50 protein-coding genes and 1 other annotated feature (2 of these 51 cut by a window edge) are annotated in these 57,671 nt (G+C 35.2%); of the genes, 6 read left to right on the forward strand and 44 right to left on the reverse strand.

Translation table 11 applies throughout. The annotated features are described in order from the left end of the window. The 3 genes from DES36_RS05785 to DES36_RS05795 form a co-directional block, all read right to left on the reverse strand. A protein-coding gene (locus tag DES36_RS05785; RefSeq protein ID WP_113920279.1) for a uroporphyrinogen decarboxylase family protein crosses the window boundary here: on the reverse strand, positions 1–840 show its 5' portion. The gene continues 48 nt to the left of window position 1, outside the view; only the first 840 of its 888 coding nucleotides appear in the window; it begins with the start codon at positions 838–840; the stop codon falls past the left edge of the window. A 129-nt stretch (positions 841–969) separates the two neighbouring features. Next, a complete protein-coding gene (locus DES36_RS05790) occupies positions 970–1,161 on the reverse strand; it encodes a hypothetical protein (RefSeq protein WP_113920280.1) in 192 nt (63 codons plus the stop codon). 274 nt (positions 1,162–1,435) lie between these two features. After that, positions 1,436–2,755, reverse strand: a complete 1,320-nt coding sequence (locus tag DES36_RS05795) for a mechanosensitive ion channel family protein (protein WP_113920281.1) — start codon at positions 2,753–2,755, stop codon at positions 1,436–1,438. 228 nt (positions 2,756–2,983) lie between these two features. On the opposite strand from DES36_RS05795, the gene DES36_RS05800 reads away from it, so the two are divergent. After that, complete coding sequence (locus DES36_RS05800) at positions 2,984–4,588, forward strand: peptide chain release factor 3 (RefSeq protein WP_113920282.1); 1,605 nt, start codon at positions 2,984–2,986, stop codon at positions 4,586–4,588. 160 nt (positions 4,589–4,748) lie between these two features. On the opposite strand, the gene epsC is transcribed toward DES36_RS05800, so the two are convergent. The 13 genes from epsC to DES36_RS05870 form a co-directional block, all read right to left on the reverse strand. Further along, complete coding sequence (gene epsC, locus DES36_RS05805) at positions 4,749–5,705, reverse strand: serine O-acetyltransferase EpsC (RefSeq protein WP_113920283.1); 957 nt, start codon at positions 5,703–5,705, stop codon at positions 4,749–4,751. Positions 5,706–6,271: 566 nt separating this feature from the next. Then, a complete protein-coding gene (locus DES36_RS05810) occupies positions 6,272–7,603 on the reverse strand; it encodes a citrate/2-methylcitrate synthase (protein WP_242981710.1) in 1,332 nt (443 codons plus the stop codon). A gap of 141 nt (positions 7,604–7,744) precedes the next feature. Further along, on the reverse strand, positions 7,745–8,212 hold the full coding sequence (locus DES36_RS05815; RefSeq protein ID WP_113920284.1) for an AI-2E family transporter: 468 nt from the start codon (positions 8,210–8,212) through the stop codon (positions 7,745–7,747). 246 nt (positions 8,213–8,458) lie between these two features. Continuing rightward, entirely contained in the window at positions 8,459–9,232 is a 774-nt protein-coding gene (locus DES36_RS05820) for an ABC transporter ATP-binding protein (protein ID WP_113920285.1), read from the reverse strand. Then, complete coding sequence (locus DES36_RS05825; protein WP_113920286.1) at positions 9,219–10,274, reverse strand: ABC transporter permease; 1,056 nt, start codon at positions 10,272–10,274, stop codon at positions 9,219–9,221. Before DES36_RS05825 ends, DES36_RS05820 begins: the two co-directional genes overlap by 14 nt. A gap of 136 nt (positions 10,275–10,410) precedes the next feature. Then, positions 10,411–11,397, reverse strand: coding sequence for an ABC transporter substrate-binding protein (locus DES36_RS05830; protein ID WP_113920287.1), 987 nt, complete (start codon positions 11,395–11,397; stop codon positions 10,411–10,413). Positions 11,398–11,710: 313 nt separating this feature from the next. Beyond that, positions 11,711–11,951 (reverse strand) — a binding site (T-box leader). Positions 11,952–12,224: 273 nt separating this feature from the next. Then, complete coding sequence (locus DES36_RS05835; RefSeq protein ID WP_113920288.1) at positions 12,225–14,096, reverse strand: ABC transporter ATP-binding protein; 1,872 nt, start codon at positions 14,094–14,096, stop codon at positions 12,225–12,227. Continuing rightward, the gene (locus DES36_RS05840; protein ID WP_113920289.1) at positions 14,089–15,822 is read right to left on the reverse strand and encodes an ABC transporter ATP-binding protein; all 1,734 of its coding nucleotides are present in this window, start codon (positions 15,820–15,822) and stop codon (positions 14,089–14,091) included. Before DES36_RS05840 ends, DES36_RS05835 begins: the two co-directional genes overlap by 8 nt. A gap of 88 nt (positions 15,823–15,910) precedes the next feature. Next, the gene (locus DES36_RS05845; protein ID WP_113920290.1) at positions 15,911–16,351 is read right to left on the reverse strand and encodes a MarR family winged helix-turn-helix transcriptional regulator; all 441 of its coding nucleotides are present in this window, start codon (positions 16,349–16,351) and stop codon (positions 15,911–15,913) included. 536 nt (positions 16,352–16,887) lie between these two features. Continuing rightward, on the reverse strand, positions 16,888–17,715 hold the full coding sequence (locus tag DES36_RS05850; protein WP_113920291.1) for a tRNA 2-thiocytidine biosynthesis TtcA family protein: 828 nt from the start codon (positions 17,713–17,715) through the stop codon (positions 16,888–16,890). 380 nt (positions 17,716–18,095) lie between these two features. Next, positions 18,096–19,214, reverse strand: a complete 1,119-nt coding sequence (locus DES36_RS05860) for a cysteine desulfurase family protein (protein ID WP_113920293.1) — start codon at positions 19,212–19,214, stop codon at positions 18,096–18,098. A 374-nt stretch (positions 19,215–19,588) separates the two neighbouring features. Next, on the reverse strand, positions 19,589–20,083 hold the full coding sequence (locus DES36_RS05865; protein WP_113920294.1) for a rubrerythrin family protein: 495 nt from the start codon (positions 20,081–20,083) through the stop codon (positions 19,589–19,591). A 112-nt stretch (positions 20,084–20,195) separates the two neighbouring features. Further along, positions 20,196–20,693, reverse strand: a complete 498-nt coding sequence (locus DES36_RS05870; protein ID WP_113920295.1) for an NAD(+) diphosphatase — start codon at positions 20,691–20,693, stop codon at positions 20,196–20,198. Between the two features lie 253 nt (positions 20,694–20,946). On the opposite strand from DES36_RS05870, the gene DES36_RS05875 reads away from it, so the two are divergent. Together DES36_RS05875 and DES36_RS05880 are read left to right on the forward strand one after the other, a co-directional pair. After that, entirely contained in the window at positions 20,947–22,380 is a 1,434-nt protein-coding gene (locus DES36_RS05875) for an AraC family transcriptional regulator (protein WP_113920296.1), read from the forward strand. Between the two features lie 115 nt (positions 22,381–22,495). Next, positions 22,496–23,374: a formate/nitrite transporter family protein gene (locus DES36_RS05880; protein WP_113920297.1), complete on the forward strand. Its 879-nt coding sequence runs from the start codon at positions 22,496–22,498 to the stop codon at positions 23,372–23,374. Positions 23,375–23,582: 208 nt separating this feature from the next. Here the strand turns inward: DES36_RS05880 and DES36_RS05885 are convergent, their stop codons facing one another. The 6 genes from DES36_RS05885 to upp form a co-directional block, all read right to left on the reverse strand. Next, positions 23,583–24,287 (reverse strand): ABC transporter ATP-binding protein, encoded by a 705-nt coding sequence (locus DES36_RS05885; RefSeq protein WP_113920387.1) that lies wholly within the window; start codon positions 24,285–24,287, stop codon positions 23,583–23,585. Between the two features lie 7 nt (positions 24,288–24,294). Beyond that, the gene (recQ, locus tag DES36_RS05890; protein WP_113920298.1) at positions 24,295–26,145 is read right to left on the reverse strand and encodes a DNA helicase RecQ; all 1,851 of its coding nucleotides are present in this window, start codon (positions 26,143–26,145) and stop codon (positions 24,295–24,297) included. A gap of 160 nt (positions 26,146–26,305) precedes the next feature. Next, on the reverse strand, positions 26,306–27,454 hold the full coding sequence (locus tag DES36_RS05895) for a cation diffusion facilitator family transporter (RefSeq protein WP_242981711.1): 1,149 nt from the start codon (positions 27,452–27,454) through the stop codon (positions 26,306–26,308). Positions 27,455–27,703: 249 nt separating this feature from the next. Next, on the reverse strand, positions 27,704–28,369 hold the full coding sequence (locus tag DES36_RS05900; protein ID WP_113920300.1) for a TVP38/TMEM64 family protein: 666 nt from the start codon (positions 28,367–28,369) through the stop codon (positions 27,704–27,706). A 133-nt stretch (positions 28,370–28,502) separates the two neighbouring features. After that, positions 28,503–30,179 (reverse strand): dihydroxy-acid dehydratase, encoded by a 1,677-nt coding sequence (gene ilvD, locus DES36_RS05905; protein WP_113920388.1) that lies wholly within the window; start codon positions 30,177–30,179, stop codon positions 28,503–28,505. Between the two features lie 229 nt (positions 30,180–30,408). Continuing rightward, positions 30,409–31,050, reverse strand: coding sequence for a uracil phosphoribosyltransferase (gene upp, locus DES36_RS05910; protein WP_113920301.1), 642 nt, complete (start codon positions 31,048–31,050; stop codon positions 30,409–30,411). A 260-nt stretch (positions 31,051–31,310) separates the two neighbouring features. Between upp and DES36_RS05915 the strand changes: the two genes are divergently transcribed. Further along, the gene (locus tag DES36_RS05915) at positions 31,311–32,975 is read left to right on the forward strand and encodes a Na/Pi cotransporter family protein (RefSeq protein WP_113920302.1); all 1,665 of its coding nucleotides are present in this window, start codon (positions 31,311–31,313) and stop codon (positions 32,973–32,975) included. Positions 32,976–33,198: 223 nt separating this feature from the next. On the opposite strand, the gene DES36_RS05920 is transcribed toward DES36_RS05915, so the two are convergent. From DES36_RS05920 to gltX, 3 genes are all read right to left on the reverse strand, one after another. Beyond that, complete coding sequence (locus DES36_RS05920) at positions 33,199–33,501, reverse strand: AzlD domain-containing protein (RefSeq protein WP_278278695.1); 303 nt, start codon at positions 33,499–33,501, stop codon at positions 33,199–33,201. Continuing rightward, positions 33,498–34,250, reverse strand: a complete 753-nt coding sequence (locus DES36_RS05925) for an AzlC family ABC transporter permease (RefSeq protein WP_113920303.1) — start codon at positions 34,248–34,250, stop codon at positions 33,498–33,500. Before DES36_RS05925 ends, DES36_RS05920 begins: the two co-directional genes overlap by 4 nt. 337 nt (positions 34,251–34,587) lie before the next feature. After that, entirely contained in the window at positions 34,588–36,231 is a 1,644-nt protein-coding gene (gene gltX / locus DES36_RS05930; RefSeq protein WP_113920304.1) for a glutamate--tRNA ligase, read from the reverse strand. 528 nt (positions 36,232–36,759) lie between these two features. Between gltX and DES36_RS05935 the strand changes: the two genes are divergently transcribed. Then, positions 36,760–38,397, forward strand: coding sequence for a Na/Pi cotransporter family protein (locus DES36_RS05935; protein WP_113920305.1), 1,638 nt, complete (start codon positions 36,760–36,762; stop codon positions 38,395–38,397). Between the two features lie 195 nt (positions 38,398–38,592). Here DES36_RS05935 and DES36_RS05940 read toward each other — a convergent pair whose 3' ends face one another. From DES36_RS05940 to rsxC, 15 genes are all read right to left on the reverse strand, one after another. Further along, positions 38,593–39,495 (reverse strand): DMT family transporter, encoded by a 903-nt coding sequence (locus DES36_RS05940; protein ID WP_113920306.1) that lies wholly within the window; start codon positions 39,493–39,495, stop codon positions 38,593–38,595. Between the two features lie 227 nt (positions 39,496–39,722). After that, positions 39,723–40,115, reverse strand: coding sequence for an ATP synthase F1 subunit epsilon (gene atpC / locus DES36_RS05945; RefSeq protein WP_113920307.1), 393 nt, complete (start codon positions 40,113–40,115; stop codon positions 39,723–39,725). A 12-nt stretch (positions 40,116–40,127) separates the two neighbouring features. Next, positions 40,128–41,531, reverse strand: a complete 1,404-nt coding sequence (gene atpD, locus DES36_RS05950) for a F0F1 ATP synthase subunit beta (protein WP_113920308.1) — start codon at positions 41,529–41,531, stop codon at positions 40,128–40,130. Between the two features lie 39 nt (positions 41,532–41,570). Next, positions 41,571–42,446, reverse strand: coding sequence for an ATP synthase F1 subunit gamma (gene atpG, locus DES36_RS05955; RefSeq protein WP_113920309.1), 876 nt, complete (start codon positions 42,444–42,446; stop codon positions 41,571–41,573). Positions 42,447–42,465: 19 nt separating this feature from the next. Beyond that, complete coding sequence (gene atpA, locus DES36_RS05960; RefSeq protein WP_113920310.1) at positions 42,466–43,968, reverse strand: F0F1 ATP synthase subunit alpha; 1,503 nt, start codon at positions 43,966–43,968, stop codon at positions 42,466–42,468. Next, positions 43,965–44,525, reverse strand: coding sequence for an ATP synthase F1 subunit delta (atpH, locus tag DES36_RS05965; protein ID WP_113920311.1), 561 nt, complete (start codon positions 44,523–44,525; stop codon positions 43,965–43,967). Before atpH ends, atpA begins: the two co-directional genes overlap by 4 nt. Continuing rightward, positions 44,522–45,025: a F0F1 ATP synthase subunit B gene (gene atpF, locus DES36_RS05970; RefSeq protein ID WP_170128196.1), complete on the reverse strand. Its 504-nt coding sequence runs from the start codon at positions 45,023–45,025 to the stop codon at positions 44,522–44,524. The genes atpH and atpF overlap by 4 nt, the downstream gene beginning before the upstream one ends. A gap of 147 nt (positions 45,026–45,172) precedes the next feature. Next, positions 45,173–45,424: an ATP synthase F0 subunit C gene (atpE, locus tag DES36_RS05975; RefSeq protein WP_113920313.1), complete on the reverse strand. Its 252-nt coding sequence runs from the start codon at positions 45,422–45,424 to the stop codon at positions 45,173–45,175. A gap of 52 nt (positions 45,425–45,476) precedes the next feature. Beyond that, positions 45,477–46,142, reverse strand: coding sequence for a F0F1 ATP synthase subunit A (gene atpB, locus DES36_RS05980; protein WP_341457123.1), 666 nt, complete (start codon positions 46,140–46,142; stop codon positions 45,477–45,479). Further along, a complete protein-coding gene (locus tag DES36_RS05985) occupies positions 46,126–46,554 on the reverse strand; it encodes an ATP synthase subunit I (protein ID WP_113920314.1) in 429 nt (142 codons plus the stop codon). Before DES36_RS05985 ends, atpB begins: the two co-directional genes overlap by 17 nt. Beyond that, positions 46,526–46,777, reverse strand: coding sequence for an AtpZ/AtpI family protein (locus DES36_RS05990; RefSeq protein ID WP_113920315.1), 252 nt, complete (start codon positions 46,775–46,777; stop codon positions 46,526–46,528). The genes DES36_RS05985 and DES36_RS05990 overlap by 29 nt, the downstream gene beginning before the upstream one ends. Before the next feature lie 692 nt (positions 46,778–47,469). Next, the gene (locus tag DES36_RS05995) at positions 47,470–49,407 is read right to left on the reverse strand and encodes a sensor histidine kinase (RefSeq protein ID WP_170128197.1); all 1,938 of its coding nucleotides are present in this window, start codon (positions 49,405–49,407) and stop codon (positions 47,470–47,472) included. 201 nt (positions 49,408–49,608) lie between these two features. Next, positions 49,609–50,490, reverse strand: a complete 882-nt coding sequence (locus DES36_RS06000) for a methylenetetrahydrofolate reductase (protein ID WP_113920317.1) — start codon at positions 50,488–50,490, stop codon at positions 49,609–49,611. A 71-nt stretch (positions 50,491–50,561) separates the two neighbouring features. Continuing rightward, complete coding sequence (locus DES36_RS06005) at positions 50,562–51,194, reverse strand: methylenetetrahydrofolate reductase C-terminal domain-containing protein (protein WP_113920318.1); 633 nt, start codon at positions 51,192–51,194, stop codon at positions 50,562–50,564. 1 nt (position 51,195) lies between these two features. Beyond that, positions 51,196–53,160, reverse strand: coding sequence for an electron transport complex subunit RsxC (gene rsxC, locus DES36_RS06010; protein ID WP_113920319.1), 1,965 nt, complete (start codon positions 53,158–53,160; stop codon positions 51,196–51,198). Positions 53,161–53,565: 405 nt separating this feature from the next. Between rsxC and DES36_RS06015 the strand changes: the two genes are divergently transcribed. Continuing rightward, complete coding sequence (locus DES36_RS06015; protein ID WP_187387061.1) at positions 53,566–54,141, forward strand: cupin domain-containing protein; 576 nt, start codon at positions 53,566–53,568, stop codon at positions 54,139–54,141. Positions 54,142–54,541: 400 nt separating this feature from the next. On the opposite strand, the gene DES36_RS06020 is transcribed toward DES36_RS06015, so the two are convergent. From DES36_RS06020 to DES36_RS06035, 4 genes are all read right to left on the reverse strand, one after another. Continuing rightward, a complete protein-coding gene (locus tag DES36_RS06020; protein WP_207657430.1) occupies positions 54,542–55,612 on the reverse strand; it encodes a type IV pilus twitching motility protein PilT in 1,071 nt (356 codons plus the stop codon). 40 nt (positions 55,613–55,652) lie between these two features. Then, positions 55,653–56,003, reverse strand: coding sequence for a DUF192 domain-containing protein (locus DES36_RS06025; protein ID WP_113920321.1), 351 nt, complete (start codon positions 56,001–56,003; stop codon positions 55,653–55,655). Continuing rightward, positions 56,000–57,322 (reverse strand): VWA domain-containing protein, encoded by a 1,323-nt coding sequence (locus tag DES36_RS06030; protein ID WP_113920322.1) that lies wholly within the window; start codon positions 57,320–57,322, stop codon positions 56,000–56,002. The genes DES36_RS06025 and DES36_RS06030 overlap by 4 nt, the downstream gene beginning before the upstream one ends. Positions 57,323–57,414: 92 nt before the next feature. After that, on the reverse strand, positions 57,415–57,671 hold the end of the coding sequence (locus DES36_RS06035; RefSeq protein WP_113920323.1) for a type II secretion system F family protein. 661 nt of this gene lie beyond the right edge of the window; 257 of the gene's 918 nt are visible here — the last part of the coding sequence; its start codon lies off the right edge, out of view; it ends in the stop codon at positions 57,415–57,417.

A 57,671-nucleotide genomic window follows, 5' to 3' on the forward strand; every position in this document is an offset into this window, starting at 1 on the left:
CACATCCATACCTGGAAATAACCCACTGTTTGTTCCTAGTATAAAACCTTTAAAGTCTGTGGCATCTTTGATTTCACTTACCATAGATTTTATAGCATTTTCGTCATCTGAAGCATTAATGTCATTTATATCCAAATGCCCCCATAAGCAGATCTTTTTACTATAGCTTGCTAAATCTTTTACATTCATTTTGCAGTTTCGATCGATGCAGTGTATTCCTTTAAAGCCTGCTTCTACGATATCATCCATAACACTCATATAGTACCCATCAGAATGGAAAAAGGGAGTCATTTTCCTACTTTCAATTTCTTTGACTTGGCGTTCTAAAGTAGGTAAAAAAAGCTCTCGAAATATACTTGGTCGTACAATTAATCCATCCTGAAAAGCGATATCATCCGCTACAATGATGCCATTGATGCCTTGATCTGACAACTTTGCGATGGTCTCTTTATTAATCTTTTCAACTTCTAGAATGAATTCCTCTAGCTCTTCGTCTCCACTCATAACCATAGATAGATACTCTGGAAAACCAAAAACTCTCAAACCTAATTCAAAAGCTCCATCTAATATAACAAAGGAAAACAAATCCCTATTGACCCATTTATTTATATCTAAGGAGCTACAGTCAACAGACAGGCTATTCTTAGGATAGGTAGGTGAAAGCACGATCATATCTAGTCCTAAGCTTTTTGCAAACTCGTATCTTTCATCAAAGCCAATAGATAAAGTGTCTAATGATTTTGCAATTACCTTATCATCCAGTACCAATTCTCCCTTTGGCACCCTTGCTCCCCTCTCATGTCTCAAAATGCTCTGTACTAATTCACGTGAACTTACCACTTTTATCACTCCAGTCTTACTTATGCGAATTATTATATCATAAATTTTCTAGTATATAAAAAAAGACAAAATCCTAAATAGGATTTTATCTTTTTAAATAAGAATTTTTATTACACTTTATTTTGTTTTTTAATCCTCTACTACGTCTACGTAAGCCGTTCTTAGGATTTCTTCATTGGCACAGGCTTGTTTGTAAAACCAATCTCTTACGGTTTTAGCTATTTCATGATCTGTACCATTCATTGTTTCGGGGTATACAGCAATCAATTTATGAGTTCCCTCTTCTTTGAGCCCAACCTTTTTACCTTGAAATTCTCCCATATACTTTCCTCCTCTGTACTCTATTCTATTTATGTATACCCAAATTTAGAGAAATTAATATAAAAATTATGGAGTAATTTTTAAGCGGAAAGTGGAATGTGAAAGGTCCAACTACTCACCTAACTCGAGCTCCTGCCTAGTCATTCAGAGTGCAGCGAAGGATCTCTACGCATTAATTACTAAAATAGAAGCATCTAAAAACAAGTTCTGATTCCTCTAACGCACGTCACCGGCCACCATGGGTGGCCAATTCCTGGTGGCTGAACGCTGATGGCTAGTCCTTTAGGTCTTCTTCCGAAATAGCACTTTCACCACCAATTATAGTTCCTTTGATGAAATTTCTATCATATTTTTCATGCTGACTTTCTTCATTTCTAAAATCATACCAAGAGGGTCGTTGATAGATTCTTAGTCCGAATTTTGGTATGATTGCTAATATATGATCAAATATATCGGACTGTATTCCTTCGTATTGATCCCATACAATCTCTCTTGTAAATGCATAAATTTCTATAGGTAGACCAAATTCCACTGGTGATAATTGTCTTACAATTTGAGTCATTCCCTTATGGATTTTAGGATGGTATTTTAAATATTGGTGAATGTATATCCGAAACACGCCTATATTCGTCAAATGCCTTCCATTTGCCACATCGTCATAGTCTACATTATGGGCCTCATTATAAGTTCTAATTTCCTCTTGTTTTGTTTCAATATAATCTGTTAAATAATGAATCTTTTTAAACGCTTCTAGCATTTCCTTGGTACAAAACTTTATGCTTGATATATCTATGTAAATAGATCTTTTTATCCTTCTTCCACCAGCTTCTGTCATACCTCGCCAATTTTTAAAGGAATTCGTCATAAAAGCATAAGTTGGAACAGTATTTACAGTTCGGTCAAAATTTTCAATCTTTACTATATTCAAAGAAATTTCTAGAACTTCACCATCCACATTGTAACTAGGCATTTCAACCCAATCTCCTATTCGCATCATATCATTTGCAGACAGTTGAATACTAGCTACTAACCCTAATATAGAATCTTGAAAGACTAACATTAGTACTGCTGAAAATGCACCAATACCACTTAAAAGTAGTAGTGGATCCTTTCCCATAAGGGCGGCTATAATTTGTAAGCCAGCTATAACATACACAATGATTTTTATCACCTGTAAAAAACCCTTTATTGGCCTATATTTAGAATATTCAAAAGTATTGTAAATATCATCTACTACATTGAGCAAACAACTGATTACAGATACTACTACTACAATAAAGTAAATCGTAGCAATATTTTGCAGTATAATCGTTAAATACTGTGGAAATAAAGGAGCAAATGCATAAATAATGATAACAGGTACAATATGAGACAATCTGTCATAGACTTTTCGCTTTAAAAAGGCTTCATTCCATTTTAGCTTATTCAATCCTTTAAACTTAGTAAAAGAAAAAATGACAAGTCTATTTGTTAATTTCATCCCTATAATGCAAAATAAACCCATAAATAACAATAACAAAATAATAGATATATTTAGAACCAATCCCTCAGAAGTCTCTAAATGGTCAAACCAGCTCGCTATGTAATTAATCATATCTAACCTCCTAGCTGTATTTTGATAGTAGATAGTTTACAATACTTTTAATAAAAAATCTAGTAAGTCCTTCTTCTCTGTAATAACCTATCTAATCCTCAATCTTTTTGTATTTTTTTTATGAATTATCTAGATTCTACACAAAAATAATTTGACACCATTCCCTATTAAAGGGTAAAATTTAAAAGTTAAACGAATATAAATATTATATGTATAAGGAAGATGAAAATGTCTGAAAAAAAATTTAGTTTTCAAGAGGAGGTTCGCAGAAGAAGAACTTTTGCTATTATTTCTCATCCAGATGCGGGTAAAACTACTCTTACAGAAAAACTATTACTATATGGCGGTGCTATTCGACTAGCAGGCTCTGTTAAATCTAGAAGATCTCAAAATCATGCTGTCTCTGATTGGATGGAGATCGAAAAGCAGAGAGGAATTTCTGTTACCTCTTCTGTATTACAATTTGAATACGATGATTACTGCATAAATATCCTTGATACTCCTGGTCATCAAGATTTTAGTGAAGATACCTATCGAACCCTTATGGCGGCCGATTCTGCAGTTATGGTTATAGACTCTGCTAAAGGTATTGAAAGCCAGACAAAGAAACTATTCCATGTCTGCAAAATGAGAGGCATTCCTATATTTACATTTATAAATAAATTAGACCGTGATGGAAAAGATCCCTTTGAATTGGTGGAAGAACTTGAGAAAATTCTTGGTATTCGCTCTTACCCTATGAACTGGCCTATAGGAAGCGGAAGAAACTTTAAAGGAGTATACGATAGACAAAAACAGCAAGTTGAAGTTTTCGGTGGAGGAAATCATGGACAATCCCTAGCACAAGCTGTAAAGGGTAATGTAGAAGATGATAGCTTTAAAGAACTTTTAGGAGATGAATTACAGGAAAAACTCATTGAGGATATTGAATTATTAGATATTGCAGGTTTTGAATTTGATTTAGAACAAGTATCACAGGGAAACCTTACTCCAGTGTACTTTGGAAGTGCCTTAACGAATTTTGGTGTAGAACCTTTTTTAGAGGGGTTTTTAAACTTTACGTCCCCTCCTAGTTCAAGAAATAGCAATCAAGGTCATATTAACCCAGAGTCTGAAAATTTTACAGGATTTATCTTTAAAATCCAAGCTAATATGAATCCAACTCATAGAGATCGTATTGCATTTTTGAGAATCTGTTCTGGCAAATTTGAAAAAGGTATGCAAGTAAATCACGTTCAGGAAAATAAGAAGGTAAGACTAGCTCAACCACAGCAATTTTTAGCTCAGGACCGAGTCATAGTAGATACTGCTTACCCTGGAGATATCATAGGTATTCACGATCCTGGAATCTTTAGAATTGGCGATACCTTATGTGAAGACAATTCAAAAATCCAGTACGAAGGCATACCCTTATTTGCTCCAGAACACTTTAGCAAAGTATACACAAAAAACGCCTTAAAGAGAAAACAGTTTGTAAAAGGCATTACTCAATTGGCAGAAGAAGGGTCCATTCAAGTGTATAAGAGACCTAATATTGGCGTAGAGGAATTAATCGTAGGCGTAGTTGGCGTTTTACAATTTGATGTTTTAGAATATCGATTAAAAAATGAATATGGTGTTGATCTCATCATGGAAAGAACACCTTATCGCTATATCCGCTGGATTAAAGGAGATCAATTTGACCCAGATTGTTTCAATCTAACCATGGATACCATGATTGTAGAAGACGTAGACGAAAACCCAGTACTTTTATTTGCTAACGAATGGTCTATTGCTACAGTACAAGATAGAAATAAGGATATAGAATTGGCGGAGATATCTTATAGGAAATAATGCGCTGAAAGCTGAAATTTCGGTCACCGATGGTGACCGTTTTGAGTTAAAAGGGCAGAAGAAAAAGGGGACACATTTAAAATGTGTCCCCTTTTTCTTCTTTTTCGCTGCATCGCTCTCGCAAGAGAGTTCCACTTTCCGCATTCAGCTTTCTGCTAGCTTATACTTCCGAATAATCCTGCTTTAATTCCCTATGCTCTCGATTTTTTAAAATAAGCTCAGGGTTTTTTACGCTTACTTTTGTGCCTTTTGGTACAGAATCCGTAATAAAGGCATTACTCCCTATAGTAGCTCCCTCCCCTATTACAGTATCTCCTCCTAGTACAGAAGCTCCTGAATAGATGGTTACTCCGTCTTCAATAGTTGGATGGCGCTTACTTCCTTTTAGTTTTTGACCACCCCTAGTAGATAAGGCTCCTAATGTAACCCCTTGATAAATTTTCACATTATTTCCTATTATCGTCGTTTCTCCTATTACTACTCCAGTACCATGGTCAATAAAAAAGTACTTGCCTATTTGAGCTCCTGGATTAATATCTATACCTGTTATAGAATGAGAATATTCACTGAGTATTCTTGGTATTAATGGAATATTTAATAGATACATCTCATGAGCTATTCGGTGCATTGTAATAGAAAAAATCCCTGGATAGGAGAATACAATTTCTTCTAGACTAGAAGCTGCTGGATCTCCGTCTAATGCGCCCTGAACATCTGTAGATAAATATTCTCTTATAGTAGGCAGTTTTGATAATATTTTAAAGCTTAACTCTGTAGCTTTATCTATCATCTCTTCTCTTTTACAGATTAATTTTTCACTTTTATTGTGCCGATTTTCATCTAAGCTAAGAGCATAAATAATCTGCTCTGTTAAGGATTCATGAACATAGACCAGGAGTTCTCCTGTATGATATTGTAAAATATCTTTACTGCATGCATACCCATCAAAATATCCAGGAAAAATCAACTTTCTCATTTGCTTTGCAATCTTAATAATCGTGTCCCTATTTGGCATTGGACAAGCTCCATGAGGTTGTATGCGCTCTTCCTCTTTATAGCTAACTAGTAAATTATCAACTAAATTATTAATCGTCTGCACTCTTAATTTGCGGTCCATATATTTTCCCCTTTTACTTTTAAACAATATATATTGTTTTTTATTAAATAAAATTATCTCAGTTTTTTAGAGATTATACAAGCGTTTTAGCCGTAAGTTGTATGTTCTAAGTTCTAAGCTCTAAGTAAAACCTTTTGCCACCACTGGTGGCAATTAAGAATCAGTATATAAGTTGACTTTTGCCTATAGATATCTTCCTCCTACTACTTAGTGCGCACAGATCCTTCATTGCACTCAGCATGACTTAATCAGAAACTAAGGCTGGCTGTACGGGCCTCTTTAGTGCCAAAGGCACTGTTGGATGCCCAACCCTGATTGCTGATTGCTAGTGCCTGTATTTTGACCCTAACTACTGCCTTGTCATCCTGAGGCTTCAGCCGAAGGATCCTACGCCTTTACCCTACCTCGCCCCTGGCGAGAAAAGGTTTTGCTTACCACCTAGGAGTAATACCTGATTTGTCTTGACCGAAGGGAAAGAGAAATCAAGTGGTATTACCCCTGTCAAGGTTGGCGAAGTTTGTAGCGACTATAAGGAGCTAGAAACCCGCAACCTACGACAGACCACCTTATCTTTCATCTATCGGCACGTACTCCATCTCTTTTGCTATACTCTTATAAGCTGGTCGGATAATTTTGCCTTTGTTGACGATTTCTTCAATTCGGTGAGCACTCCATCCTGATATTCGAGATATGGCAAATATAGGAGTTAATAATTGCATTGGTATATTCAACATTCTATAGACAAATCCAGAGTAGAAGTCAATATTTACGCTAACGCCTTTATAAATCTTTCTCTCTTCTACTATGACTTCTTTAGCAATATTCTCCACCTTATAAAATAAGTCAAACTCGTGCTCTAGTCCTTTTTCAGTAGCTAATTTTTTACATTGATCTCTTAGTATTTCCGCTCTAGGATCTGATACAGAATACACTGCATGACCCATACCGTATATTAATCCTGAATGATCAAAAGCATCACCGTGAAGAAGTTTCTTTAAATAATCTCTTATTTCACCTTCATCTGACCAATTCCTTAGATTCGCTTTTATATCCTTAAACATTTGAACAACCTTAATACTAGCACCACCATGTCGAGGTCCCTTTAGTGAGCCTAATGCAGCAGACATAGCTGAATATGTATCTGTTCCACTAGAAGTGACAACGTGAGTCGTAAATGTGGAGTTATTTCCACCTCCATGCTCTGCATGTAAAACCAGTGCTAAATCTAATAGGGCTGCTTCTGTTTCAGTAAATCCACTATCTGGTCTAAGCATGTGAAGAATATTTTCAGCTGTGCTGTATTCTGGTTTAGGATTATGAATAAATAAGCTTCGGCTGTCAAAGTAATGAGAATACGCGTGATAACTATAGACAGCTAATAGGGGAAAACGGGCTATTAACTCAAGACATTGCCTTAATACATTTTCCACGCTAATATCATCAGGATTTTCATCATAACTGTAGAGTGCTAAAACACTCCTTGAAATCATATTCATAACGTCTTTACTAGATGCCTTTAAAATCATATCTCTTACAAAGCTCTTTGGCAAAGTTCTCAAACTTGAAAGCATTGTATTAAACTCTGTCAATTCCTCTATACTGGGTAAATGACCAAAAAGCAAAAGGTATATGGATTCTTCAAATCCATGTCGTCTTTCTTTTAAAAAGCCTTTTGTTAAATCCTCTACATCAATACCCCTATAAAAAAGTTGACCAGGCTTAGGAATCGTCTGGCCATTCTGTATTGTATACGATTGAACATCTCCAATTTCCGTAAGTCCTGTAAGTACTCCTCGTCCGTTAATATCTCTCAATCCGCGTTTAACGTCGTATTTAGCGTATAACGCTGGATCTACATAACTACTCTCAGATGCTAATTGGGCTAATCTTTTAATCATAGAGTTCCTCCATTTTATTGGATTTGTAGGATGTCTTACACCTGGAACAAACCAAAATAATCCTTTTCTATATATATCCATTATTATTATACTATAATGGGCTAAAAATAAAAATCCCTTTTCCATTTATTCATAATTTTATCATTTTGTGGAACTTCTTCTATTATTTTGTATTGAAATAATAAGGATAGCAATTGCTGGACCTAATATAATACCAATAGGACCTAGGGCAATAGAGCCTAATAAAGTAGCTACAAAAGTATATAGAGGTCTGATTCCGATATGCTTTCCTACAATTATTGGCTCTAAAACTTGACGAACAATGACTGCTATTACAAATAAAATAGCTATTTTCGTTGCCAAATCCGTATTCCCCATAACAAAACTAATAATAGACCAAGGTACCAGAACAATACCTATTCCTAAAACAGGAATCATATCCAGTATAGAAATACCTAGTGAAACAAGAAAGGGATGAGCTATATCAATCATATCTAAACCTATAAAGAGAATAAGAAAAGTAATTCCAATTAATTTAAGTTGCGCCTTTATATACCCCTTAATGCCACTACTCGTGTCCTTCATCACATTTCGTAGAAAATTGTTCATATTATCACCCTCTAGCGATTTTACTTTGTTTGTTGCTGAAAGCTGAGAGCCGAAAGCGGAACTTAATAGTAGTAAAGCAATGATTATACAATTGTTCAGCAACTATCAAAAACATTACCTCGCCTAAAGGCGAGCAATGCTAACTGTATAGAGTTGCTTTTACAATGTACTGTGGACTAAAATACTAATTTCTCTTTGTTATTGAACACTAGCATCTTACCTTTCAGCTTTCCGCTTTCAGCTTTATCAATTCCCTAGTTCCACACTTATCTGTGAAAACAATCCTAACAAATCATCTACTTTTAGCTTTGATTTTTCTGCATTTTTCTTATCTAGAATCGCCTCTCCTTGATGCATCATAAGCAACCTATTTCCGTATTTTACTGCGTATCTTAGATTATGAGTGACCATAATGGTAGTTAAATGTTTTTCGTGGACGATTTTATCTGTTAGCTCCATAATTTTTTCTGCTGTTTTAGGGTCCAGGGCTGCAGTATGCTCATCTAAGACTAAGAAATCGATAGGTGTCATAGTGGACATAAGCAAAGCCATAGCTTGCCTTTGGCCCCCTGAGAGAGTACCCACTTGTGTATTTAAGCGATCCTCCAAGCCTAGCCCTAATTGACTAAGGCTTTCCTTGTAGTATTCGATGCGGCTTTTGTTCGTTCCCATTCTAAGATTAAAGGACTTACCCTTATTATCTGCTAAGGACATATTTTCTAATATGGTCATTGTTGGGCAAGTTCCCATAGCTGGGTTTTGATAGACTCTTCCAATTTTATTATAACGGAAATGTTCCTTAATATCGGTTATGTCTTTATCTCCTACAAAGATTTGTCCTTGATCGATATCAATGCTTCCACAGATGATATTGAGCATAGAGGTCTTTCCACTTCCATTGCTTCCTACTACAGAAACAAACTCCCCTTTCTCAATACGTAGATTGAAACCTTGAAATAAGCAGGACTCATTGATTGTGCCTGCACTGTACACTTTATGGATATCTTTAAGCTCTAGCACCTTTAGCCCTCCTCTTCTTCTCATGACCTGTGATCAATATAATCATAAATAAAACAGATGTAATTAGCTTCATGTCGCTTGCGCTCATTTCATATGGTATGAATAATTTTACTACCAGATAGACGCTTACAGTTGATATAATTGTTAAAATCACTTTTAATGGCAATTCTTTTTTCATGTACACAATACATACCACTGCTACTACAATTGCTAAAATCATAGATAAACTCATATCCATAGCTAAAGAGATACTAGCTTTATATACTATAGAACCAATTATGGCTGCACTAGTTGGCTTGACAAAAGAAACTCTTTTAAACAAACTGGTTCCAATAATTACAGATGCAAGACCGATGACCATGGCTCCTGTTCCCATAGATACTTCAAAAAAACCTTGTTGTTGTGCCATTACACTACCACTTAATGCAACGAGAGCATTTGCTATAACCAGTCCTAAGATTTTAACGCTGCCGCTATCCTTTGCAAGAGACACTACTAAAGTCGTATTATCTCCAACTGCTCTTAATAAATATCCTGATTTTGTCTTTAAATATAAATCCAACAAAATCTTCGATCCAATCGTTACAATGGAAATGATAATCAATACTTTAAGATTGTCTAAAAAGTCAGGATATAAAGAATCTAATCCTCTATTAGAAAAGATGGTTTCCATATTAAAAATTGGTACATTTGCCTTGCCTGCAATATGTAAATTAATAGAGTATAACGCCGTCATTGTTATAACACCTGAAAGTAAATCCCGAACCTTAAACTTTACATGTATAATACCCGTTACAAGCCCTGCAATACCACCTGCTAAACAAGATAAAAACATAATAATATAAGGATTGTGCCCTAATGTGATGGCGTTAATCATACCACTATCTACATTTGTCATTAACATAACAGTAACAGCAGCTCCTAGTGGAAAACTGCCGTCTACTGTTAAATCTGGAAAATCTAATATTTTATATGTAATATATAAGCCTAGAGCCATAATCGCATAAATCATACCCTGTTCGAGAATACCTAGTAGAATCATCTAATAAAACCTCCGGTTTTTTAGTCGCTAGACTCTAGTCACTAGTCCTTAGCTTCTGGGGATTCCTCTAGGGTCTCTTTACGGCTACTTTCAGTAGCCACTAAAAGACCCAAAAGGAATACATGCAAGCTAGAGTCTAGTGACTAGCGACTGTATCTTCTGCTCTTTTCATCATATCTTCTGGTAAAGTAAGTCCTAATCTTTCCATAACTTCACTATTGATGTAAAGGCTACTTTCTTCAATGGTTTCGTATGGAGTGTTTATTGCTGTTTTTTCACCCTTTAATATAGCTGCTGCCATTTTTCCTGTTTGTTTTCCTAAACTTATATACTCGATTCCTTCAGAGGCAATACATCCTAGTTTTACTTGTTCAATTTCGCTTCCAAAGACTGGGATACTCCTAGCATTTGCCTTTTCTAAAATTACTGGTAGAGAGCCTACTACTGTATTATCCGTTAAATTAGTCAAAGCATCTACTTGTGGAAGAAGTTTATCTACTGCTAAAGGAATATCTGCAGCTACAGAAATACCAGAATCGATAATTTCAAATCCATAATCACTTGCTTTTTCTTTGTACTCTGCAATAGTTGATTCTGAGTTTACTTCGCTAGTCGTATAAAGTATGCCTATATTCTTTGCTTCTGGCATCATAGCTCGAATGAGCTTTAATTGAGCTTCTACTGGAAGCTTATCGCTGGTACCAGTAATATTTCCTTCTGTAAGCATTGCTGCATCTGGGTCGGTAACTGCTGTAAAGACTACAGGGATATCTGTTTTTTTTGCTGCATTAAATGTGCTTTGGGCAATTGGAGTGGCTATTGCTGCAATAATGTCCATATCTTTGCTGACAAATTTCTGTGCAATTTGATTCGTTATGGCTGTATCAAATTGGGCATTTTCATATTCTACAGTTAGGTTTTCCCCCTCTACGAATCCCTCTTCTGCAAGCCCTTGTAAAAACCCTTCTCTACAATTATCTAATGAAGCATGCTCCCCAAATTGAGCAATTCCTATAGTGTATTGTTTATCTCCATTGGTACTTGTTTGCTGATCTCCACTACAAGCTGTAAAAAGCCCTGTTGTTAATAATAAGCCTAAAGTAAGTGCGATTGTTTTTTTCATGGTTTGTTCTCCCTTTCTTATTTAGATATTCTTTGTATCATTTCAACTCCGTATAGATGTGTGTATAGCGGAAAGCGGAACTTTAATAGTCGTTAAGTTCTGAAACACTTAGCCATCAGCGATCAGCATTAGGGCTTGGGCATTCCTTTTAGGTCTTAGATCCTTCGCTAGCGCTCAAGGATGACAGGGCAGGAGCTCGGGCCCTTTTCTCGCCTTATAGGCGAGTTTTGCTTTTGCTGACCACCCGACCACCTGACCACCTGACCACCTATTTTTAAATTAAAAAAAGTCCCAAGTATTTGCTTCAGCAAATACTTGGGACGAATAAACGTAATCGCGGTACCACCCAAATTGATTTCTTAGAAATCCACTTTAACATATACCATCATATATGCCGTATTTGTAACGAGTCCAGTTCTCGTCAGCGCCTACTCTTTTCATTTCGGGCTGCCCTCAAAAGTCCATTCAACCATTCCCTGTATACTGCAATCACACCACCTGCAGCTCTCTAAAATACAATCAAAAAGTTTACTACTCTTTCTCAAAGGTTTCTGTTTATTTGTTTAATTTAATTCATTATATAATTATAGTCCTCTAATTGTCAACAGCTTTTTGATGTCTTTTGCGGAATGCTGAAAGCGGAACTTTTCTTGACGTAATGTGGAATTATTTCTTTCTGCATCCGTTCGAGTATTAACCGGCAAATAAAAAGGACCCCGGAGGGGCCGAATGCTAGAGACTAGTATTTGCTTCAGATTGTGTGTAGCTTCCAACTAAAAGGAATACCCGAGAGCTAGAGACTAAGGACTATGAACTAGCGACTATATTTACTCTAGTTCAAATTGACCTGTGTAAAGTCTATAGTATCTTCCCTTTCCTTCGATTAACTCGTCGTGAGATCCTCGTTCGATGATTTCTCCTTGTTCTAGAACCATAATCGCTTTAGAGTTTCTAATAGTGGAAAGCCTATGAGCTATGACAAATACGGTCCTGTTTTCCATTAATTTATCCATGCCTTCTTCAATAAGCTTTTCTGTTCTTGTATCAATAGAGCTAGTAGCCTCATCTAAAATCAAAACAGGAGGGTCCGCTACAGCGGCTCTTGCAATGGAAAGGAGTTGTCTTTGACCTTGAGATAAATTTGTTCCATCTGCTGTCAGCATAGTTTCATATCCCTGAGGTAAGTGCCTAATAAAGGTATGAGCATTGGCTAATTTAGCTGCTGCAACAATCTCTTCATCTGTAGCATCTAATCGCCCGTAGCGAATATTATCGGCAACTGTTCCTGTAAACAAATGAGTATCTTGTAGTACAATTCCTAAAGATTGTCTTAAAGAATCTTTTTTAATATCTTTTATATTGATGCCATCATATGTTATTTTACCTGATTGGATCTCATAAAAGCGATTGATCAGATTGGTAATAGTGGTCTTCCCTGCTCCTGTTGAACCTACAAAGGCAATTTTTTGACCTGGTTTTGCAAAGAGGCTAATGTCTTTTAATATAACTTTCTCCTCATTATATCCGAATACTACATTTTCAAATCGAACATCACCTTTTAAAGGTACAAGCTTCTTTTCTCCATTTTCATTTGTTACTTCCCAAGCCCAACATCCAGTTTTCTTTTCTGTTGCTTTAATAGATTGATCTTCACAAATTTCTACTCTCTTTAGGATTACATTACCATCGTCTATTTCCTCTTTTTCTTCCATTACTTCTAGGATACGCTCTGCTCCTGCCAAAGCAGAAAGAATGGTGTTCATCTGTTGTGACATATGTGAAATTGGATGTGACACTTGCCTACTGTATTGCAGAAAGGAGACTAGTGTACCAATATCGAGCATGCCAGCAATAGCCATAATACCACCTACAGAACTGGTAAGTGCATAGTTCGCATAGGAAAGATTCCCTAAGGCAGGCATCATCATTCCTGCAAAAGTGTGGGCATTTGTGGCAGCTACTCTTAATTCTTCATTTCTCTTAGAGAACTCATTTATAGCTTTGTCTTCGTAGCTAAATACTTTAACTACCTTTTGTCCTTCCATCATTTCCTCAATATAACCATTGACCAAACCGAGTTTCTTTTGTTGTAGTGAAAAATAATATTTGCTTTTTTTACCTATTAATTGTGCCGTAAATAAAATCAAAGCAATCATTACTCCAGTTAATAAGGTCAGTATTGGGCTAAGGACAATCATCATAATTAAGACACCAAAAAACATAATGATATTGCTAATAACTCCTGCTAAACTATTATTGATGGCTTCACTAATCGTATCAATATCGTTTGTATAACGGCTCATCAAATCTCCATGACTATGGGTATCAAAATATTTCAAAGGCAAATCCTGCATTTTATGAAATAAATCTCGACGCATTTGAGCCACTGCATTTTGAGATATATGCACCATAATGCGAGCATAAGTATAGGAGCTTAACGCACCAATTAAGTAAATAGCACCTAAGAGCATGAGCATTTTTATAAGACCACTAAAATTTCCTGGTATAATATAATCATTGATAATAGGTTTTAAAAAATAGGAACCTGCAATCATGGCAAAACTACTCATAAACATACAAATTAATACAAAGACTAACAATATCTTGTACTTATTGACGTATTTCATTAAAAATGTAAGGGTCTTTTTAATGTTTTTTGGTTTTTGAAAATTATGTCTACCTGGTCCTTGTTTAGCCATCTATTGCAACTCCTTTCTGTTGAGATTCATATACATCCCGGTAAATTTCGCTGTCCTTCATAAGTTCTTCGTGATTTCCTATATTGGCAATCTTTCCATCATCTAAGACGATAATTTGATCTGAATCTTGGATAGAAGATATCCTTTGAGCGATAATGATTTTAGTTGTGTCTTTTAGTTCCTTACGGAAAGCTTCTCTTATTTTGGCATCTGTAGCCGTATCTACTGCACTAGTACTGTCATCTAGTATGAGAATTTTTGGCTTTTTAAGTAATGCCCTAGCAATAGTAAGTCTTTGCTTTTGCCCTCCAGATACATTGACACCACCTTGCTCAATATAGGTGTCATAGCTATCTTGAAACTTTTCAATAAACTCTTCGGCACAAGCTGCTTTACTTGCTAATCTCAATTCTTCATCAGAAGCCTTTTCATCTCCCCACCTAAGGTTTTCCGCAATGGTCCCAGAGAAAAGGGTGTTTTTTTGTAATACCATAGCAACTGCATCTCTTAAAGTATGAAGCTTATACTCACGCACATCATGCCCGCCTACCTTTACACTTCCACTTGCTGCTTCATACAATCTAGGTATAAGCTGTACTAAAGTACTTTTAGCTGAACCTGTCCCTCCGATAATACCTATTGTTTGCCCAGATTTAATATTTAAATTGATATTGGTCAAATTATATTCTTCACTGCCTTCGTCATATTTAAAATAGACATTTTCAAAAACCACATCCCCATTTTCCACTTGATAATCGTGAATACTATCATCTACAATTTCTGGCTCTTCTTCCAGAACTTCAAGGATACGTTTTCCACAAGCAATAGAACGAGAGAGCATAATGAATATAAAAGAAAGCATCATAAGAGACATTAGAATTTGATTGACATATGTGAGAAAACTTGTAAGCTTACCAACTTCTAGTTCTCCTATACTAACCATATTTCCTCCAAACCACAAAATGGCTATGATTGTAGAGAAGATGACTAACTGCATAATAGGCATATTTAATACGGTAAGACTAAAAGCTCTTTCTGAAGCTTTCATGAGTTCTTCATTGCTCTTATTGAATTTAGACTTTTCAAAAGCTTGGCGAACAAAAGATTTGACTACTCGAATACCTGTCAAGTTTTCCTGAACCGTCAGATTCATATCATCGGTTCTCTCTTGGAGTTTTGTAAAATAAGGTTTTACTCTACTGATAATTAAAAACAATGAAATCCCTAAAATAGGTATGCCCACAGCAAATACCAGCGCCAATTTTGCGCTAATAGTTACGGCAATAACCAAGGCAAATACCAACATAAATGGAGAACGAACTAATATCTTCATTCCTATGGTTACAGACATTTGCAATGCATTTACATCGCTTGTAAGCCTTGTGATTAACGATGCTGTACTAAATTTTTCAATATTTTTAAAGGAATAGGATTGTATTTTTTTAAACTGAGCTTCTCTTAACTCCGCTCCAAATCCTTGACCAGCTACAGCTGCAAACCGTGCTGCGCCTATTCCTAATATTAGTGCAACTACTGCTAATAGAACCATAATAATTCCCATTCGTATGGTATACTCTACATCTCTATTTTGTATTCCTACATCAACGATATAGGACATAACTAGAGGTATTAAGAGTTCAAATACGGCCTCTAAGGCAGAACAGGTCATTCCTAGAATGGTTGCACTCTTATAATTTCTTAAATACGGTGCAAATTTTTTTATCATACCTTCACCTCAACTTTAATACGCGCCAATCTATTATTGGTCGATTTAATTCCTTGATTACACCTAGTTCTCAAATAAACTTAAAACCTTATGGAACATAAGATTGAATGCCTTCAATCATCCTTCTAAAGATATCATTCATCATCTCTTCTTCATCTTCACTAATTTTTGAGAACATAGCTTGAATTATACTTGAAACATCTTTATCGCAAGCTTCAAGAGCCGCTCTTCCTTTTTCTGTAATGCTTATGCGATTGCATCTACAGTCTTCTTCGTCTTGCTGTCGAACTATAAATCCGTTTTTTTCCATGCGCTTTAGAGATGTGCCCATGGTGGATTTTGTCACATCTAGTTTTTTAGCCAATTCATTTTGAGTCATCCTAGGTTCTTTCATAAGGCACGTTAAAATATAGGGTTGACCTTTATGCAGCCCATGCTTATTTAATACCTTAACCAATGTGACATAATGGATTTTCATAAACTTTCCAATAAGTGTAACAGAACTCCTTTCGTCAAATTCACACTTCATGCTTATACCACCTTTATCTGCAAAATAGTAAGTCGAGTTACTAAAATTATACCACAAAAAAGGTATTTGTAAAATACCTTTAGTTTTAGGTGAATTTAAACCACCAAGATTCTTCGCTAGCGCTCAGAATGACAGAGTGAAAGCTAAGCTCAGAATAACAGGGTAGGAGCTAAGCTCAGAATAACAGGGTAGGAGCTAAGCTCAGAATAACAGGGTAGGAGCTATGCTCAGGATAACAGGGTGAGAGCTAAGCTCAGAATGACAGGGTGGGAGCTAAGCTCAGGATAACAGGGTGAGAGCTAAGCTCAGAATGACAGGGTAGCTCAGTTGTGGGTCATCCTGAAGCGCAGCGAAGGATCTTAAGACCCAAAAGAAATACATAAGATGCCTTTGCTGACCACCTGGGAGTAATACCTAATTTATCTGCCAAAAGGCAGAGAAATTAAGTGGTATTACTCCTGTCAAGGTTGGCGAGGTTTGTAGTGACTGTAAGGAGCTACAAGCCCGCAACCTACGACATACCACCTGACCACCTCTTATTGATCGTACTCATCTAAAAAGCTATATCGTTGACCTTGTTTTCGATAGCCAATAACCGTCTCCAAATTTACATTGTGAGCGCTAGCAAAGATATTTTGATCAATATGAGGATTGGTACGTCTGAATTTTTTAATGAGGGCTTTCATTTCCTCTCGCTTTGAACCGCCTCCATTATCTCCGAGAACACAGTTCTCAGTAAGGCGACAAGCACATTGGATAAATTGTAAGTCATTATATCTTTTCCACGCTAAAATATCTTCTTCTCTTACTTTGTACATAGGACGAATAAGCTCTATACCTTTAAAATTTGTGCTTATAAGCTTAGGCATCATGGTTTTAAACTCTCCAGCATAAAGCATGCTCATGAGTATGGTCTCAATAACATCATCAAAGTGATGTCCTAAGGCAATTTTGTTGCAGCCTAATTCCTGAGCATTCTTGTATAAGTAACCTCTTCTCATTCTAGCGCATAAGTAACAAGGAGAGTCGTCAATATCTGCCACAATATCGTAGATATCTGATTGGAATACCTTAATAGGAATATTCATAAGCTCTGCATTGTCAATAATCCGCTGCCTGTTGATATCATTGTAACCTGGGTCCATGACTACATATTCTAAATCAAAGTGAACTTTGCCATGTCTTTTTAATTCCTGCATGCATTTTGCCATAAGCATAGAGTCTTTGCCACCAGAGATACAAACAGCAATTTTATCCCCTTCCTGAATCAATTCATAATCATTAATCCCCTCAACAAACCTCTTCCAAATCTCTTTGCGATATTTTTTTATTATACTTCTCTCAATTAATTTATATTTTTCCATGTGTACCTCTTTTTTTGTTATTTACTTGTATTCTATTCGAGAATCATCTCTACTCATAGATCCCTAGAGCTTAGCCACTAGCGGCCAGCATTCAGCTATCAGTATTATAGCGACCTTCGGTGGCTGATGAGGAATAGTAGATGACTTTCATTGGCTTCCAGATGTTTTTCACTCACTACCTAATGTGTAGAGATCCTTCGCTACGCTCAGGATGACTTCTGCAGGAGCTAGGGTCATTACCTCGCCTGAAGGCGAGTTTGTTTTCCCGTCCAACCGTCCAACAAAACAACCGATCAACCAGATATAAAGTTCCGCTTTCCGCTGTCCGCTCTTTACGTTTTTGCTGACCACCCGACCACCTGACCACCCTAAAAGAAAGTTCAACTTTCAGCTTCCAAAATATTCTTAAGACAACTCATAAACCGATTAATTTCCTCCTCTGTAGTAAGATGACTCAAACTGATTCTCAGCGTAGATAAAGCTCTCTTTCTATTATTCGTAAGAGCGTAAACAGGTCTTGAAGGTGTATTCATTGCACAGCATGCAGATTTTGAAGATAAGCATATGCCTTCTAAGTCTAAGGCTTGGACGATCTTTTCTGCTTTTATTCCTAAAAGACTTATGTTTAAAATATAAGGGCTTGCCTGTTCTGGACTATTAATCTCTACTTTAGGTAATTTTTTTAGTTCTGTACGTAGATCATTATTGAGCTTACTTACAGAACGATGCCTGCTCTCTACATTAAGAAAAGCTGTCTCTAACGCTTGTCCTGTTGCTGCTATAAGGGCTAAACTTGGCGTACCACTCCTATAAGGTGTAGTACTGATTCCACCATGTATCATTGGCTCTAACTCTATGTGTTCCTTTTTGATTAGTATTCCACTGCCATTTAAACCATAAAATTTATGTGGGGCAAATGTAATCATGTCAATATTTTTAATAAAAAGGGGAATTTTTCCCACAGCTTGAGTCCCATCTGTATGGAGGTGACAATTAGGATATGCTTTAATAAGTTCTCCTAGTTTATTCATGTCTTGAATAATCCCTACTTCGCTATCTACATAGCAAATAGAGACTAAAATCGTATCTTCTCTAAGAAGCTCCTTTAGATGTTCTAAATCTACTAATCCATTGGGGAGAATATCCACATAATCTATTTCATAACCTCGATCTTTAAGATAACCCATAGGACCATTTACAGAAGAGTGTTCTAAATAAGTGGTGATAATATGTTTACCAAGAGTTTTATATCTTTCGACAATACCTTTTATCGCCAGATTATTGGATTCGCTTGCACTAGAAGTGTAGATGATTTCACTTGGTTTTACATGTAGAAGCTTGCTTATACGACCTGTTTCGTGTTCTAATCGCTCCTTAGCTTGCGTTCCTAAGCTATGAGTAGAATTAGGGTTTGCAATATATTTTATAGATACCTCATTAAATGTGTTTAAGACCTGAGGGTCTACAGGAGTTTCTGCAGCGTAGTCTAAATATATCATTCACTTCGTCTCCATTTACTTTAATAAGTGCAAAGTGCACATACGAAAGTATAGCACAAGTGAAGGCTTCGTGCTAGGGTGGACTTCGTCCACAATTGAGAATTTACAATTTACAATTTAGAATTATTAAAACCTCCTAATAGATAGTGTATCTTTAATAAATAATATGTAAAGATCCTTCGCTGGCGCTCAGGATGACTCCTAGATTATTACCTCACCCATAGGCGAGAAAAGCTTTTCCCGCCAACTGTCCAACCGACCAACAATTCGAAGGAGTTCCGCTTTCAACATCCAGCTTTCAGCTAAAGAAAAAAGCCCCTACACAAAATAGGGACTCAAAACATAAGTTTTAGGCTTACATTGGCTTACAAATATTAGTATTTTATAAACTTAGAACCTGGTACATTACAGATATGACATTTCTCTGGAACTACTTTTTCAATATTGCCACATACTGGACATAAGTAATAGAAAACTTCTTCTTCTTGATCAATATTTTCAATTGCATCTTTATACAAAGCTGCATGAACTTCTTCTGCTTTCATAGCAAAGGTAAAGGCTTGAACTGCTCTCTTATTGCCTTCTTCTTCTGCTTCTTTTATAAATTCTGGGTACATAGTTTTATATTCATATGTTTCCCCATCAATTCCATCTTCAAGATTTTCTAATGTAGATTTGACTTTTCCAGCAAGTTCGTATTCTTTTAAAGCGTGAAGTGTTTCAGCATCTGCTGCAACTTTAAATAATTTTGCTGCATTTTTTTTACCTTCTGCTTCTGCCTTTTTAGCATAGGCTTCGTATTTACGATTCGCTTGTGACTCTCCTGCAAATGCATCCATTAAGTTTTTAAATGTTTTACTATTTTCCATATTTTATCCTCCATATAATTATATTACAAATATTGTTCTGTTTTTTCATTACACTTCTATATATACCACTATATATCCTTGATTAAACATAAACTTATTTTTTATCAAAAAATCAATTTTTACTTTTTTTTTGCATAAATTCCAAAAAGAACTCCTCTGCTAAGCTTCCTGATTTAATTTCTTCTTTAACCTCCTCTAAGGTGTACCATTTAGCATAGTCTACTTCTTTGTGATTCATATTGCTTAAATCCGTAGAATTTACGGTACAAGAGAAGTTAATCATTAAAGTATTTGATTTTTCATAATACTTGGTCTTATTAAATTCATAGGAGACTACATCTAAACCTAATTCCTCTTTTACCTCTCGTATTAAAGCATGTTCTGCAGATTCTCCAAGATTGATATATCCAGCCACTAAAATATTTGACTTTTTTCCATACTGCTGTATTAATATCATTTTCTCTTGCGAAGGATCTAACACTTCTACGCTAACCGCCACATTAAACATTGGGTATCGATACATATGACAAGATGTACAGAATGGAACATTTCCATCATCTCGCCTCCACTTGGTGGTCAATAGTGCACCGCATTCAAAACAATAACTCATATCACTCTCAAACTTCCTTTACTATAATCTTTGACTCTTTTGATTCTTCATTATTATCTACATTAATATAAAAACTTTGTTTAAAAAAATTTCCTAGCTTGCAAGATTAAAATTGTTTTATTGCAAAACTTCATAATTTATATTACCATAAATTGCTTCCAAATATAAATAACATACTAAACAAAATATCCCATCTGACTTTTATAGCTGTATTTTGATATAATGAATTATACACAAATTAGGAGATAAAAATATGAATACTAAATTAATCCAACATAATATTATGCAAGAAAAAAAAATAGATTTTTTAGAAAATTCCCCTTTCCACCTAAAGGTTCATTCAATAAAAAGGTCTTCTGTACACTGGCATGACAATACACTACAAATCGTCCTCCCACTCAAAGGCTCTGTTAAGGTCACATCAGGATATGAACGTCTGAATGTTGAGGAAGGAGATTTTGTATTTCTCAATCATAAATACATCCATTCTATAAGCAGTTCATCAGATGCTATTGTTGCTTCTATATATATTAATTTAGATTACTTTGAGGATCAATTTCCTTATATTAAATATATGTTCTTTAGAAGCAATACATTTGCTGATGAAGGATTTGAAATCGAAAGCACAAACTTCGAAGAAAATATAAGAAGAGAATATAAAATTAGATTTCGAAATGTTCTCATCAATCTTGTGTCAGATTATATAAATACAAATCCTACTCCTGAATTGACTATAAAAAAATATGAACAACAGCTCATTTATGCACTAGTATATGAATTTGATTGGTTGCAGTTTATTAAAAAAAATGATGGTTTCGTCAGTTCTGTTCAACTAGACCGATATCATCGAATCTTGCGGTATATAGACCAAAACTATGATCAAAAAATCACTCTAGAAGATATCGTAGCAGAAGAGTTTATCACAAAAAACTATTTTTCTCACTTTTGGAAAAAGGTCAATTCCTATAGTTTCCAAGAGCGAATTAATTACGAAAGGGTTATTAAATCAGAACTCTTTCTACTTTCGAATATGAGCATTTCTGATATATCAGACAGATGTGGTTTCTCAGATGTAAAGTATTATTACAGAAGCTTTAAAAGATGGCATGGGTGTATGCCTTTAGAACATAAAGCTAAATATCATGAATATATACAAAAGGGCATCGATTTTAAAGAAATCGACTTCAAGGATGTTAAGGGGGTTTTCTACAACTATGTAAATAATTACTTTATGATTAGCTGCCATTATGATAAACAGCAGGATATATTATCATCCGTTGAAAATTACCTAAAGATTCGTTATACTTACGCTTTAGCAAAATATATTGATACAGATGCACCCATAAATATTGCTATTAATCCCTTTAGCAGTAATAATTTTCATATTGATGAGGAAGATATCTTCTTTAACTGGCACAATATGGATTTATGGGTCAATTTAACAATAGATTTAGAGTTTGAGCTCCAAATTTTAATGAAAACCGACCATATGGATGAATCTACATTTTACAGTATTATGAGTAAATTTATCGATCATAGCATCTACCGCTACGGCATAAAAATCGTAAAAAAATGGACATTCATTAATAATGGTGACAGCGCCTCCTACCAAGACCCAATGCTTATCGATAATCTAATCAAGGAGAAAATTAAAAATGCCAAGATTAAATATGTTCTTGAGCTGTAGAAGATGCTAATTTTTTACTATTTTGACAGTGTAATGATTGATTTAATGGGCATAATAAAATAATCTCAAAATTTGTATTTTAAGATAATAGCAGGTACTAATGAGGAGACTTACAATGAAAAAGGATCGATTTTATCTGACTCCTGCAGAAATCTCTTTAGAAGCCATTGAAACAGGTGTCAAAAAAGTAAAAACAAGCACAATAAATCAAATTATTTTAGCTATTTTAGCAGGAGTATTTATTGCCTTTGCTGCAGAAGGCTCTAATATGGCAACTTTTAATTTACTAAGTAAACCTGAAACCTATGGATTAGGAAGAGCCTTAGCTGGAACCCTATTTGGAACTGGTCTTATGTTAGTTGTGGTGGCAGGAGGAGAGCTTTTTACAGGGAATGCTCTTATTATAGCTGGAGTATTAGAAAAAAGAATTAAAATCACCCAACTTCTTCACAACTGGCTCTTCGTCTACCTTGGCAATTTTATAGGTTCTATACTTATTGCCTTTATGATGAATGAGTCTAATTTATTTAATAGTGGGAATTATGGTCTAGGAAGCATGACAATACAAATTGCCTATGGAAAGATTTCATTAGAATTCATGCCCGCTTTTTATCTTGCAATCATGTGCAATTGGCTCGTATGTTTAGCTGTGTGGATGGCTTATGCCTCTAAAGATATGATAGGTAAATTATTTGCAATATTTTTTCCTATACAGCTTTTTATCACCTCAGGCTTTGAACACAGTGTCGCAAATATGTATTATATTCCTGCAGGCATTATGGCAAAATCTAACCCGAATTGGGCAATGGCTTCTCAGTTAAGCGCAGAACAATTAGCAGATTTAAATTGGGTTACTTTATTTACTCGAAATCTAATACCTGTCTCTTTAGGTAATATCATCGGAGGAACCATATTTGCAGCCGGCGCCTATTGGTTCGTATACGTGAGAAATAATCCGGACAGAATTATTGTAGATGAAGATAAGGATGAATAGCTTATTCATCACCTAATGGTGTCTTGTGTTTTAAAGTGGATATTTTATTGTGGAAAGTGGAAGGCGGAAAGCGGAAAATTTACGTCACTACTCTTGAATCCTAAGATTCTTCGCTGCGCTCAAGAATGACTGGGGCAGGTAATTCGGGTCATTACCTCGCCCATAGGCGAGTGCTTTTGCTGACCACCTGACCACCTTACCACCTTATTTACCATTCTACGCTCTCTACATCCAAAGGATTTTCATTTATTTCAATGGAATTTATCTTTCCACTCTTTACTCGAATCACTTTATCTCCTATATCCGTTAGGGCTAGATTGTGAGTAATGATTACCACGGTCATTCCTGAGCTTCTGCACGTATCTTGTAATAGTTTTAATATGGATTTACCTGTCTTATAATCTAGAGCGCCTGTAGGTTCATCACACAAGAGGAGCTTTGGATTTTTTGCTAATGCTCTAGCTATTGCTACTCTTTGTTGTTCTCCACCAGACAGTTGAGAGGGAAAGTTGTTCTTTCGATCTTGCAAGCCTACACCAGATATGACCTTCTCAATATTTAGAGGATTGTGGCTTATTTGAGTAGCTAATTCTATATTTTCTTTTGCTGTTAGATTTGGCACTAGATTGTAAAATTGAAAGACAAAGCCTATATCGTGTCTCCTATAATTAATTAACTCTTTAGAATTAAATTTACTTATTTCAATATCATCTACAAATACATTTCCGGAAGTAAGTCCATCCATTCCACCTAAAATATTCAGTATGGTACTCTTCCCTGCACCACTAGCTCCAGCAATAATAACAAATTCTCCTTTGTTTATAGCAAAATCTACTCCAGATAAAGCTTCAATGTCTACTTCACCCATTTTGTATATCTTTTTTACATTTTTAAACTCTATATAATTTTTCATCATGTCCTCACTGCCTCTTATTATTCTCATAGTCTATTATTACGTCTATAAAAGTTTTTCCATAACGAGTCATCTTTACTTCTCCTACTCCTGATACACCTAAAAATTGACTTTCTGTAGTAGGTCTTAGTTGACACATAGATCGAAGAGTAGCATCGCTAAATATAATAAAAGCAGGAACCTTTTGCCTAACTGCGATTTGACCTCTCAATTGGCGTAAAGCTTCAAAAAGCCCCTCATCTACTTCTTTGTGAACAACACTCTTCTGCTTTTTATAATTTGATTGCTCTACCGTCGAGTCCTCAACTTCTTCTACAATCTTCATCGTCAAGATATGTTCCTCATTCATAAAATCAATCGCCTTTTCAGTAACGCCTACTGTAGGAAACTCTGAATTTGTGATGGATAAATACTGCTTAAGAACCAAAAAGTTGATGATGCTACGAAGTTTTTTTTCAGTCAAACTAGCACAAATACCATAGGTGGGCAATTGATCTAAATGTAAGCGAAGGATCTTCTTTGCCTTGCTGCCTCTTAGGGTATCGATGATTACCTTGATGCCAAATCTTGAATGAGCACTGTATATGCAAGAGATAATTTTTTTTGCTATTTCCGTAATATCCATTTCTTCAAAATTGTTCATGCAATTAGAGCAATTACCACAATGATTTTCGCTCTTATCATCAAAATAATTTAATATGTACTCCCTTAGACAATCTCTAGTATGACAGTAATAAGTCATAATTTTTAAACGTTCCCTATCTTTTTCTTTCACCAATTTAGATGTTTCTTCATCCAGCTCTTCGTTTTGGCTACCATGTTCAATTAAAAACTGGTTGGTAATTACATCTTGTCCATGATACAACAAAATGCAATCGGCTGGCTCCCCATCGCGCCCTGCTCTCCCCGCCTCTTGATAATAAGACTCTAGGTTTTTAGGCATATTATAATGAATGACAAATGATACATTAGACTTGTCAATACCCATACCGAAGGCATTGGTAGCAACCATAATTGGACTATTGTCGTAAACAAAAGCCTCTTGATTGTCTTTACGCTCTTGATCAGACAATCCTGCGTGATATCGAGTAGCTTTATATCCATCTAGATTTAGATTATTACACACTTCCTCTACATTTTTTCGTGTAGCACAATAGATGACGCCGCTTTCACCTAGATGAGCTTTTAGTATCTTTAAGACTTCCGTATACTTATTACTTGGTTTTCGCACTGCAAAAAATAAATTAGGTCGGTCGAAGCCTGTGGTCGTAACATTTGGTTTTTTTAGTTGTAAAATATGAATGATATCCTCTCTTACTTCTTCCGTAGCGGTTGCAGTAAAAGCGCTAATAACAGGCCGAGATGGAAGCAAATGAATAAATTCCTTGATTTTTAAGTAGCTGGGTCTAAAATCCTGTCCCCATTGAGATACACAATGGGCCTCATCAACGCTGATCATAGAGATTTTGCTTTCACTGGCGAATTTTAAAAATTGTGCAGTCGTCAATCTTTCAGGCGCAACATAAATAATTTTATAGCGACCTTCCTTTGCATATCGTAATGCAAGAGAATATTGCCTATTTGACAAGGAGCTATTTAAAAAAGCTGAAGGTATTCCAGCTTGATTCAATGTAGTCACTTGATCTTTCATTAAGGATATAAGAGGCGAAATCACCAAAGTAATTCCTTCTAATAAAACAGCAGGTATCTGGAAACAAATAGATTTTCCTGCGCCAGTAGGCATAATTCCCAGAGTATCCTTTCCTTGAAGTATACTATCAATAAGCTCCTCTTGCCCCATCCGGAACTGTTCATAACCAAAATATTCTTTTAAAACCCCATACTTATCTTTTACCATATGACCGCTCCTTAGTGCATTTTGTCATATGATTATATCACAAGAATGCGCCTCCGGCGCATTCGTTCTAAGTTCTATGCTGTAAGTTCTAAGTAAAATCTTTTAGGTCACCAAAGGTGACCATTGGTTTTACATAGAACTTAAAACTTACCACTTAGAACTAGTAGTTAGGTATATAATCATGATCTATCGTAACTACGCAATTATAACATGGATCTATTTCTTTTACTTTATCATCGATGATTTCTATCAATTCTTCATTGCTGTATTCAAAGCTATATGGTACGACTACATCAAAAATAAGATTCGAATGGCTTACTCCCCATACAACTCGAAAATCGTGTAAACTCAATTCTTTAGAGATATTACTGATTGTTTTGATGACTTTTTCTCTCAATTTATTCGTCTTTTCGTCACTTGTAATAATAGGATCTAAATGAATGACTAAATTGATCCCTTCTTCTTTCATGAAGTATCTTTCGATATTATCAATAATATCGTGACTGACCATAATATCTTCTTCTGCTGGAACTTCGCAGTGTACCGTTGCAAAGATTTGACCTTCACCATAACTATGCACTTGTAAATCATGCAGTGATACAATGCCATCATAGGACAGTATTTTCTGATAGATATATTCTACTAATTCTTCTGATGGAGCTGTTCCCAGCAAAGGGCTTACTGTATCCATGATTAGTTTTATTCCACTAATGATGATTAAAATAGCTACCACAAGGCCTAAATATCCATCTAAATTAAAGCCAGTATAATAAGTAATTATAATACCTAAAAGAACTACTGCTGTAGATAATATATCGTTTCTACTATCTATAGATGTAGCTATTAAGGTCGTTGAGTCAATTAATGTGGCTATCTTTTTATAAAACAAGTATTGCCACAATTTTCCAAATATTGCCACAATCAATACACCTATAGAAATCGTACTAAATTTCGCTTCTTGAGGGTGAAGGATTTTGTCAAAGGCATTTTGAAATAATTGAAATCCTAAAAAACAAATTAAAAAGGATACGATTAATCCAGAAATATACTCCATTCGAGCATGACCGTATGGATGTTCTTTATCTGCCGGCTTTCCTGATATCTTAAATCCAATTAAAGTAATAAAAGATGAACTGGAATCCGATAAATTATTAATGGCATCTGCTGTGATGGCAATACTATTAAAAACAATACCTACAGCAATCTTAATGGCAAATAGAATTAAATTTGTAACAACACCAACTACGCTGGCGAATTTACCATACTGCTGACGCACTTTCGCATTTGTGGTGTTTTTATAGTCCTTCACAAATAGTTTTATAAGAATATTAGTCAAATACAATTCCCTCCACATGAATTTATTGGCATAAAAGATACTGTCTCCTATTATACTATTTTCTACCGCAAATATTCGAATAAAAAAACAATTATTAAACGATCGCTACAAAATGATTTAAATTTTCACTTATACTTCTATCCTTTCTCGTCCAACCGTCCAACCCTTCACCTATAATTCTTTATTTAAAATAAAAATAATTGTTACAAAACGAGAATTATTTTAATGCTTTTTTTTCCACTTATGATAGATTAAATAAGACACCACTGACAAAAGAACAGTTCCCACTAAGGCAATGATAAATTCAGGTGAGGTGGGATCTGAAATAGCAGTACCCATAAAAGTTGCAGCTAACATACCAGGAAAAATCCCCAACAAAGAGCCTAGAATATAGGGCATAAATTTTAATTTAATAGAGCCTAAAAGCATACTCACTAGATCACCAGGCAGGATGCTTATGACTCTTAAAAAATAAGAATAAAACCATGGATTTTGAACGATAGGCATCTTAGTCATATCGTCAAACTTTTTATGCTTTCTCATGACTTTCATAGCAATACTTCTGCCCATAAATCTCCCGATATAATAAGGAATCGCAGATACAACAAAAGAGCCAATAATATTAACCATAATTGCCCAGAAAGGCGAAAATAGCATACCAGCACTTATATTTAAAACAATTAGAGGAAAGATAATAGAAATAGACTTTAAAGCGTATAATCCAATTAAAATACAGGCTGCAAGAAATGGATTCTCAGGTGTGTAATTTACGATATCCGCTACACTGATATCTTTAAACTGAAATCCAACAACAATTCCAACGATAATAATGATAATGGGTAGTATTTTAATGAACTTATATATTAATTCTGACGCCTTATGTCTCAACTCTATTCACTCCTTCTTTGGTTAGTGTATCCAAAGAGCTGTGAGTTGATTATTTTAATGTGAACAGTGGAAAGTAGACGGTGGAAGTAAATAAAAAGGAGGCAAATCACTAAGTGACTCGCTCCTTTTCTATTTACTCTTCTATTCCAGGTAATTGCAAGATTGCACCTTTGTCTGCAGATGTTACTAGATGTGCGTAACGAGCTAAGTAACCTGTTGTCACTTTTGGTGCTCTTGGTTTCCAGTTTGCCCTTCTTTTTTCTAATTCTTCCTTAGATACTTCAAAATCAATGGTATTTGCATTGATGTCGATTTTGATAAGATCCCCTTCTTCAATCAAGGCGATATTTCCTCCTACTGCTGCTTCTGGAGAAACATGGCCAATAGATGCACCTCTAGAAGCTCCACTAAACCGACCATCTGTAATTAGAGCAACAGTGCTACCTAATCCCATGCCTGCAATGGCTGAAGTTGGATTTAACATTTCTCGCATACCTGGACCACCTTTTGGACCTTCATATCGGATGACTACTACATCTCCAGCTACAATTTTCCCGTCCTTAATAGCTGTAATGGCATTTTCCTCACAGTCAAATACTCTAGCTGGACCTTCGTGTTTCATCATTTCAGGGGCAACCGCAGATCGTTTTACTACGCAAGAATCTGGAGCTAAATTCCCCTTTAATACTGCGATTCCACCTGTTTCACTATACGGTTTTTCAATCGGTCGAATGACTTCCGGATCTGTATTGATACAATCTTTTATATTTTCTCCAACCGTTTTACCTGTACATGTTATTAAATCCGTCTTAATAAGTTTTTTCTTATTTAATTCATTCATGACTGCGTAAACGCCACCTGCTTCATTTAATTCTTCAATATAGGTGTGTCCCGCAGGAGCTAAATGACATAAGTTTGGCGTTCTAGCACTAATTTCATTTGCAATATCTAGGTTTAGCTTTACTCCTGATTCATGAGCTATAGCTGGTAAATGAAGCATGGTATTTGTACTACATCCAAGAGCCATATCTACAGCTAATGCATTCATAAAAGCATCTTCTGTCATAATATCCCTTGGTTTAATATCTTTTTCTAGTAATTCCATGATTTTCATTCCAGCATGTTTTGCCAATTGAATTCGTGCAGAGTATACAGCTGGAATGGTTCCATTGCCTTTAAGCGCCATTCCGATCACTTCTGTAAGACAATTCATACTGTTTGCAGTATACATACCAGAGCAAGATCCACAAGTTGGACAAACTTTGTTTTCAAATTCTTCTACATCCTCAAGGCTCATCTTTCCTGCACTATAAGCGCCTACTGCCTCAAACATAGAAGATAAACTAGTTTTTTGTCCTTTTACTCTTCCAGCTAACATAGGACCACCACTTACAAAAATCGTAGGAATATTAACTCTAGCGGCCGCCATTAATAGGCCTGGAACATTTTTATCGCAATTAGGTACCATAACCAGTCCATCAAAAGCGTGAGCCATTGTCATCGCTTCTGTAGAATCAGCGATTAAATCTCTAGTCACAAGAGAGTACTTCATTCCCAGATGACCCATGGCAATCCCATCGCAAACTGCAATAGCTGGGATAACAACTGGCGTACCACCTGCCATAGCAACGCCCATTTTTACTGCATCTACAATTTTATCTAAATTTATATGCCCTGGGACAATTTCATTATAGGAGCTTACAATACCGATAAGAGGTCTTTCTAATTCTTCTTTAGTCATACCAAGAGCATTAAACAAAGAACGATGTGGAGCTTGTTGCATTCCTTTTTTTACTGAATCACTTCTCATTTCTTCATCCCTTTCAAAATATTCTGAAAATTGTATATGTAAAGTTCTATTTTTGTTGATTAATATTTCTATTTTAATACATCCATCCATTTTTGACAAGGGCGCAACTACTAGATAACGAATACATTTCAGTTCTAAGTTCTATGTTTTAAGTTCTAAGTAAAAACAAAAAGTCACCCAAAGGTGACTAAATGCTTTTACATAGAACATAGATCTTACAACTTAGAACTTATTTTGTTCCAAAAATTCGATCTCCAGCGTCGCCTAATCCTGGAACGATATAGGCGTTTTCATTTAGATCTTGATCTACTGCAGCGCAGAAAATCGGAACATCTGGATGGTCTTTGTGTATTCTTTCAACACCTTCTACTGAAGCAATAATACAAACCCATTTTATGTTTTTAACGCCTCTATCTTTGATGAACTGAATAGCAGCAGATCCTGAACCACCTGTAGCTAACATTGGATCAAGTACAATTACTTCACTTTCATCTGCATTTGCAGGAAGTTTACAGTAATATTCTACAGGTTGTTTTGTATCGTGATCGCGATATAATCCAATATGACCTACCCTTGCAGTTGGAATTATTTTTAACATTCCTTCTACCATTCCTAAGCCAGCTCTTAAAATTGGCACTAGGGTAACTTTTTTATCCGTTAAAACTTTCGTCTTTGTCTTTGCTATAGGTGTTTCAATTTCTATTTCTGTTAATGGAAAGTCTTTTGTAACTTCATAAGCCATCAGCATAGATACTTCTTCTACCAATTCTCTAAAGGACTTTGAGTTGGTATTTTTATCTCTTAAAAGCGAGATTTTGTGTTGAATCATTGGGTGATTAAAAATATACACATTGTCTTGTTCATCTATCATAATAAGCTCCTCCTACGTAAATCTATTAGTCTAAAATTCATTTTATTTTAGCACAATATGTCGCTTTTGTACATGAAATATAATAAGTCTTAATACTAAATTACCTAGTTTAAAACAATTCACAATAAAAAATCCTACTTCTAATATCACTTATATTCTGATAATATTAATAATACATTAATCACAAGCAATATTTGTTTAATTTTATCGATTTATCTGTTATCATATTGTAGGTTATTATTATTATTAAGGAGGACAAGATGACTTTAGAGATGACGATTGGTCTCATAGGAGGTTTGGGACTATTTATTTATGGAATGAATCTTATGTCAGATGGTTTAAAATCCGTTGCCGGGGATCGAATGAAACGTCTTTTAGAAATTTTAACAAATAATAGGATTATGGCGATCTTTGTGGGTACTGTTGTGACTATGATTGTACAAAGCTCTAGTACTACAACGGTAATGATTGTTGGATTTGTTAATGCTGGACTAATGAACTTAATGCAAGCTGCTGGTGTCATACTTGGTGCTAATATTGGTACTACAATTACCGCACAATTAATCGCATTTGATATTGCAGGTATCGCACCCTTATTTATAGGTATAGGTGTACTTGTATCGCTCTTTGCAAAGAAGAAGAGAAGCCGACAAATCGGTGGAATTATTTTGGGTTTTGGTATATTATTTGTAGGCATTAATACCATGTCTGATGTTATGAGACCATTAAGAGATAATCAAGGATTTATTGATATTTTAATTTCTTTTGGGCAGAACCCTCTTCTTGGTTTACTAGCTGGTGCAGGAATTACAGCTATTATACAAAGCAGTAGTGCTACAGTTGGTCTACTTCAAGCAGTAGCCATATCTGGTGCTTTTGATGGCATAGCTGGAACAAGCCCCCTAGCTATCATTATCCCTATTATATTAGGGGTAAATATTGGTACCTGCGCAACTGCGTTATTGTCCTGTATTGGTACCAGCGTAACAGCTAAGAAAGCTGCGATCATACATTTATTTGTCAATATCTCTGGTTCCATTTGTATGATGATATTATTAGGAGTACTTAATTCTCTTACAAATGGCAATAATCCGTTTTACGAATTTTTGACAGCTATATCAGGCAGTCGTCAAAACATTCCTGATATAAATAGGCAAATTGCTAATTTCCATACTATATTTAATACTTCTAATATGCTTATTTTGCTTCCTTTTATGACTCCGATGGTTCGCTTTATAGACCGATTATTGCCGGATCAAATTAATCCTGAGGAACTTAGGGTCCAATTTGATGAGCGTATGATGCAAAATCCGTCTATTGCCATTGGTCAATTAGTGAAGGAAGTAGTAAGAATGGGTAGTCTAGCTAATAAAAATTTGGCCCAGTCTGTAGACGCTCTTCTAAACAAAGATGAGGTTTTATCTGAAAAAGTTCGAACCAGAGAAAAACTAGTAAATGAATTTGAGAAAGATATTACCGAGTATCTAGTACTATTATCAAATAAATCTTTATCTGAGAAAGAAAATAACCGTGTTTTAAATTTATATAATTGTATTCACAATATAGAGAGAATCAGCGACCATGCGGATAATTTAGCTGAACTAGCTCAGTATCGTATTGATAATAAGGTTAGTTTTAGTCATACAGCAGTTGATGAATTAAAAATAATGATGAGTACCGTTATTGAGACGAGCCAAAATGCTATTAAAGCCATTGAGACATATGATCGTTCTATGGCTGTAAAGGTCCTTAAGAAGGAAGAAGAAATTAACACTATGGAAGAGCAATTAAGGACAGGCCATATCGACAGACTGAATAAACAAATATGTAAGCCAGCTACTGGTGTGATTTTCCTAGACATCATAGGTAATTTAGAGAGAATAGGAGATCACGCTACCAATATAGCAGAGTTGATTTTAGATTAAGCAAGAAAGTGCCTTTGGCATTTTAGATATCAGCAATCAGCTTCTAGCCATCAGTGCTAGGTTCAAGTCTGGCAGGTCAAAGATTCAACTACATATAAAGATAACTTATATAGTAGTAAAATTTAAAAGTAGAACTTTCCTATTCGCTTAAAAAAAGGAGCAAATTACTAAGTAATTTGCTCCTTTTACATCCTTATTTTCTCAAATCCATCCATAATCCTATCTAAAATAAAAGCCCTAAAACTAAAACGGTCATTACAGCACTTATTGCAACAGTCAAAAGACTTTTTTCAAAATATGCAAGAAGAATTGCTACTAGTGTTCCCCCTAAAGAAAAATACATATTTTCTGTGGAGTAAAGAATACTAGGAAAAGTCATAGCTCCAAGGACAGCATATGGTATGTAGTATAAAAAGGACTTAATAAATGGAGAGGTAATCTTTTTTGTAAAAAGGCCTAGAGGCAAAAATCGGATGCCATAAGTGATAAGTGCCATCATAGCCACTGGAAGCAATATATTATTCAAGTTTCTTCATCCTCTCTAGGAAAAAGCAAAGCGCCCAATGCTGATGCCACCACTGCCGCTAAAATAACTACCCAACCTATGGAAATTTCTTTTAGAACAGGAGTATATGTAAATAAAGAGCTAATTCCTACAGCTACAAGTATTACTATTAGAGCTGCTTTAGAATATTTAGCTGCTGGAATGATTAAAGCTATAAACATAGCGTATAGTGCAATTCCCATAGAGTCTTGTAAAACAGGAGGTAAAATGGAAGTTGTCAAGCCTCCAAGAAGGGTTCCAAGAGCCCAGCCACAGTAGGGTCCTCCAATAAGCCCCATCATATAGCCAAATGTAATTTGTCTTTTTTCTAAAGAAGCCACTGCAAATATTTCATCTGTTATGCCGAAGGCAATAGCTGCTCTCTTTATAAGGGACAGTGGCATAATCTTTTGAGATAAAGATAAGGACATAAGCATGTAGCGAATATTAATAACAAACATACTCACACAAAGTTCAAATAAAGAACCTCCACCAATAATAAGATTTACTCCAGCAAACTGACCTGCTGATGTAAGATTCGTCATAGAAATTACTAAAGCAATCCAAACAGGAATTCCTCCCTGTACAGCCATTAAACCAAATGTAAAAGATACAGGTATATAGCCAAGCATAATAGGCATGCCTTTTTTAAAACCATCTTTTACATCTATGATAAAGGTTCTATCTAAAGGAGTGTTTCTGTCTCTTTTGCATATGGAATTTGTGTCCATTCTACTACAACCTCCATTTTTAAGAAAGTGCCTGGATACACTAAATTAACCCTAGTTACTGCTTAGGTCATCCTGAGGAGCTTGAGACGAAGGATCTCACATTCTTTCGAGTATGCGCCAGTGTTACTTTTTTGTTCTATCATTCTATAAATGAATTATCAGAGTTTACATACTGTGAATTCTTGTAGTTAATTCGCACGGATCCTTCACTTCGTTCTGGATGACGTGGGGTAAGCGCTTAGGTCTTTACCTCGCCCGAAGGCGAGAGGAGGTTTTGCTAACCATCTTACCACCTTACCACCTTACCACCTTACCACCTTACCACCTTACCACCTATTTATCCAATTGCCTTTTCTAATCTCTTCATAACCCGATCTTCACCCATAATCTGCTGTATAGACCACACATCTGGAGATATTGCTTTGCCTACTATCGCTAGTCGAACAACAGTGCTTACGTCGCCTACATGACCTTTGTATTGATCTGGGTTTTTCTTAAAGTCTTTTGGTTTTGCAGCGTATCCATTGGCTACAGCAATTTCTCTAATCTTAGCAAACCACTCACTTTGATCGTCACCGTGGTTATAGGTATCTAAATAAGCTCTTAAAAGCATCTTTGCTTCAGATTCATCCATGTTTTCAGGATAAGAATCTTCTACTTTAAAGAATTCATCAAAGTAATAAGAGATAAATTCAAGAATTTGCTCACAGTAGATTAAATCTTTACGTGGATTGCGATCTTCTCTTCCAACAGATAATAATTTTACAACCTCTTCTTTGTGAGCAGTCAATAACGCTACGATATCGCCCTTGTACTCTTTAGCCCATTGTAGGAAAAATTCGTAAATTTCTTCTGCTGGTATTTTAAGCATAACATTTTTGCTAATGTCATTCAGTTTGTCTAAATCAAATAAAGCACCTGAGTTGCTCATCTTGCTTAAGGTAAATTCAAATTCATTAATATCCTTCTCTGGATTTTCAATTCTCCACTCTTCAAAGTTTGAGTTTAAAATCGTCATCAAGTACTCTCTTACCGATGCAGGATGATAACCTAGACTTTTGTAATAGTTTAGCCCTAATTCAGGATCTTTTCTCTTAGAAAGCTTTCTCTTCACTCCATCATCCATCTTCATTAAATGAGCTGTATGGCAATACACTGGCAAATCCCACTTTAATAAAGTAAACAACTCATAGTGAATCGGTAAAGTAGAAAGCCACTCTTCACCTCTTACTACATGAGTAACTTTCATTAGGTGATCATCTACTACATGCGCAAAATGATAAGTAGGAATGCCGTTAGCCTTTAAGATGACGATATCTTGATTGTTTACAGGTATTGTAAGTTTACCTCTAATGGCATCTTCTATTTCAAAGGTGTCTTCTTCTTTCCCCATGGATTTTAGGCGCAGAACATATGGTTTATTGTTCTTTAGATGTTCTGTAATTTGTTCTAAAGTCAAATCTCGGTCTTTTGCCCATTTACCGTAGTAACCTGTGTTCACATTTTCTTCTACTTGTTGTTTTCTGATTTCTGCCAATTCCTCTTCTGAGCAAAAACACGGATAGGCTCTACCTATTTCTACTAAATACTTGGCGACAGTCTGATAGATTTCTCCTCGATGGCTTTGAAAATAAGGTCCATAATTCCCTATTTCTCCATCAATTGTAGCGCCTTCATCAAACTTTAAGTCAAAATACTCTAAGGAGGAGATGATGGTTTCTACAGCACCTTCTACTTTTCTTTTTTCATCTGTATCTTCTATGCGAAGCATAAATACGCCATGGCTTTGATGAGCCAAGCGTTCGTCTACAAAAGCTCCATAAAGATTTCCTAAGTGAATAAAACCTGTTGGACTTGGCGCCAATCGTGTAACTTTCGCCCTCTCACTTAAATTTCTATTAGGAAATACAGTATCTTCGTAATAAGATATTGACTTTGTTATTTCTGGAAAAAGCAATTCAGCTAATTTTTTATTGTCCATTTTTCATCCTCGATTCTTTTATATTTTATATATAGTAAGCGACTTCCACGCTTTGTTACTGGCTTTAGCAGTTTCTAAATGTTACGTCATTCTAAAAGCGCTGAATGCTGAAAGCGGAAGTTTTGTCACCCTCAGTGAGTTTTTCCTTTCCACATTCAGCTTTTCGCTAAACGAAACGAAAGACGGCTTCCCTCGTCTATTACACGAAAAACCGTCCTTATATACAAAATGGTGACGTATAAGGGAATCCAACCCTTGATTTCACCCAATAATTATACACTAATTTATTAAGTAATTCTATGGTTTTCTAATTATTTGTAATAATATAAAGAATATAAAGACTTCATATCCAATAAGATTACTAATATAACAAAATTGTAAATTTCAAGATGTTTTATTTTGATTCTATGTAAAATATTCATTGCAGAACAATGGCACTTAATATAAAATGATTCTGTATTTATTACATATTATTACTAAACTCGACACGCATTTGTAAATAATGCAAAATAATTTAGGAGGAAATGAATGATAGAATTTATTTTTGGTCTTATCGGTGGGACCGCCCTTCTCATGTATGGAGTGGACATGATGGGAGACGGCTTAGAGAGAGCTTCTGGAAAACTAATGAAAAAAATATTGTCTGTTCTAACCGGAAATATCTGGAGCGCTTTTTTTGTGGGTATTGCAACGACTGTACTCGTTCAAAGCAGTACGGCTATAACTGTATTAACTGTCGGCTTTGTTAATTCCGGTTTAATGAACCTATCTCAAGCTATTGGAATTATCTATGGTGCCAATATTGGTACCACTGTTACAGCCCAACTCATGGCATTTAGTTTTAAATTTAAACTTACAGAAATAGCTTTACCTGTTTTAGGTCTAGGCTTTGCTATATCTTATTTTGCAAAGAAAGACGTTATTAAAAATATAGGCAGTGCCATCATGGGATTTGGCATAATGTTTTTAGGCTTAAAGATTTTAAACTCAGGTGTTCCGTTTATTCAAGAAAGCGAGTCCATCCGATTGTTCTTCCAAGATTATGCCTCTATTACTATAATAGGGATTATACTAGGTGCAGTTGCCACTGCTCTGGTTCATAGTAGTAGTGCTACCGTTGGTTTAGTGCTCATGTTAGGACAGGCAGGTGTTATCACCTTACCTGGTGCGATTGCCATTATGCTTGGAGATAATATCGGTACATGTATTACTGCTCAGTTAGCCAGTGCAACTGGTAATATTAATGCTAGAAGAACCGCTTGGGCACATACCTTATACAATATTATTGGCGTTGCGATCTGTGCAATTCTAATTGGACCTTTTATCAATCTCATAGAGTTCTTTACTCAAATTATGTATGGCAGTTCAGAAATTGGGCTTCAAATTGCCAACTCTCATACTGTATTTAATGTAGTAAGTGCATTGGTGTTTTTGCCATTCCATAAAGTATATGTTACATTTTTAGAAAAAATAATTGTAGATAAGAATGAAGACACATTTGAACACTTAGACAAAAATCTTTTAACTTCGCCAGTAGCCGCATTTCAGGCTACATTGCAGGAGACACTTAGAGCATTAGACATAGTCAAGCATATGATCGATAAATCCCTTACTGCTCTTTATGAAAATAGCATGAAATGCTTGGATGAAATTAATAAAGATGAAGATATCTTAAACAAGATACAAATTGATATTACATCCTTTGTAGTAGACATATCAAAGCAAGGACTTACGAATCAATATTCTGCTATGATACCAGCCTTTATAAATTCCATTAATAATATCGAACGAGTTGGAGATCGTACCATAGAATACTTAAAAAATATCAGCACCAAAGTTGATAAACAATTACCTTTTTCAGAACTATCACAAAAAGAAATTGATGTATATAAAAATATTTTAACAACAATGATTTCTATCACTATAGATAGTATTGAAAACCGTGATTACTCTAAGGTAGATGAAATGAAGAGATTAGAAGATCAAGCAGATTCCTTTTATAACGCACTACTTGATAATCACATTAAACGACTTGAAAACGATATATGTAATGTAGAATCTGGAGCCATATTTGTAGATTTAATTGGTCACATGGAACGAATGGCAGACCACTTGTATAAAGTCTATATGACTTTAGTTGATGAAAATTTGTTGTCACATTTATAAAAAGTGCTTGGACACTTTAGTATTTAGTCACTAGTATTAGGATGCTCCTTTAAGGTCATTTTACTATTAAAAGAAATAATGATAAGCATATTATGGTCTTTAAATAATAGAATTTTTCTTTTGCTCTAGTTACTACTTCTTTAAGACTAGGCATTTGCAAAATAAAGCAAATACCTAGTCTTCTTTCAATCCACACTATTTTTTATCTGAAAAATGAACTCCTAAGACCCCTCCTATAATAAGAACGGAGCCTATTATGTGATAATATACAATTGTTTCTTTTAAGAACACTGCTCCTGCAATGGTTGTAATAATCGTAGATAAATTAGCGAAAACGCCCATTTTAGAGGCTTCTATTTTAGATAAAATATAGTTGTTCATAATGGATGTTCCTAAAGAAGAAAGTACACCTAAATACATTATAGATATTATAAAACTAAGATTTGATAAAGGTACGAAAAAGTCACTTAATGTACCATTCGTGATATGTTTACCTGCAGACAACACATTAAAAGCAATAAAACCAATTAAAATCATAATAGAGCTTATTTCAAGATGGCTAAAGTCCTTCCTCATCTTTCTTGCCATAACGCTATAGCTAGATGTAGATAAAGCTGCTAATAGCATTAAAACTGTGCCCCTTAAATTATTAAATTCTAGATTAATCCCCTTATTTATTGCTATATACATTACACCTATTACAGATATTAAAATTGAAAACTTCTGAAAAATCGTCGTCCTCTCTTTTAAAAAGTAAGTTGCTAGAATCAATGTAAATATAGGAGATGCAGCTAGTAAAATGCCTCCTTCTGCGGAAGAAATATATTGAAGAGCAAATGCTTGCAACGAAAAAAAGCCCAAAGGATAAAATAGAGATATGGGGATGATTTTTATCATTCTTTCTTTGCTAAATTCAACCTTAATCCATCTAAATCCATACGCAATGAAAAGACCTATAAATGCAGCTGAAAATCGATATGCTAATAAATCAATTGGATCTGCTGACTCTAAAGCAATTTTTAAGAACATAAATGATAAACCGACAATCAATGTATACACGGCTACTGATATATATACTTTTTTATTATAACCTCCCATAAAATATCCCCCTGATTTTTACTTTGTACCATAACTGCGTCTTCAAACAACTAAAAATGAATTTCTTTCTTAAAATCATCTACAATAGTATCATATTTTTTATAAGAATACCTGCTCTTAAGTAAATTTTCGCAGAAAGGCCCTACAAAGAATTGCATAGTAATTCATCAAAAAAAATACTTCTAAAAGAATATTAACACACAATATCCTTTTAGAAGTAAAAGCAATTACTTTTCCGTTAAATCTAATCGTACGAGAGCTCTTCTTAAGGCAGCCATTGCTCTAGCTTGATTTGCATTAGAATCTTTTAGCATTTTCTCTGCTCTTTCCTTTGCAGCTAATGCCCTGTCTACGTCAATCTCACCAGGCCATTCTGCTGCTTCAGTTAAAATCACAGTTTTATCTTTTCCGATTTTTACAAATCCGCCCATTAAGCTTGCACTTTTTTTTGTTTTATCCTCAAGAAATATTTTTATTTCACCTTCCGCTAGGGTTGTAGTTAGAGGGGTGTGGTGGGGTAATACAGCCAATTCTCCTTCAGTACCTTTTAGGATGATTTTGCCTACTTCCCCTTCAAAAAAAACTCGATCTACCGCAATGATTTGTAAGTTAAATGCCATATTATCCTAGCCTCATTTCGATGCTTTCATTGATTGAGCTTTTTTCACAGCATCTTCAATGGTTCCAACAAGTAAGAATGCTGCTTCTGGTAGATCGTCGTGTTTTCCTTGTAAAATTTCTTGGAAACCTCTAATCGTTTCAGAGATAGGCACATATTTACCTTCAAAACCAGTAAATTGCTCTGCTACATGGAAAGGTTGTGACAGGAATCGTTCTACTTTTCTAGCACGGCTAACGATAATCTTATCTTCGTCAGACAGTTCATCCATACCTAGTATAGCTATAATATCCTGCAGATCCTTGTACCTTTGTAGTATCTCTTGTACTTCCCTAGCTGTTTGATAATGGTCTTCACCTACAACTTTAGGATCCAATGCTCTAGATGTTGAATCAAGAGGATCTACAGCTGGATAAATTCCTTTTTCTGCGATAGATCGACTTAGTACCGTTGTAGCATCTAGATGCGCAAATGTTGTCGCTGGAGCCGGGTCTGTTAAGTCATCCGCTGGAACATATACTGCCTGTACAGAGGTGATGGATCCTCTACTAGTAGAAGTGATTCTCTCTTGTAATGCGCCCATTTCTGTAGCCAAAGTAGGCTGATATCCTGCCGCACTTGGCATTCTTCCTAAAAGAGCAGAAATTTCTGAACCTGCTTGAGTAAAACGGAATATATTGTCGATAAACAGGAGAACGTCTTGACCTGCTTCTTCCCTAAAATACTCTGCCATAGTAAGTCCTGTTAGACCAACTCTCATTCTCGCTCCAGGAGGCTCATTCATTTGACCAAAACATAAGGCTGTTTTCTCGATAACGCCTGATTCAATCATTTCATAATAGAGGTCATTTCCCTCTCTCGTTCGCTCACCTACTCCAGCAAAAACAGAGAGTCCTCCATGTTCTTTCGCTATATTATTGATTAACTCTTGGATTAAAACAGTCTTACCTACACCTGCTCCACCGAATAATCCAATCTTACCTCCCTTAGTATAAGGTGCGATTAAGTCTACAACTTTTATACCAGTCTCTAAAATCTCTGGCTCTGTTTGTTGCTCTTCAAAGGATGGTGCAGGGCGATGAATAGGGTATTTCATTTTGCTTTTGATAGGAGGTTTTCCATCAATTGGCTCTCCTAATACATTTACCATTCGTCCTAATGTAGTATCTCCAACAGGTATCGTAATAGGCGAACCTGTGTCTTCGGCTGCATCTCCTCTTTTTAAGCCATCTGTAGAATCCATGGCAATACATCTTACTACATCGTCTCCTAAGTGCTGCGCTACTTCAACGATGAGGGGCTTTCCATGGTTATCTATCTTTATGGCATTGTATAGCTTGGGTAAGTTTTGAAATTCAAATTTTACGTCAATGACTGGGCCGATGACTTGTGTAATATATCCAATGTTCTTAGCCACTCTTTTGCCTCCAATCTCTTGTTTACTTGTGTTCAAATTTTATTTTGCAGAATTTGCCCCTGCAACGATTTCAGCGATTTCTTGTGTAATCTGTGCTTGCCTTGCTCTATTATAACTCAAGGTTAGCCCTTCAATCATTTCTTCCGCATTGTCTGTAGCTGATTCCATTGCAATTCTTCTTGCTCCTTGTTCGCTTGCGGCTCCCTCTATCATAGCACCATAAATGGTATTCATGATATATTTGGGAATGATATATTCAAGTACACTTTCTTCGCTAGGTTCGTATTGCATTGTGGCTGAAATACTCTTACTTTTTTCATTATTTGTTGTTTCCAGACTGTCCTTATCTAAAGGCAGCATCCGTACACATTGAGGTTTTTGACTAATAGTAGATATAAATTTTGTATAGGCAATATATACTTCATCGAATTCTCCTGATTCAAATAGAGAAATTACCTTTTCTCCTATCTGCCTAGCCTCTTGATAGGAAGGTTCTTCTGTATTTACATGAAACGTAGAAGCAACATGGTAATCCCTATTTTTGAAAAATTCTATACCTTTTTTCCCTATAACCATAAAACTCATATCATCCTTGTTTTCTCTATGGGAAAGGGCTAATTTAATTACATTATTGTTATATCCACCTGCTAAACCTCTATTTGCTGTAATGACAATGACTAGAGATTTCTTACCTTGACCTTTCATTAAATAAGGGCTTGTCGGTTTTCCAATTTGTTGAGAAGCTAATTCTTTAACCGTTTGAATCATCTCATCAAAATATGCCCTTCTGGCTTCAGCTTTTTCTCTGGCCTTTCGGAGTTTGGACGATGCAACTAATTCCATTGCATGTGTGATTTGCTTTGTACTATTTACGCCCTTAATTCTCCTTTTAATTGCCCTCATATTATCAGCCATAGATTTTCACCTCTTTCCCTTAGATCCCCTTAAAGCCTTGTTTAAATTTCTGAATCATCTCACCAATTTGTGAGTTCATTTCATCTGTAAGACCTTGACCCTCTTTAATGCTTTGAAGGAGTTCACGATATTGTCTATCTGCAAAACCAATAAGCTGCTTTTCAAATTCCTTGAATTGATCTAAAGGAATGTCTTTTGTATAGTCATTGGTAACAGCGTAAATGACGATAGCTTGGTGCTCAACCTTCATAGGAGAGTATTGATCTTGCTTTAAGAGTTCTACGATACGTTCCCCTTTTTCGAGCTGAGCTTTCGTACCTTCATCTAAGTCGGATCCGAATTGGGCAAAAGCTGCTAATTCTTTATACTGGGCGTATTCAATTCTGAGAGGTCCTGTTAACTTTTTCATTGCTTTTATCTGAGCTGCTCCACCTACTCGAGATACCGAAATTCCTGGATTAACCGCTGGTCTGACTCCTGCAAAAAACAGTTCAGACTCTAAAAATATTTGACCATCTGTAATTGAAATAACATTAGTAGGAATATACGCCGAAATATCTCCTGCTTGTGTTTCTATAATAGGAAGAGCCGTAATAGATCCGCCAGCCTTAAGTTTTGCCGCACGTTCTAATAATCTAGAATGCAGATAGAATACGTCCCCTGGATAGGCTTCTCTTCCTGGTGATCGTTTTAATAATAAAGACATGGTACGATAAGCTACTGCATGTTTTGATAAATCATCGTAGACAATAAGTACGTCTTTTCCCTTTTCCATAAAATACTCAGCAATCGTTACGCCACTATAAGGTGCAATGTATTGAAGTGGAGATAATTCACTAGCAGTTGCTGCTACTACGATGCTATAATCCATTGCGCCGTGTTCTTCAAGCTTTCCTACAACTTGAGCTACTGTAGAAGCTTTTTGACCAATAGCTACGTAGATACAAATAACATCTTCTTCCTTTTGATTGATAATTGTATCAATAGCGATAGCACTCTTTCCTGTCTGTCTATCACCGATAATTAATTCCCTTTGACCTCTTCCAATAGGAATCATAGAGTCGATAGCTTTATATCCCGTTTGCAGTGGTTGCGAGACGGATTCTCTCTCAATAACGCCAGAAGCTTTTACTTCAATAGGTCGTGACTTATTGGTATGTATCGTGCCCTTTCCATCGATGGCTTGTCCCAATGAATTGACAACACGTCCGATAAGTTCCTCTCCTACTGGTACCTCTACAATTTTACCCGTGCTCTTTACGATATCTCCCTCAACAATACTGCTATCGTCCCCTAAAAGAACGCAACCAATATTATCTTCTTCTAAGTTTAGGGCCATGCCATAAACCTCATTAGGAAACTCAAGCAGCTCACCAGCCATGGCGTTGTCTATGCCATGTACTCGGGCGATTCCATCTCCTACCTGAAGAACAGTACCAATATCTCTTACCTCTAGCTTTTGCTCGTATTGCAGTATTTGCTCTTTTATAATTTTACTGATTTCTGCAGCCCTAAGATTCACTTAATCACCTCTGTTTCTTCTAATCCAATATTCTGCAAATTGCTTCGTAATACATTCAACTGATTACGTACACTTCCGTCAATAACTTGTTCCCCTATATAGATGACCAAACCACCAAGGATAGATTCTTCAATAATATTTTTAATTATTACCTTTTTTCTCGTTCTCTTTTCAAGCTGTTCTTGAACTTTTTGCATATGCTCGTCTGTAAGTTTAATAGCCGAAAGAACAGAGGCTTCCAAGATGTTTTTTTCACTTAAATAACTTTCTTTAAAGGCTAAAAATATAAGTTCTAATTCAAAGAATCGATTCTTTTTAAGTAAAACCATTAGAAAACTATATAAGAAATTATGGATCCTTTTTTCAAATATTTTTTGAAGAATTTCCTCTTTCTCTTCCTTTTGAACTTGAGCACTCGTCATAAGCTGCCACATTTTCTTTTCCTTTGTCAACTCTCCGACTACCATTTCAAGTTCTTGGTACATTTCATCTAATATATTGTTTTCTTTAGCGATTTCTAGAAGTGCCGTAGCGTATCTTCTGCTTCCTAAACTCACTTGACTTCACCAACTTTTTTGATGGAATCCAAGATTAATTGTTCGTGTTTTGCTTTGTGTAAACTTTCTTTTATAACTTTTTCTGTAGCATACATTGTTAAGTCAACAATATTTCCTCTGACCTCTTCTAAAGCCTTTTTCTTTTCTAAATTGATTTCAGCTTTTGCACGCTCTTGAATTTTCATTGCTTCTTTATTTGCTTCTTCAATGATTTCACTTTTTCTATCTTTCGCTGTATTGATCGCTTCCTCAATGATTTCCTTTGAGCGCTCTTCAGCTTTGGCTAATTTAGCAGAGTATTCTGCCTTATATCCTTCTGCTTCTGCTTTTAATGCTTGTGCATTCTTCATTTCTAAAGACACGTCATCAGATCGCTTCTGAATAAAACCATTTATTTTTTCATAGAAAAAATGCTTTACAATAAAGAACAATATAAGAAAGTTAAGCATATTAAATATGATCATTTTTACATTAGCGGTAACCAAACTTGCGTTTTCCAAGATAAACCTCCTTTCCAGTAAGCCGTTGCCCGTATCCAATCGAACTTCACTCCTGCTCGTTCTCTTGGACGTGCCTGACATGCTCACTTCTAGGCTGCTCTCGTCGTCCCTTCGGTCCTAGACAGCAGCAGAATTGATACAAAAGATTTAAATAAATGGATTTGCAAATATAAGAATCAATGCAATAACTAAAGCATAAATCCCTGTTGTCTCTGCAACCGCTTGACCTAATAGCATGGTTCTTGTAATTTCTCCTGCTGCATCTGGTTGACGACCTACTGCTTCTGCACCTTTTCCTGCCGCAAAACCTTGACCAATACCAGGTCCTAAACCTGCGATCATAGCTAATCCTGCACCTAATGCTGAACACGCTTTAATTATTTCTATTCCTGTTATCATTTTTGTTCCTCCTTAAATTTAATATTATTTAATTAGATTTAAATCAACTCATTTAATCCATGGCCATAGCAATAAATACCATGGATAGCATAACAAAGATAAAACTCTGCAATAATCCCGAGAAGATGTCAAAGTAGGCATGAGCTACAATTGGGATCACTAAAGGAAGTTTTATTAAATTCATTAATCCTGTATAGAGCAAACCCATAATAATGGTTCCACCAAGCAAGTTACCAAATAGACGGAAACCTAAAGATATGGGATTTGCTAATTCTCCCATAATATTCATAGGGAGAAGAAAAGGAAACGGCTCTATGTAGCCCTTTAAATAAGTACCTATTCCCTTTGACTTAATAGCAAAAAACTGTGTCAAAATAAAGGTTAGTATGGATAGTGCTAGTGTCATGTTCAAATCTGCGGTAGGTGGTCTCATACCAATCAGCCCTACGGTATTTGCAAAAGCTAGGTATACTATAAGAGTAAGCATATAAGGAGTAAAACTCATATTCTTTTTTCCCATAGTAGATTCCACCATATTATTCATGGTAGTGACGATTAACTCTGAAATGGTTTGCATTTTTCCTGGTACTGTCTTCAAATTTCGAGTAGATACTACGCATAATATAATAATTACAGCCATAACCATCCACATATTTATGGTAGACGTAGTAATCTGAATGCCAAGTATTTCAGCATAAATCTTAGGACCTTCTGCCAAATATATCACCTCCTTCTACATTATTAACTTCTTTAACTTCTTTCTTTTTTGAAACAATACTGGATAAAACTATAACTATTTTTAATATGAATAATCCAATTATTGTTCCTACTATATTGATTTTTGGATTGGTCAGAGATATGTAAACAACCACTCCAGTTAAAAGATACCTTATACAATATTGAGAAATTATATATTTTGTCGCCCCTACAGGATGCATTTTAATAGACTTTTTAAGGGTTAATTCTAATAAACGAAAACTTAATAAACTAAAAATCAGACCAAAAGCAATTCCTCTAACAAAAGTAGCTCCATTATCCATTAAAAAAAAAGAAATAATCCCTAGACAAACTCCTATAATTACAGATCTTTTTATGATAGTTCTATTTTCTAATTCTTTTATAGGTATCATCCTTTCGTTTTGGTCCAGACTCTAATCCAATTGCAAATAAATTTCGAAAAGCTGTCAATACACCTAAAATCGTAAAAATTAGCAAAAGTATATTTCCTGTTGAAAACACCGTATCTAAGTACTTACCTAGGAAGAAGCATCCAATAATAGGTACAAACATCGATATTCCGATATGAGTCAATAAGGCGAGATTTGCCAAAGGATGTTTTTTATTTCTACTCATGGTCTTCTCCATTTCTAGTTTTGAATAATACGTATCATCTTATTCAATGCAATTATCACTGTTATCTTATTTTCTTTTAGTTTTTATATGTTGGTCATTTTTAATATGCAAAATGCGGATTTTACACTTGATAACGAGAATTAAATCAAGCTTTAAGAGCTTTGATTTAAGTATGAATAAGGTCTAATCCTATGAAGAACTCTAGGTTTTTGTTAAAATTATCACTTATGAAATTATAGCTATATTTTTCAATAAGTAATAAAACAACCAATCCATATTCGCTTGCATCATATTGTTTTTTTGTGTTTATGAATATAGTATATAACATCTTTTTAGATTAATCAATACTTCTATGCTTTTAGCCACAAATATTTATAAATTTAAATTTCATATTTAATAGCATTATATGTAGCTTTTTTTTACTATTCTTATTAAAATCTTAAAATTTAATGGCTTTTCTTTTAAGCCATTGTCTTGAAAGAAAAGCCTTACAGTCTTCTGCAGGGCTTATCTTTGTATATTAATTAACTAAGTTTTATCTCGACTATAAAGTTAAAAAGTACCTGCAACCCATTAATTTTGTAATATAGAAGACAATTCTTTTTGCGGAAGATCAATTAAAATGAACTAAATGAACCAAAAATAGCCGTTCTAATAGTTTTTTTCTTAAAGGGTAAACGTTTTCTCAAAACTCAAAAATTCGACGTCAACGAATAAATATCCGAAAACTCTATAGGAATCAATTCTGAGCGAATAGGCAATACTTTTACTTCATTGTCATTTTTCTCTTGTTTCCCTATTGGCAATTGTATGATAAACTTGCTCCCACAATTTGGTTTACTATATACTTCTATCTTGCCTCCTTGCATCTTTACAAAAGCGTGTACAATAGATAAGCCTATGCCACTGCCTTCACATCTTCTTGTTAAGGAGTCATCTACTTTAGCGAAACATCTAAATATAGATGCTATTTGATCTTCTGGAATACCTATTCCATCATCTTCTACAATTATGGTAATGTATTCTTCCCCATCTTGAATATCTACCAGTACATTTCCATTTTTCTTTGAGAACTTTATTGCATTTGAAAGTAAATTTAATAATATCCTTTCGATAAGATCAGGATCAAATGGTATGATTTTTTCTTCTACATCTGTATCAAAAGTAATTGATATCTGATTGCCACAGGCATTACGGTTCATATATTCTGCCACAGACAGCACCATATCTTCTACTATTTGCACGATATTGTTTTCAGCTATTACCACCTCATAAGCTTTGGCATTGATTTTTGAAACATCCATAAGATTATCTATAAGTCGCCATAGGCGATAGCTATTTTGCTTTGCAACATTTAAATACTTGTCCCATTCTTCTGGTGGATTTTCTGACTGCAATAACTGTATGACGCCTAATATAATATTTATGGGAGTTTTAAATTCATGAGACATATTTATATAAAAACTTGTTTTTAGCTCTTCGTATTCTAAAGTTGTTTTTAGTTTCTCTTGCTGGATTTCTAATTCTAATTTCATGCGCTCTGCCTTTTTATATTCTGATACATCTTGTAAGATGATTAAGGTACTATCTACATCGTAGGGAGTGGTCGTAATCAATACATTTAGTTTTGTTCCGTCCTTTTGTATCAAGTCTGCTTCTTGATTCTTGTAATCTGTACCTCCGATAATTGACTCTTCTTTTACTTCGATATAGTCCCACAAACAACTTTCTTCTAATTCTTCCTGGCTCGTCAAACCTAATATGCTCAATCCAACAGGGTTCGCTAGCACGATTTTTCCCTTGGAATATACAAATATTGCTTCTGGCAATAATTGGACGAGATTCTCATATTTTTCTCTGCTTTCTTGAAGTTTTTTAAGAGGAATCTTCATATTTATTTGTACAATAGCTTTATAAATACAATAAAAAGAAACTGTTTGAAACAAGTGACCAATTACGGTCACATCTTCTCCAGTTTCTTTGAATAGGGTAAAAGGTATACTTGTGAAAAGCATAAATATCAAACAGTAGAGTAAGTACGTAAAAGTATTTGGATGAAGTTGATCTTTCTTTTTTACCAAAATCATCACCGCACAAATTAAACCAACACTAATAAGAAATTCGCTAGCTTTTTTAAAACTTGCCGAACGAACCCCATCAATATAAACAACTGGGTAGTTTGACCAGTGCAATATAGACAGAAGCAACAAAATAGAAATGGAAAAATAAATAGCGCGTACCACCTTTATATTCAGTTTTTTAGGATAGTTCGTCACGAATAATAACAATGTAATGACATTCATGTATTTAGCAACTATATAAAATTGTAGAAAGAGATTATTAGAATTTATATCAAAAAAAGGCATATTCTTCTTTGTAATCATATGTAAGAAATTAAATAAAATAATAGAAATGTATCCAATACCTAGTATTCCAAACTGATTATTATGTAGATTGCACTGTTTAGAATTATGAAATATAGCAACAATCATAACGCCTATGGCGATTCCCATGATTTCGACTACATACTGAAAGAGATCAAAATTAATTGTACTAAGGTATAATAACCCAACAAGTACTACAATAATTCTATAATTTTGTAAAAAGTTTTTTTTAATATCTGCAAGCATATACATTCCCCCCTAAAGCTTTATGTGCATGTAAATATTATATTATTTTATCATTTCTTTTTGTTGAAAATTGTCAAAGGTTCGCAAACAAAATCGTTTTATGGACTATTTTATCAAAAAATAAAACTACCCTCTACTAAGTACGGACATATCCTCAACAGAGAGTAGTTTTTCTATAGTTTTATATAATACAAAACTTTATTAAAGTCCAGCTAATGTAAGGATATCTGGAACTTTAGATTCCCAGCCTAATGCCATGATATGTAAACCATCGCAATAATCTTTACATTCTTTAATAATACGTGCAGTGATTTCTACGCCAGTAATACCAGCTTTTGTCTTTTCTTTATCTTTTTTAAGTTCTTCAATCAAATGATCTGGAACGTGTATACCAGCTACATTTGCGTTCATGAATTTTACCATTCCTACGCTCTTAGGAATAACTACACCTAGCATAACTGGTACGCCAAATTGTTTCGCTTTTTCCATAAACTCAATGAATTTTTCAGGTTCGTAAACTGCTTGTGTTTGGAAGTAATCTGCACCCGCTTTAACTTTTGCTTCCATTTTTGCCAGTTGAACATCAACAGAATCACTACAAGGTGAAACAACAGCTCCTTTAGCAAATTTAGGAGGTTCTCCAACAAGCTCATTTCCAGCAAGGTCTACGCCTGATTCAAGTTGTTTTACTGCATGAATTAAAGATACAGAATCTAAATCAAAAACAGGTTTTGATTGTGGGTGGTCTCCAAGTGTAGTGTGGTCACCTGTTAAAAGCAGTAAATTATCAATGCCTAGCATTGCTGCACTTAAGATATCGGATTGTAACGCGATACGATTTCGGTCTCTACAAGTAACTTGGAATATTGGTGGTATACCTTCATCTTTAAATGCTTTACATGTTGCTAAAGAGCCTAGTCTCATTACAGATGATTGATTATCTGTAACATTAACTGCTGTTACTCTATCTTTTAAATAGGTATTTACTTCATCAATTAAATGGTCTATATTAATCCCCTTTGGAGGACCAACTTCTGCAGTAACTACAAACTCGCCACGTTCAAATAACTCAGTAAGTCTCATTTTTTAAATCGCCCCTTATCATAAATAATCTTAGCTAGAAACAAAAGCAGATAGAATAGCCAATTTTGTGTTTATTCTCCATCTTTAGTTGAAAAATCAAAAGGCTTTTTGTAATCTCGTACTTTTGTTGGATGCTTTAATGTATCTAGTTTATTTAACTTCTCAAGTTTTCTATAAATGCGTTCCCATCCACATTCCATATCTTTGTCGACTTCGCATTTACCGTTTTTGGAGCCGCCACATTGGCCATTTACTAAGCTCTTTGAGCATGCGGTAATAGGGCAAACTCCTCCAGTATAATTCAGATAACATTCCCCACATTGAGCACAATCAAGCTCCTGAGGAGTGACTCCTTGAAATCCTGGTAAAGGATAAGTATCGCAACCTGAAAATACTCTTTTTTCTTCTAAGTATTTTGCCACAGTTTGCACGCCTACACCACAAGAACATACGAGGACTGTGTCTGCATCTTTGACTTTATCCATATATTTTTCAAGTTGCAATTGCAAATGATCTGGGTTGCATATATAGTCTCTTGTCATGATTTCAGTAATATCTTTTTCAGCTGCTAATTCTTTTTGTAATTCATCAGCTTGGTATTCAGGAAAATAAACTTCTTTACATCCATGACAGTTTATAACAAAAGTTTTTCCTTGTGCTAAGGATGCTATCGCATCTTTTGATTTTAGTTGGGTAATTAACATATTATTTACCCTCCCTTATGGCTTTTTTTCCAGCTTTTATTGCATCTACGATCATAATCTTAGATGAACAAATACTTTGGCAACATCTGCATTCCATACAATCCATTATATTCTTTTCCTTCATGGCTGCCCAGTCTTCTGCTTTTTCGTATTTTGGATAGTATAGTGGTTGAAGTTCCATTGGACATACGTCTGAACATCGACCGCATTTAATACAATCATTTTCTTCTGTTATGATGTCTTCAATGGCGATGATTCCATTCGTACCTTTCATTACCGGCACATTTAGATTATCTAGTTTAAAGCCCATCATTGGTCCACCCATTTTAATCAGAACGTCGTCACCTTTTATGCCACCACAGTGCTCGATAAGCTCTTTTACAGAGGTTCCGATTTTTACTATGTAGTTTCCAGGCTTATTGATTCTATCTCCAGTTACAGTTACAACTCTCTCAACTAGTGGCATACCTTTTTGAATTGCATCAGAGATTGCCTTAACAGTACTGATATTACTTACTATTGCACCTACATCAGCAGGTAATCCTCCACGAGGCACTTCTTTTTTTAATACTCGTTTTATGAGCATTTTTTCTGCACCTTGTGGATATTTTGTCTTTGCAACAACGATTTCGATATTTGGTAAATCTGCAGTTTTAGCTTGTAATAATTCAATGGCATCCGGTTTATTGTCTTCAATTGCAATAATACCTTTTGGTGCATTAGCAGCTTTAAGAAGTGCTTGTAAACCAAAGATCAAATCATCTGCAAATTCTAACATTACTCGGTGGTCTGCTGTAAGCATTGGTTCACATTCACAGCCATTTACCAATATTACATCGATAGGTTTTGGCGCTTTAGCTTTAACAGCAGTCGGGAATCCCGCACCACCCATACCAACGATTCCTTTTTCGCGAATGATTTCAACAATTTCATCAGGCGTAAGGCTGTCTAAATCACCAGCTGGTTTGACAGACTCGTCTAAAGTATTCTTTCCATCAGATTGAATTACAACAGAATTTACATTTAGGCCAGAAGTAGGATGTAATCGAGGTTCGATTGCTACTACAGTACCGCTGACGCTAGAATGTATTGTACTACTGATAAATCCATTTGCTTCGCCAATCTTTTGACCGACTTTAACCTGCTGTCCAACTTCTACAATTGGATTTGCAGGTGCACCTGCATGTTGAGATAATGGAATCACTACATTTAATGGATCTGGGAAATTCACTAGAGATATGTGTTCGCTAAACTCTTTATGTTCTGTAGGATGAATTCCTCCATAATAACCTTCAAAGCGTTCCTCACGAACTTTCTTAACATACTCATTAATAAATTTATAATTTATTTTAGAGTAGTCTCGAACTTCAATCGGTTGATTTAGTAATTCATCAATTCGATTTTGACCTTTCATTCTGTCGTAGATTTTTTGCCATCCACAATCCATTTCTTTATCTACTTCACATTTGCCATTTTTAGCGCCACCGCATTGTCCATTAATTAAACTCTTTGAACAATCGATAACTGGACAAATACCACCTGTTTGGTTCAAATAACATTGGCCACAGGCATCACAACGAGTATCTGTTAACGCCATACCATGGTGACCTCTATAAGCTATAGAATCACTTGCCGCGTAAACAGGCTTTTCGAGTAGATCTGCAACCATTTGAATACCCAAACCACAGGAAATGACAAATACATTTTCTGCTTCCTCTGGTACTAAAGACTGAAGCGCTTTAGATGTAGTTGTCACGTTACACAGAAAATCAACTTTTCCACTGCCAAGAAGAGTCTTGCCTTGTTCATTGGCCATTTGCTCAAAACTGCTGCAATCAGGCTCATCGCCAATTTCGAATTCTTTGAAGCATTTGTTACAAGCAATAACAAATAAGCTATCCTTATTCTCTAACAATGGCGCTAACTCTTCTTTGCTCTTTAACTTAAACTTGGTATAGTCTACCAATTCCTCTTCCCCCCTTAATGAAGTTTAATAAAACTATTGATAATTTTATTACATTCTTGAAACCGAATACAAAAATATATCAATAATTGAGATTATAAGTCTTTATAAATTCTAACATAATATCGTGTTAATTTCCATAACTTGTTTTAATTTTTTAGTAAAATACAAAACTTATACATTTTTATTAGATCCTTTATTGCATTTTATCTTTCCAATGGGTTTTATTTATAACAAAGCTAGTCAATGATTTAACGTCAGCTTAAGGATCTGACTATTATTTTATCAATACAAACTTTTGGAATTTAGGTCTTAATAAGTAAAATATAGTTTTAAAGAAAATATCCTCAAGTCACAATTGTAAGCATGTAAACATACACTATAATAAACTAAGAAAGGATGGATACTATGCATTGTTGTACAAAACTTCCCTACGATTTTTGGTATTATGGTCTAAATAATTCATATTATATAAATCAATACCCCTATCAGTACCCATATTATACTGCACCAGTATACTACCAAAGCTATTACCCACAAAACCCAAACCAATTTCCTTCACATAGCGACCCCAATAATAGTAGATATAGACTAAGAGATTATGGTCCAGAGCCTTATGTAGTAAATATAGAAGAAATCACCGAGCAAAATGATAATTTCCGACTCGCTCTATGGACAGGAGAACATTTTCAAGCTACTCTTATGAGCATAGGAGTAGGTGAAGATATCGGCTTAGAGCTCCATGAAGACACCGACCAATTTTTTAGAATTGAACAAGGTCAAGGAATTGTAAGAATGGGAGACACACCAGATAATTTAGATTTTCAAGCTTATGTATATGAAGATTACGCTATCTTCGTCCCAGCAGGTAAATGGCATAATTTAATCAATACAGGAAATGTGCCCATTAAGCTATATTCCATATACGCCCCACCCCATCATCCTCATGGTACGATTCATAGGACCAAGAAGGATGCACAGTAATGTGCCTTCGGCACATTAGTTCTAAGTTCTACGTTGTAAGTTCTATGTAAAGCATCTAAGGTGCTACATCGGTCATCCTGAGAAGCTTGCGACGAAGGATCTCTGAAAATAAACTTAGTGCGAAAAAACGCTTTCACTTACACAAAAGGAGTTATGCAACTGCACAGCTCCTTTTTAGTTGAATAGCAAGAAAGTGCCTTTGGCACTTTAGTCGCTAGTCATTAATTAGTCTTTAGCCACTAGCATTTGGGTATTCCTTTTGGGTCAAGATCCTTCGCTTACGCTCAGGATGACTGAGCTAGAAGTTAAGGTTAAAAGTAGGACTTTCCTAATACAGAATAAACAACTGTTTAACCATTGTTCAACAACCGTTCAACAATTGCTCGACTATTGTTGAAATCTACCATATAAATTTATTCTTCATATTCTCTTGATCCATACTATAAAACAGGGTATTTTCCTTTGATATTTTTCCTCTATTTAGTAAATCAATCAAATAAGCGTCCATTGTGGTCATCCCTAGTTTTCCATTCATCTGGATAGCTCCATTAATTTGATCCATTTTATTTTCTCGTATTAAATTTCGAATAGCGGTATTACTTAAGAGGATTTCTACTGCAGGAATACGTCCATTTTGATCTTGGCTAGGAATTAATTGTTGGGATATGATTCCTCTTAATACGGTCGATAACTGTACCCTAGCTTGTTGTTGCTGATGAGGCGGAAAAATATCAATAATTCGCTCAATGGTCTTGACAGCTCCTACAATATGCATACTTGAAATCACTAGATGACCCGTTTCCGCAGCTTTAAGAGCTAAAGACAAAGTTTCAACATCATGGATTTCTCCTATGACAATAATATCTGGGTCCTGCCTAAGAGCTGCCAGAAGCCCTGAAGGGTAATCAGTAGTATCGTTTCCTATTTCCCTCTGATTGACCATGCTTTTATCATGTCTATGAAGATACTCTATAGGGTCTTCTAATGTAATAATATGGCTATTTCTCTCGTGGTTAATGATATCTACTAAAGAGGCAATAGTAGTCGTTTTTCCACTACCTGATGAACCTGTCACTAAAACCAAGCCCTTGCCAAACTTGGCAAATTCTCGTGTTACTTCTGGCAAATTCAATTCCTCTAAAGAAGGAATCTGAAAACTTACTAGCCTGCAAGCTATGGAATAGCTTCCCCTTTGTTTGTAAGCATTGATTCGAAATCGCCCTTTTCCTGTGTTCGAATAAGAATAATCAATTTGACCTTTTTCATTTAGCGTATTAAATTGCTCTTCATTCATTATGGCTCTCACCATGTTTTGAGTATCTTCAACAGAATATACATCATCAGATAAATATTCTAGTTTTCCATTTACTCTTATCATAGGTGGAACACCAACGGTTATATGTAAATCAGAAGCCTCCCTCTTTATGGTCTCATCCATTAGTATTAATAAGTCTTTTTTCACCTTGTTCATCCTTTCATATCACCTGATCGATAATAGCTATTTTATCTCATTAAATAAACTCTATAATATCTCCAATTGCTACATTACAGCCTTTAAAAGTACCAGAAGAGGCTTCCAATACACTAGAAGCCTTAGACACTATAGGGCTCACTTTATTCTTTCCCATAGAATATATTATATAGCATACCTGACCATCTTTATCCATAAAAGCTACATCAATGGAAAATTTCATAAAAAAGGTGTGGACGCTATTACAAGGTCTTATGAGGAGCCCAGCATCTAAATCCAGTTCTTTTGTACCCATTAGTCCTCTTAGTCTATCGAAAAACCGTTCTGCTACATAGACTTTAGGTAAAATCACTGATTCTTTTGTTTTGTTCCACACTACTACTTTTCTCAAGAGATTCCCTCCAGAACATTCTTCCCTTTTTTCTTATCTTTTCCCTCTGCCTGGTACTCAAATTCATAACCGCCAGATGTAAACTTATCATAACTATACAGCTTCTTTTTAGAATACACTTTATCTTCATAAATAAAGATGCCTGGTTTCGTAGCTTTTAGTATAATTTCTGAAGGCTTTCCCCTTCTAAGCACAGCCTTCCATCCATCTACAAATTTCCACTTGCTTTTTTCTCTATCCACATATATTTCTATATCATATTTATACTCTGTATTGGGCAAACGATACTGAGCTTCACTTTTGTTCTCATCAAATGTAATGATGATTTTTTCCTTCTTAAAATGCTCAAAATTTAATGTATTCTGACTTGATAATCCCCCACACTGCCTTCTGTAGAGTAATTTTCCTGTAACGATGGTATACTTATACACATAAATCTTGTAAAAAGCCCATCCCAATAAGATCATGAATAGTGCAGCCATGACAAATAATCCAATAAGTCCCAGAAATATATAGGCTGATCTAAAGGTTCCTTCTGCATAGCGTTCTGATTTTATAGACTCTTTCGTATTCTTATTCAAATCAGATGCCGCCACTTTAGACTTGTCAATTTGTTCCTTTAGAGACCCTTGAGGATTTTTTAATTCTGCTAAAATCTCGCCGAAATTAAGAGCAATTTTCTCTGGATTTTCTGAAATCTTCATTTTTCCTTGTGTGTTTTCAGAAATTTCAGAAAGAACATCAGAATTTAAATTATTAGAAAAGCCTACAGAGTATACATAGTACTTTCGCATTGCTAGACTATTTACTGATTCCTTTAAAGAGTCCATATACTCTCTAGAAGCACCCTTTCCATCAGGATCTGGGTCTCCATCTGTCAGAAACAAAATGACCTTTTTTATATTTCCATTCTCTATAGAATCTAGTTGTTTACCTGCTGTATCTAAAGCTGCTAGATAATCCGTATCTCCACGAACTTTTTCTAGCTTACTAGACAATATCTTTTTAAACTCATTTTTATTTTCTAAATCTTTTACTTGTTGTATGGGAAGGATTACTTCTTCTTTCGAATTAAATGTAATAATGCCCAGATAATCTTCTGGGCTCAATTGGTCAATGAAAATATGGGCTGCAGTTTCCCTCAGCTTTTGTGGGTCTGTTTCAGCCATACTCCCAGAGTTATCGATAACTAAGGTAACAGCTATGGTTGGGGGGTTCCCCTGCACTTGTGTCTCTGCAATCACACTACTCATACTAAAAACGACTGCTATTATAACAAGAAAGATGACATAATATTTAACTTTTTTAAGTTTATACAAATGAATACCTCCATAATGTGATCTTTAATATTAGAATCTTCCTTTATGGTTTGCTTATCTTTTATCTAACATCTCTAAGCAAATGCTTTTAATCAAAAACCGCTACCAAGAGTATCTATAATTCGAATAATAGCTGGACCTAATACTACAATAAATAATGTAGGAAAAATAAAAAACACAAGGGGAAACAACATTTTTACAGGGAGTTTTCTCGCCGCTTCTTCTGCCCTTTGTCTACGCTTTTGCCTCATGGTAGTAGATTGTATTTGAAGCATATTGGCAATATCACTGCCTAGCTGCTCTGTTTGTATAACAGAAGTGATAAAGGTGGATAAATCATCTACTCCAG

It is taken from the genome of Alkalibaculum bacchi, from assembly GCF_003317055.1.
GTDB classification, from domain to species: Bacteria; Bacillota; Clostridia; order Eubacteriales; family Alkalibacteraceae; genus Alkalibaculum; species Alkalibaculum bacchi.

What these genes read in the sequence shown, in the direction of transcription:
- DES36_RS05790 (WP_113920280.1), bottom strand. Translation starts at nt 1,161, where the DNA reads ATGGGAGAATTTCAAGGTAAAAAGGTTGGGCTCAAAGAAGAGGGAACT.
- DES36_RS05795 (WP_113920281.1), bottom strand. Translation starts at nt 2,755, where the DNA reads ATGATTAATTACATAGCGAGCTGGTTTGACCATTTAGAGACTTCTGAG.
- DES36_RS05800 (WP_113920282.1), top strand. Translation starts at nt 2,984, where the DNA reads ATGTCTGAAAAAAAATTTAGTTTTCAAGAGGAGGTTCGCAGAAGAAGA.
- epsC (WP_113920283.1), bottom strand. Translation starts at nt 5,705, where the DNA reads ATGGACCGCAAATTAAGAGTGCAGACGATTAATAATTTAGTTGATAAT.
- DES36_RS05810 (WP_242981710.1), bottom strand. Translation starts at nt 7,603, where the DNA reads ATGATTAAAAGATTAGCCCAATTAGCATCTGAGAGTAGTTATGTAGAT.
- DES36_RS05815 (WP_113920284.1), bottom strand. Translation starts at nt 8,212, where the DNA reads ATGAACAATTTTCTACGAAATGTGATGAAGGACACGAGTAGTGGCATT.
- DES36_RS05825 (WP_113920286.1), bottom strand. Translation starts at nt 10,274, where the DNA reads ATGATTCTACTAGGTATTCTCGAACAGGGTATGATTTATGCGATTATG.
- DES36_RS05830 (WP_113920287.1), bottom strand. Translation starts at nt 11,397, where the DNA reads ATGAAAAAAACAATCGCACTTACTTTAGGCTTATTATTAACAACAGGG.
- DES36_RS05835 (WP_113920288.1), bottom strand. Translation starts at nt 14,096, where the DNA reads ATGGCTAAACAAGGACCAGGTAGACATAATTTTCAAAAACCAAAAAAC.
- DES36_RS05840 (WP_113920289.1), bottom strand. Translation starts at nt 15,822, where the DNA reads ATGATAAAAAAATTTGCACCGTATTTAAGAAATTATAAGAGTGCAACC.
- DES36_RS05845 (WP_113920290.1), bottom strand. Translation starts at nt 16,351, where the DNA reads ATGAAGTGTGAATTTGACGAAAGGAGTTCTGTTACACTTATTGGAAAG.
- DES36_RS05850 (WP_113920291.1), bottom strand. Translation starts at nt 17,715, where the DNA reads ATGGAAAAATATAAATTAATTGAGAGAAGTATAATAAAAAAATATCGC.
- DES36_RS05860 (WP_113920293.1), bottom strand. Translation starts at nt 19,214, where the DNA reads ATGATATATTTAGACTACGCTGCAGAAACTCCTGTAGACCCTCAGGTC.
- DES36_RS05865 (WP_113920294.1), bottom strand. Translation starts at nt 20,083, where the DNA reads ATGGAAAATAGTAAAACATTTAAAAACTTAATGGATGCATTTGCAGGA.
- DES36_RS05870 (WP_113920295.1), bottom strand. Translation starts at nt 20,693, where the DNA reads ATGAGTTATTGTTTTGAATGCGGTGCACTATTGACCACCAAGTGGAGG.
- DES36_RS05875 (WP_113920296.1), top strand. Translation starts at nt 20,947, where the DNA reads ATGAATACTAAATTAATCCAACATAATATTATGCAAGAAAAAAAAATA.
- DES36_RS05880 (WP_113920297.1), top strand. Translation starts at nt 22,496, where the DNA reads ATGAAAAAGGATCGATTTTATCTGACTCCTGCAGAAATCTCTTTAGAA.
- DES36_RS05885 (WP_113920387.1), bottom strand. Translation starts at nt 24,287, where the DNA reads ATGAAAAATTATATAGAGTTTAAAAATGTAAAAAAGATATACAAAATG.
- recQ (WP_113920298.1), bottom strand. Translation starts at nt 26,145, where the DNA reads ATGGTAAAAGATAAGTATGGGGTTTTAAAAGAATATTTTGGTTATGAA.
- ilvD (WP_113920388.1), bottom strand. Translation starts at nt 30,179, where the DNA reads ATGAGAAGTGATTCAGTAAAAAAAGGAATGCAACAAGCTCCACATCGT.
- upp (WP_113920301.1), bottom strand. Translation starts at nt 31,050, where the DNA reads ATGATAGATGAACAAGACAATGTGTATATTTTTAATCACCCAATGATT.
- DES36_RS05915 (WP_113920302.1), top strand. Translation starts at nt 31,311, where the DNA reads ATGACTTTAGAGATGACGATTGGTCTCATAGGAGGTTTGGGACTATTT.
- DES36_RS05925 (WP_113920303.1), bottom strand. Translation starts at nt 34,250, where the DNA reads ATGGACACAAATTCCATATGCAAAAGAGACAGAAACACTCCTTTAGAT.
- gltX (WP_113920304.1), bottom strand. Translation starts at nt 36,231, where the DNA reads ATGGACAATAAAAAATTAGCTGAATTGCTTTTTCCAGAAATAACAAAG.
- DES36_RS05935 (WP_113920305.1), top strand. Translation starts at nt 36,760, where the DNA reads ATGATAGAATTTATTTTTGGTCTTATCGGTGGGACCGCCCTTCTCATG.
- DES36_RS05940 (WP_113920306.1), bottom strand. Translation starts at nt 39,495, where the DNA reads ATGGGAGGTTATAATAAAAAAGTATATATATCAGTAGCCGTGTATACA.
- atpC (WP_113920307.1), bottom strand. Translation starts at nt 40,115, where the DNA reads ATGGCATTTAACTTACAAATCATTGCGGTAGATCGAGTTTTTTTTGAA.
- atpG (WP_113920309.1), bottom strand. Translation starts at nt 42,446, where the DNA reads ATGGCTGATAATATGAGGGCAATTAAAAGGAGAATTAAGGGCGTAAAT.
- atpE (WP_113920313.1), bottom strand. Translation starts at nt 45,424, where the DNA reads ATGATAACAGGAATAGAAATAATTAAAGCGTGTTCAGCATTAGGTGCA.
- DES36_RS05985 (WP_113920314.1), bottom strand. Translation starts at nt 46,554, where the DNA reads ATGATACCTATAAAAGAATTAGAAAATAGAACTATCATAAAAAGATCT.
- DES36_RS05990 (WP_113920315.1), bottom strand. Translation starts at nt 46,777, where the DNA reads ATGAGTAGAAATAAAAAACATCCTTTGGCAAATCTCGCCTTATTGACT.
- DES36_RS05995 (WP_170128197.1), bottom strand. Translation starts at nt 49,407, where the DNA reads ATGCTTGCAGATATTAAAAAAAACTTTTTACAAAATTATAGAATTATT.
- DES36_RS06000 (WP_113920317.1), bottom strand. Translation starts at nt 50,490, where the DNA reads ATGAGACTTACTGAGTTATTTGAACGTGGCGAGTTTGTAGTTACTGCA.
- DES36_RS06005 (WP_113920318.1), bottom strand. Translation starts at nt 51,194, where the DNA reads ATGTTAATTACCCAACTAAAATCAAAAGATGCGATAGCATCCTTAGCA.
- DES36_RS06015 (WP_187387061.1), top strand. Translation starts at nt 53,566, where the DNA reads ATGCATTGTTGTACAAAACTTCCCTACGATTTTTGGTATTATGGTCTA.
- DES36_RS06020 (WP_207657430.1), bottom strand. Translation starts at nt 55,612, where the DNA reads ATGAACAAGGTGAAAAAAGACTTATTAATACTAATGGATGAGACCATA.